A 53,885-nucleotide genomic window follows, 5' to 3' on the forward strand; every position below is an offset into this window, starting at 1 on the left:
TGGACAATTGGTAAGCACTTTGCGCATCCATTATATCACTCCCGATCACCGTCGAGGTACGAGCTATGCTTTGTTCCGTGATATTCTGGACCCGTTACTTAATAGTGGGATGAGTTTTATCGATCCTACGCGTTTTGCTGCCGACCCCGAGCTTCTGCGCGAATATCCTGCCACTCCCTATGTGACCCTGCGGATCGCAGCCATGGCATCGGAATATTTCGATGCTGATCAATGTCTGGCATCGGTGAAGCCTGAGCATATGGCTTTCTATAAGCGCATTTTCGGCACCAATATGGTGGCGGAAGCTCGAGAGCATGAAGGATATGGCATTAAGGTCGGTCTAGGTGCAGCGCCAATCCGCAGTATTCGAGACGCGGTTGCGATTCGTTTTCCGTTTTTCAAGTCTCAACCGCACGAGCGACGGGCGATGTTCAGCAATATGCGGCATGAAGCTCTGCCGCTAACGATCTTGCCCACAGCGAAATATACCGGGCTTGGCGCCTAGTGGAGCTTTAAAAGTCTCACTTATTTAGAGTTCCAAAAGAAGGATCCAAGGAAAGAGCAGATCACGGAGGGCACTTGATCAGAGATTGAACGTTGCAGCTCTTTTGTCTAAGTATAGAATAAAGATCAAAATGGGTGGAACTAAAAATGGCTGAACACACTAATACGGCTCCTGCTGAGCTGGGCGCTCCTATGGATTATCCGGAGCACGAGAAAACTTATTCTGGCTTCACGATTTTGGTGAAGTGGTCAACGATCACGCTCATTGCACTGCTTATTGCCATGGCGTTTGGATTTTTTGTTGGCGGATTTATTTCGGCAGCTATAGTTTTCGTGCTTGTATGTGTTGCTGCCTGGTTCATCCTTTAATCGGATAGAGCTCGTCTGCACGATTTGGGTGGATGTTTGGATGGTCATGCGGCCGAGCTGATGGCCGCCGCAACTGACTATTAATTCAGAATTTGCGACGGCTGATGTTGCATTCGTAATTGGTGCGAATGACGTAACCAATCCGGCGGCAAAGACCGATCCGCAATCTCCAATCTTTGGCATGCCCATCCTTGATGTTGATAGGGCGGGTACCGTTCTGTTCATCAAACGGGGAATGGGATCGGGCTATGCAGGTGTGGAAAATGAATTGTTTTTCCGCGACAATACGATGATGCTTTTTGCAGATGCTAAAAAGATGGTTGAGACTATCGTAAAAGCGCTGGATCATTAACAAAAGGCGGGTTCAACCCGCCTTTTATAACTGAATGCAATTATCCGTATATCATCTTATCCTGAAGCGCACGCAATTCAGCGATTTTTGAGCCGGGCTGCGGAGACGCATTAGCGTAGGTGATAAGCTCGCCTTTTTTAATAAAGGAAGTCACGGTGCCGTTTTGCAGAAGTCCGCACGGAATTGCTTTCGCCGCCCGCGCGTCCGTTACAGTCATAACCCATGAACGATAGCAATATTGACCGATTGCATCGAGGCGTTCCCCAGGGTGCAGATCTTTCTTCGCGACAGCGCAAACTTCAGCCACTGGCTTGGGGAGGGGCACCATATCGGTCTTTCCGTAAAGCGCTACACGCGCAACGGTAAGCGGCACTTCAAGCGAGGTGAGGTGATATGGGCGATGGAAAGTAAAATACGGGCCTTTACCGATTTTGAGATCTTCCAGCCGCTCATTGATACGGGGATGATCGACTTTCGCGACCACGAAAACGCCTGGCGATACGCCTTTACCGATGGAATAGTCGACCACGCCAGTTTTTGACAGCACGCCGCCATCCTCACGTGGCACGAGGATGCTGCTGAGTTCGTCAATGGTAGCCCGGGGGCCATGCATACCCGCAATATCAGGCACCAGCCCGGTTGCATTGGCGATCGCGGCCATTTCCACCATGGTTTTAGAGCCATCCACAAACTCGACCAGTAGGCGTACATTCATGTTTCGTCGATCGGCTTCTTCCTGATAATCATCAGGAATTGCATCAAAATTGAGCGGGTTGTTTTTGCCCTTACCGGCGGAGACCACCTCATAACCAAGAGCTGAGACAAACTCGATCAACTCCATGCAGGAAGAGGGTTCATCACCGGCACCAAGTGAATAAACCACGCCTTGTTTATCGGCCTGTGCTTTCAGATAGGGACCGATGGTTACATCTGCTTCGACATTCATCATCACGAGATGTTTGCCGTTCTCAATAGCCTTGATGCCGGTTTGTGCGCCCACTTCCGGGATTCCTGTGGCATCAATCACCACATCAATCAGTGGGTTTGACAGAATCAGATCATTATCACCAGTTACAGCAATTTTGCCGTTTTCAATGGCGCTGGTCATTGCGGATTCAGTGTTGGCTTCCTGAGCTCTGTCATCATTTCCATAAGCGGTGCGAACGGCGTTGAATGTATTTTGTAGCCGCAGGGCAGAGAGCGCGCCGACTTCGATGCCGGGCATGCGAGCAACCTGCGTGACGATATCTGTGCCCATTTCGCCAGAGCCAATAAGGCCAATTCGAATTGGTTTGCCGGTTTCTGCTCGTGCAGCTAGATCGCGAGCAAGGCCAACCAGGGCAACATTTGTGGTCATTGATATCTCCGCAAAAACCTTACGCCTATGAAGGCGATAATTTTGTCACGCTTTATCGATAATAGTGCGTTATGGACAAACAGTGTCTATATGAAGCCTTGTCGTCGTGCATCCCAAAACTGCGCGACAAAATATGCACCCTACCGGAGCTGTAATGTCCAATAATAATTCTTTCGATCTGATCATTTTCGATTGTGACGGCGTTCTTGTCGATAGTGAACCACTATCTTGCCGCGCTTTTGAAAAAGTTTATGCCAATCATGGTATTTTCTTGCCAGAAGGGCTGGTGGCGTCCGGTATCGGAATGAAACAGGCGGACATCATCCGCATGATCGAAGAAGCAACCGGACACAGTTTGCCCAAGGGTGCGGACGATGATTTCTGGCCTGAGACAAAAATTCTTTTTGCTGAGCATTTGCAGCCAGCGTTGGGGATTGCAGATTTTTTAAATGTGCTTACAGCAAAACGTTGCGTCGCATCGTCATCGCAACCGGAGCGTATTGCTTTTAGCCTAAAGAAAACCGGTATTGATCATCATTTTGGTGATGCGGTTTATTCTTCAAGCATGGTTAAACATGGCAAGCCTGCTCCAGATCTTTTTCTATTTGCAGCGGATAAAATGGGCGTCGACCCGGCGCGCTGTGTGGTGATTGAAGATTCGCCCTTTGGTGTGGAGGGTGCCGTAGCCGCTGGCATGACAGCATTTGGTTATACGGGCGGCGGCCATACCTACAAAGGCCATGCAGAGCGGCTGTTTTCAAAAGGCGCAGAGAAGGTATTTGCAAATTGGGACGATATTGCACGCGAAATTTTGGTAGCAGCATAGAGTGTAGTCTTGCCGTACCTCTAATATCATTTAGAGATAGCAGTATCAGTTCAGCAGAGAGTTTCAGAGTATGAAAGAAGCAATTACGCTTGACCAGTTGCGTGAAGCGATTGGTACGGAAGTCGGATGTTCTGAGTGGCGCGTGGTAACTCAGGCAATGATTAATCAGTTTGCCGATGCGACCGACGATCATCAATTTATTCATGTCGACCCGGAACGCGCCGCCAAAGAAACCCCTTTTGGCGGAACCATCGCCCATGGCTTCCTGACATTATCGTTGCTCTCTACGCTGGCTTTTGAAGCGCTGCCGATGCTCGAAGGTGCAACCATGGGTATTAATTATGGCTTCGACAAAGTGCGTTTCATGACGCCGGTAAAGTCAGGAGCTCGTGTGCGTGCACGCTTTAAACTCGCGGATGCTGACATTCGCCCGTCAGGCCGGGTGGTCAACCATTATGATGTAACGCTGGAGGTTGAAAATTCGCTCAAGCCAGCGCTGACAGCAACCTGGCTAACTATTGCTGTTGTGCAGCCGCCAGAAGCTTAAACTTTCATCCGCATTTAGGATTGAATGAGCCGTCCTTCTTCGTCAAGAGGGGCGGCTTTGTCCTTATAGGGACCCATCAATTCCCGAAAGAAAAACGGGCCATGTAAAAACATGCAGAAATCGTAGAAATTCTTTTTCTCTGCGCCGCGCAGGAAAAGCAAATGCATTAGGAAAAAATTTCCTTTTGAGCGTTTGTAGCGCCCCGCGCTATGAACATTTTTGAAGCGTATACGATTGATGAGAGGAGGGTTGTTCGTAGCTATTTTAAGATCTCTAGCGGGCTCTGAGCCGTAAAAATGGATTATGTCCGTGAGCACCTGAAATTCAGACCAGAACACCGGACTTTCATTTAAAACCACTCGGACATCTTCGCGCAGGCTCTGAGCACGCGGATGAAGCGCTATCATGAGCAGGCAAGAGCCAATTGCAAGCAAAGACACTGGTTGTTTTTGTAGAAGGTGAGGGTGTTCACGCTGGATATCGGCAAGCGCTTCAATTGCCGGCACTGTTCCCAGACTATGCCCAACTACAACCACTTCATCAGCATCGGTATTTTCGAGCTTATCCTTCAACGCTTGCGCAAATGCTTTGCGCCGTTGAAGCAATTTATCATTGCGTTGATAGATACGATCATAGGCTGCGGACCAATCATCAAGAAGATAGGACATGAAAATCTTGTCGCCCGGACGGCGAATAAGAAACATTGCCACTGCTGCTGCAAGAGAGGCTGACCAGAGCAGGTTCAACGAGGAAAAGCCCATTAGCTGTGGGGCCAGCGTTATCAGGCCAGCGATAAGGATGAGCAACAAAGACAGCAAGAACGGCCAAAGGAAAAATATCACAAAGCGCCAGCTTGTTATTAGATAGCGCCATAAGGTCCCTGTGAAGAGGATATTCATAAAGGAGCGGAAGCCTGTCAGCATACGCAAAGGCGTAGAACGGGCTGCATAATCATCAAATATGTCGGCAGTTCCGAATTGGCAAAATTCGGTTTCGCAACTCCAGCCATTTCCCTGTGTCGTGATTTTCATATGTCCACGATTATCGGCCTCATCTTGCATGGGCGGCAAACGGGTTTTAGCATTCCAGAGACGGTCGAAGTCTCGCAAAGCCTGTGCGTGGCGAATACGCACCGATTTGGGGTGCAGGCCTTCATAACCAGTGAACTGAATAACGAGTCGTTTTCGAGTGGGCATTTGAGATTAGAAGTCTAAACAGGGAAGGGCGGTGATCTTTTCCGAATTCTTTTTTCGGGAAGAATCTGGATCAGGATGGGCAAAATGTGGCTGGTGAATAGCCTATTTATCCGCCTTCAACCATCTTTAAAGGGCGATAAAATGATAATTTGGCTTCAATAATCCATAAAGTTACATCTTCTAGTGGACAGGGAAATGTCTATCTGATAATAGCCAGCACCAATTTGCAGCGTTGTGTTGCGAAGCTTGGGAGCCCCTGGGGTATCCAGTTGACTCTTTAAACTGGAAACCGTTAAGAGACCCCCGATCGCCTCAGGCTTAACTTAAATTCTAACCGATACGGGAATACACGTGCAGGTACTCGTCCGCGATAATAATGTTGATCAGGCTCTCCGCGCTCTCAAGAAAAAGATGCAGCGCGAAGGTATCTTCCGCGAAATGAAGATGCGTGGGCATTATGAAAAGCCTTCTGAAAAGCGGGCCCGTGAAAAGGCTGAGGCCGTGCGCCGCGCCCGTAAGCTGGCCCGTAAGCGTGCACAGCGCGAAGGCCTGCTCACCGGCGGTCGTACTGCAGCGGTACGTTAATAATTTGGCATTTATCGATGTCTTTTATTTGCCGGCGTGACCTCGGGCTGCGCCGGTTTCTGCTCGTGTTAAATTCGAGGCTTTATTTAATTAAGGGTATCTATTAAAGTTCAGCATTGAACAAGGATGCCAATAGGTTTCTAAGCTCGGAATGGCCTTTGTCAGAAAAGGCTAAGGGCCGTGCCGGACCGTGATCTGCCGACAGGGAATGGTTGGGCAGTCGTTGAGGGTTCCAGTCATAAAAGGAACGCAGTAATTGCCTATGCAGCTAAGAAAATCTTTCGCTTTACCAAAACCTGCTGAAATTCTGGCGGGAGGCAAGAGGCGACAAGGATTATTAGCTCTTTCAGCTGCGCTGATTATTGCGCTGGCGGGATGCCAGTCTTCCTCGATAAATACGGCTTTGAGCCCGGTTGACCGTGCACAGGGTTCAACTGAAAATATCAGCTCGTTGACCAGTGTGATCCAGAGCAATCCGAACGATCCTGAAGCCTATAATGTGCGCGGTTCGGCCTATGGAAAAGCTGGGCGTTATCGTGAAGCGCTTAAGGATTTTGACAAAGCAATCGCGCTTAATAGCGGCTATTATCAGGCCTATGCTAATCGTGCGCTCGTATATCGCTATATGGGGGACAATAGCAAAGCGGTGCAGGATTATAGCCGGGCAATCCAAATCAATCCGCAATATGATTCGGCCTATATTGGGCGCGGTAATGTTTACCGGCAGGCAGGTCAGTTAGATCAGGCTCTTAATGACTTTAATCAAGCAATTGCTCTGCAAACGACCGATGGGCGAGCATATCACAATCGTGGTCTGATCTATCAGATTAAAGGCCAACACAAACAGGCCATTGAGGATTTTTCAAAAGCGATTTCGCTGAATTCAACAGCTCCAGAGCCGTATAATGGCCGGGGGATTTCCTATGTTGCATTGGGCGATAACGATAACGCTTTTGACGATTTCAACACTGCCATTAATCTTGATAATAAACGGGCAGAAAGTTGGGCCAATCAGGCATTGGTCTATGAACAGCGTGGTGAGAAGGCTAAGGCGGCAAAATCCTATGCCCGCGCTCTCCAGCTTGATCCGAAATATCAGCCAGCCAGAGATGGAGTTGCGCGAACGCGTGCATAAAGGCTCTCATTGGGCCGGCCTCGCAGCGGTCCTTAGCGCGTGATCATAAGAGCCCCTTCTTTTCAAGAACTTCGACCGAATCGGTGGGTGTCCAGTGATCTGGCTCAGGGGGCGTAAGCGGGTTCAACCGTGAAAGCAGCTTGTGATGTCTTTCACGTTTATGCTCTCCGCATCAACGTGAACGGACGCCAATTTATTCAGCACGGCTTTCCTTTAGCAAAGAGCGAGATATATAATGGTTTATGTCGCTTTTTGATCATATTGGCTTTGCTACCAACGGTCTGCGTCGCAGTCTTTCTTTCTATGAAAGCTGTATGCCCAAGATCGGGCTCGCGATCATCGCGCCTTCCGATAAAGGTTTTTTCATCAGTGGTGGCGAAAAGGCTCCCGTGCCTTTTTTGTGGGTCCATCGAAAAATTTCAGGCACTGAAAAAGCTTCCGAAAAACCTTCAATGAGCCGTTTGCATTTGATGTTTACGGCCGATAGCCAGGAAGCTGTTAACGCTTTTCATCAGGCAGCCATTGAGGGCGGGGGCACCGAAAGCGGTGCGCCCGCATATCAGGGCGCAGAAGTGATGAAATATTATGCTGGCTTAGTTTTTGATCCCGATGGCAATATGCTTGAGGTCGGCTTTCGTCAAAAAAGACGCTGATTCTTTGTGGTCTAATCGGCTTTCTAGATTTATGCGCGCAGATTGCGCTTATCCAGTCGGCTGACGAGGCGATCCCCGATCCACTGAATGCCACAGACCATTATGATCAAGATTATGACCACAGCGATCATGACGTTTGTTTCAAAGCGCTGATAGCCATAGCGAATTGCCAGATCGCCGAGGCCGCCTGCGCCTATGGCTCCGGCCATGGCGGACGCGCCAACCAGCGTGATGACTGTCACAGTAAAGCCTGCAACAATGCCCGGAAGGGCTTCTGGCACCAGCACTTCGCGAATTATCGTCCAGCGGTTTGCACCCATTGATCGAGCTGCCTCAACTAGCCCGTGGTCAACTTCGCGCAATGAAACTTCAGCAATCCGCGCATAATACGGAATGGCAGCGATAGAAAGAGGTACAATTGATGCCCATGTGCCGATGGATGTTCCGACAATAAACCGGGTAACCGGGATCAGGGCTACAAGCAGGATAATGAACGGCACGGAGCGAAAGCCGTTGATCAGCGCTCCGAGAACGGTGTTGATTGTCAGATTTTGCGCAAGGCCGCCGCGTTCGGTAAGAATCATGATCAGCGCTAAAGGCAAGCCGACCACAAGCGAGATTAGGCTTGAAAATCCTGTCATGATGATGGTCTCCCAAAAGGAGCGCCAAAGCAGATCAAGCATCGCCTGAGACATAACCCAGTACCTCCGTGGCGTCCGAATGGGATCGGATATAATCTATTGCAACATCCAGCTTGGCAGTGTCGGTCGCAGGGAGCGCCAGAAATAGAGTGCCTACCGGCTCGCCCTGAATAGTGTCCATTCCACCGTGAATAAGTTGGATTTCGAGATCAGTAGCGGCTGTTATGTTATTGAAAAACGGGCTTTTGGCAGCTGGGCCGGAAAGTTTGATTTGAAGAATGGCTCGGTCACCCTTTTCCGCTTGCAGGCGTTCACGCCATGATAGGGGGAGCTCAGGCGTCAACACATTGAGCAGGCTTTTTGTGACAGGGGCTTGTGGATTGGCAAAAACCTTCCAGACCGGGCCTTCCTCAGCGATGGAGCCCTGATCCAACACGATCACCCGATCAGCAATACGGCGGATAACGTCCATTTCATGGGTGATGAGCAGGATGGTAAGACCTAATTTCGTGTTGATGTCTTTTAAAAGCGCAAGAATGGATTGTGTGGTTTCTGGGTCGAGTGCCGAAGTGGCCTCATCGGAAAGTAAAACCGCAGGCTCAGCCGCTAAAGCGCGTGCAATACCGACGCGTTGTTTTTGTCCACCAGAAAGCTGGGCCGGATAATGATTGGCTTTTTCCGAAAGACCAACGAGTTCGAGCAGTTCTGCCACTCGCTTGGTGCGAATTGTTTTAGATTGTCCGGCAATTTTTAGCGGCAAGGCAATATTTTGCGCTACGGTTTTTGCCGAAAGCAGGTTGAAATGTTGAAAAACCATGCCGATTCGGCGGCGTATGGGCCGAAGATGGTTTTCTGAAAGGCCGGTGATCTCTAAGCCCTCAATACGGATAGAGCCAGAGTCGGGCGTTTCCAAGCCATTAATACAACGAATAAGTGTAGATTTACCCGCGCCACTGCGACCGATAATGCCAAGAATTTCTCCCCGCTCTACAGAAAGAGAAATACCATTGACCGCTGCTGTTTCCCCAAACATTCGTCGCACATCTTGCATTTCGACGATAGGACCGAGAGGTGGTCTGGACGGTTGTCTGGTCACGATTTTTCTTCTGCTTTGAGTAAATTCTATGCAAGTCATACGCGATGACAAGCGGACAGGATGCTTTTGGGCAATTTTTATAGATCCGTCAACAAAAGCCGCGCCGGAAAAAACTTCCGGCGCGGCTTCTATAGTTAAACGAATTAGTTCCAGGCAGGAATGCCAGTTCCCTTATAGGCACGGTCAAGCTCTGCCTTGACGGCGTCGTTTTGGAACGAAGCTACAAGTTTTTTCACCCAATCTTCGTTGGCGTCTTCGGTGCGCACGGCAATGAAGTTATTGTAGGGGTTATTTTCGTTGGATTCCCAAGCAATAGCTTCCGATTTGTCGAGACCTGCCTTGGCGGCCCAGTCATTATTGACAATGGCAGCATCCAGATCATCGACTGAACGGCCCACGACACCGGCATCAAGCTCACGAATTTCAAGCTTTTTGGGGTTTTCGGTGATATGGATGGGCGTTGCGAGAATGCCAGCATCAGGGCTTAGCTTAATCAGACCCTTTTCCTCAAGCACACGTAGTGCCCGGCCTTCATTGGAAGGATCATTTGGAACGCCGATTACCGCGCCATCTTGAAGCTCTTCCAGGTTTTTGATTTTGCGAGAATAAATCCCGATTGGCCAAACAGCGGTATAACCGGCTACGCTGATGTCATAACCATGTTGTTTGATCTGTTCGTCGAGATAAGGTTTGTGCTGGAAGGCGTTAGCATCAATTTCTTTGCGCGCAAGCGCTTCATTTGGCTGATTATAATCGTTGAAGGTCACACGCTCAATGATGAGGCCATGTTTTTTGCCTTCTTCAGCAACAACTTTCCAGACATCTTCATCTTCGCCGCCCATAATTCCGACCTTAATGGTCTTTTCTTCCGCGTGGCCTGGCACGACGGCGAGGCCCATGCTCAGGGCGGCTGCTGTAAAGAGAAGTGCCTTGAGGCCTGCGCGACGGGTCAGCGCAAAACGAGAAAGAATTGACGACATTTCTGTTTCCTTGCTAAATTGAGTGCAGGTGGCCAGCTTAATGCTTGATCGGTGCAACGATCTTCCCCAGCCCCACCGTAAAGTTGATAATTCCCCTTTACGACGCAAGAAACAAGAAAAATTATTTCACGGTGGGCAAGTCAGATGGCGTAAATTGCTATCATCCTAATATTTAGGAGTGAAATGCTTTGCGCATATAATTCTAAATTTGCCCCGACGGGTTCCAGATCTAATTTTTAAAGCATTAAATTGTCCGCAAGAATCACGGAAGCATAGTAGGTTTCGGTCGGTTATCTGCTGATTTCAAATGCACGGAACCATCGGTCGGAAATTATATATTCTAGCGGTAAAAGGCAGGGGGGAACTCACCGCGTTCACTAAGCTTTTTTAGCTAAGGGGTGCGGCGGATATTGCAGATTTGCCGTCTCATAGACGAAATCGGATTAGTACATATATCCGTAGTAAACGAACATGCAGCTTGTCGCGAGCGCTATAAAACCAAAAGCAATTATAATTATATTGAGTGATCTCAAACTTGTCCCTCCGATAGGATGGACTGCTATTCGAATGATTGCCAAAAGTCTACTTAAAATTGTATTCAGCGTAAGATTTACACGTGGGGCTTCGGATGTCTATTCACACTCGATCTGCAAGCTGTGGTGTTGGGTGACGCCCCGTTGCGTCATAGTATTGTACAAAAAAACGCCCCGACGAGAATCGGGGCGCATGGAATTGTCCAAGAAAATAAAGTTAGCGTTGCTTCGCTAATCCCTGTTCGCGCATTTGACTGAGCGTCATTTTAGGCGAAAGAGCTTCGGGATCGATGCGGATTTCAATCAGAGCCGGCTTGCCTGAGCGTTCACATCGGTTGAAAGCTTCGTAAAAATCTTCAGTTTTCTCGACCGTTTCCCCGTGTAGGCCATATGCACGGGCAAGCGCTGCAAAATCGGGATTTGCAAGCCCGGTTCCCGAAACACGACCGGGATAGGTTCGCTCCTGATGCATGCGGATCGTGCCGTACATGCCGTTATTGACCACGATGAAAATTGCGTTGGCCCCATATTGGGCCGCTGTTGCAAGTTCCTGACCATTCATGAGGAAGCATCCGTCACCGGCAAAGGCAATCACGCTGCGCTCCGGTGAGGTCAGTTTTGCGGCAATTGCGGCAGGCACACCATAGCCCATTGAGCCATTGGTTGGCGCTAGTTGACTGCGATAGGTGCGATATTGATAGAAACGATGCGGCCATGCCGAATAATTTCCAGCGCCGTTGGTGATTATCGCGTCGGCTGGAAGATGGTCGCGCAACCATTGCATGATTGCCCCCATCTGTACATTGCCGGGAATGGTCGGTGTTTTGATATTGTCGCGATAATCAGCATTCGCGCTTTCTGCCCATTCTGTCCAGCTTGGATTGTCGATCGCCTCAAGCGATGCGGCCGCGCGTGTAAAGGCTGGCACGGTGGCATTGATCGGAAGATTGGCATGATAAACGCGTCCGAGCTCTTCAGCGCCGGGATGAATATGAATGAGTTTTTGCTTTGGGACGGGTATGTCAATCAGTTCATAGCTTTGGGTGGTCATTTCGCCAAGACGAGCGCCAACTACGACCAGTAGATCCGCATTTTTCACGCGCTTAATCAGATCAGGACTGATGGAAGTGCCCATTTCCCCGGCGTAAAGGCGATGGGTATTATCGAAAATATCCTGGCAGCGGAAAGATGCCGCGACGGGAAGCGACATATTTTCTGCAAATTTTTGCAGATGGCGTGTCGCCTCAGCGTCCCAGCCACCGCCTCCTACAATCATCAATGGACGTTCGGTCTGCGCGATAAGCTCGCGCATTTGCTGTAATTGTTCAGCGCCGGGGTAAATTTCTACCTGGCGGTAGGCTGGGGCATCGCTTACGGCAGCGTAATCTGTCAGCATATCCTCTGGCAGTGCTATGACCACAGGGCCAGGTCGGCCATTGACAGCGCGATGGAAAGCTTGGCTGATAAGCTCTGGAATGCGTTCTGCATCATCAATCTGCACCACCCATTTGGCCATCTGACCAAACATACGCCGGTAATCGAGTTCTTGGAACGCTTCCCGCTCCACTTGATCGCTTGCGACCTGACCGATGAAAAGCAGCATGGGAGTGGAATCTTGGAAAGCTGTGTGAACGCCCACCGATGCATTGGTGGCGCCGGGACCGCGTGTGACAAAACAAATACCCGGTTTTCCTGTTAGCTTTCCATAGGCGTCGGCCATATAGGCAGCGCCGCCTTCCTGTCGGCAGACAATCAGATCGATCTCTTCGCTTACGTCATGAAAGGCGTCGAGAGCTGCAAGATAGCTCTCGCCCGGTACGCAAAAAACACGATCGACACCATGGATGCGCAAGGCGTCCACCAATATTTGTCCTCCGGTGCGCATGTTTCGGCCTGTATTCATTTGTGCATTCCCTATTCTAGACAAAGTTCGCGCGGCGGGGCCGGGCTTAAATCAATGGATTGGGGGATAAAAAATATTTCCCTCGAGCCGGAAAATGACGCCATTGCATGCTAAGTGGGATAAAGGCGAAATATGCTATGCCGAGAATTGGCGGCAGATGTGATAGTGCGCTGCTTATGGCAGCGCTTCTCAGCTATTTCAGCGCTGCTGCAAGTCCTGTTTCTTGTGCTCATATTCCCCCCTTTAGAAAGTTCCAAGCGCGGTTGCCGTTCTCGCCGACTCGCCCGAAGCGGCGCGCAATTCTGCCGCTGCAGTTGCAGATTTGAGATTTCGACAACTGCTAATCGGTTTAAGGATCGCATTTGCGATCACGATTGGATCTTTTGCCTCCCACATGTGTTTACTCCTCCTCCAAGGAATAGTGATAACAGCATAGCGGGTGAAATGAATATAGCTTAAAGATAATGAGCAAAGCTGATGAACTCATGACGCGGGCGAATGGAGAGATTAGGATGCCCAAGACAGCGGGGATATGCCGGATCGGTATCGGAGGTTGGGCGTATAAGCCGTGGGATGAGAGCTTTTATCCTAAAAAATTACCTAAAAGCCGTCAGCTTGAATATGCCGCGAGTAAGCTCACTTCCATTGAAGTGAACAGCACCTATTATCGTTTACAAAAGCCTGAGACATTCGCACGATGGCGCGAGCAAACACCGGATGGTTTCGTTTTTTCTCTCAAAGCGCCGCGGTTTTCGACTAATCGGCGCATTTTGGCCGAGGCTGGTTCAAGTATAGAACGCTTCATCTTAAGCGGATTGTTGGAACTTAAGAACAAGCTCGGCGTGATCAATTGGCAATTTATGCCCACGAAACGATTTGACCCGGATGATTTTGAATCTTTCTTGAAGCTTTTGCCCAAAAGTTTTGACGGTCACGCCCTTCGCCACGCGGTAGAGGTGCGTCACGATAGTTTCTGTTCGCCAAACTTTATTGCGCTATTGCGGGAATATGAAGTGGCGGTCGTTATTGCGGCGGATAGTCAGCATCCGCAAATCGCTGACATAACAGCCCCATTTGTTTATCTGCGGATTATGGGGTCGGAAGAAAGTGAACCGCTTGGTTATTCCGATGAGGAACTGGATCATTTGGCGGCTTGTGCGAGGTCCATTGCCAATGGGCGAGAACCACACGGACTGAAGATGATTGCCCCGCCATTAGTCGAACAATCCGCACGTGACGTCTTTATTTATTTTATCAGCGGATATAAGGCGCACAATCCGCGCGCGGCTATGGCCTTGATCGATCGCTTAAAATAAGGCCATCTGACGATCTCATTAATTATTATCGTGATGCTGAGACCTGATGAGCCAAATTGATATTTCTGCACTAGAAGCTTTCGTTCGGTTAATTCCAAATAATTATAAGGGGCCAGGTGGGGCAGTTGCGGTCATAAAAGATGGCGAAGTGGTGCTTCGGCATGCATGGGGCTTTGCGGATCTGCAAGCCAGACTACCAATGACCGCTCAAACGCGGATGCCGATCTGCTCGATCAGCAAGCAATTTACTTGCGCTGTTTTGCTTGATGCTGTGGGTGAGCCTGAGATGCTCGACGATGCGCTGGCGGCATATTTATCCCGGTTTGTCGTTCCACGTCCAACAGTTCGTGATCTATGTAATAATCAATCGGGGCTTCGCGATTATTGGGCGTTGACCGTGCTTTGTGGGGCTGATCCGGAAGGGGTTTTTCTTCCTGAACAAGCTCAAAAACTGCTGAAAGGAATGCAAAGGACGCATTTTGCACCGGGAACCCATTATTCTTATTGCAATGGTAATTTCCGGATTTTGGCAGATCTGATTGAAGCGCATACGGGCCGTTCTCTCATTGAACTCCTGTCGGAACGGATTTTTGCGCCGGCTGGGATGAAAACGGCTGAACTTATTCCCGATACAGCTGCTTTTCGTGATTGCGTCGGCTATGAAGGCGATATAGAGCGTGGCTTTTTGCCTGCCACCAATCGCATCCATTGGATCGGTGATGCTGGAATATGCGCTTCGCTTGATGACATGATCGCTTGGGAGCAATTCATTGATGCCAATCGCAATGACCCAAATGGCATTTATCAACGTCTGAGCGCCCCACAAAACTTTCGCGATGGATCAGCTGCGCCCTATGGGTTCGGTTTAAAATTCGAGCAGATTAAAAATGTGCGCCTGACAGGCCATGGCGGCGCATTGCGGGGTTGGCGATGCCAACGCTGGCACAGTGCAGATCACCGCATCTCCACCATAGCGATGCTGAATTTCGAGGGCGGAGCTCATGATATCGCGATGAATTTGATGAAAATCGCACTCAGCATTGAAAGCGAAGTCACCAAACGAATAGATGTTTCGCCGGATTGGGCCGGCGCATGGCTGAATCAAGAAACGGGGCTGGTTCTTTCCTTGGATCTGGCGGGAGCAGGCATGCTGAGGGCCCGATTTGGTACCAGCCCGGAGCTTTTGGAAGTGGTTGCACCAGATATTGCTTGCTCATCGCTTACCCGAATAAGCAGAAGCGGAGACACTATCGTGTTGGAACGGGCCAGCGAAAATCTGCGATTGGAGATGCGACGGCTTCGCGGGCAAGCCCCGGATGATATTGAAGGCCGGTATCATTGCAATGAGCTTGAGGCAGATTTGCTGATTGTTTCGGAAGGTGGCGCTTTTTACGGGGGCTTTGAAGGTTTTTTGGGCAAAAGCGACATGTACCCGCTTTATAATATTGGCTCCGATGTATGGCTGTTGCCGGTTCAGCGTTCCATGGATGCTCCATCCCCGGGCGAGTGGAAGCTGGTTTTTCGTAGAAATGAGGCGGGCGAGATTGTGGGGCTTAAAGTCGGATGCTGGCTTGCGCGCAATCTAGAATATACGGCTTCGCTGAATTCTTAGAGCGTGTCTCTGATGCGCTCAGCACCTTGTCGGATCACAATTTCCATTGCAGCTCTTGCCTTGGCTGGGTCACGCGAGGCAATAGCGTGCGCAATTCGCAGATGCGTGGATGCAGCATCGGTGAGTGCTTGTTGCGAACTGGCGGGCGACGACAGGCGAAGCGAAATGGCGAGTGCTGCTTCAATTAAGCTGCTGATCGAGCGCATAAACGGATTGCCAGACATCCGCGCGACAGCCAGATGGAATTGAAGGTCAACCTTTGCAAAAGTTTCGGGCGAGTGGTCTTCATCGTCAAACTTTGCAGCAATAGCGTATAATTCAACAATCTCTTCGCTGCTGGCGCGCTCTGCTGCAGCCGCAGCAGCAGCGGGCTCAATCGCCAGACGCATTTCGGCGAGGTGCTGGATAAAAGTCTCGTCAAAGCCAGCCTCAAAGCGCCAGGCTAGCACGTCAGGATCAAAAAAATTCCAGTGCGAGCGTCCCAGAACACGCGTGCCGACTCTTGCTTTGGGCTCAATCAATCTTTTTGCAGCGAGAGTTTTCATCGCCTCGCGCAGCACCGTGCGGGAAACGCCATAACGGGCGGTCAGTTCCTGATCGCCGGGTAGAATAGAACCTTCTGGTATGGTTCCTGCAACGATCCCGCGGCCAAGATTATCAACGACGATAGCGTGGCTAGTATGTTTTCTGCGTCCGGCAATAGCTGTTTCGAGCAAGCCCATTGAATTTCCTTTCACAGCAGCCAGATTGCATTAGTATGACTTTAAAGCAAGGAAATTGAGCGTGTATCTCCCAAACACGTGCTTGACAAATATGGAGCATGGCTAATAGTCATACTATTAGCTTCTTTTAGTTGAACAGGTTCTTGTAGAACAGGTGAATTGTCGCCGGTGGCGGAATGGGAGGGTTTATGTTGCGTTTGGTACAGTTCCGCGATGCAAGCGGGGAAGCGCGTGTCGCTGCCAGTGATGATCAGGGCACAGCCAAATTAGTGCTGGGTGCGTCCTCCACTTATGAGCTTGCCGCTGCGGCAATCAATGCCGGAATAAGCCTTGCAGAACAGGTTGAACGTAACGGTAAAGGCGAGACTGTCGATCTGGATGAGGTCATCGCGTCTGGACGTGTGGGCCTTCCAATCAGCCACAGCGATCCTGCGCATGTGATTGTAGCTGGCACCGGTCTTACCCATCTTGGTTCGGCTGATGGGCGCGATAAGATGCATAAGGCTGCTCAGGCAGAAGAAAAGCCCACTGATTCTATGCGCATGTTCCTGATGGGGGTGGAAGGCGGCAAGCCAAAGCCCGGCCAGGTCGGGGTGCAGCCTGAATGGTTTTATAAAGGTGATGGTACCGCCCTTGTCGCAACGGGCGAAGAGCTCGTCTCACCCGCTTTTGCTGAGGATGGTGGTGAAGAGCCAGAGCTTGCTGGCATTTATATGATTGGGCCTGACGGCACGCCATTTCGTCTTGGCTTCTGCCTTGCGAATGAGTTTTCCGACCATGTTATTGAGAAGGAAAACTATCTGTGGCTGGCACATTCGAAACTGCGCCAGGCCTCGCTTGGCCCAGAGCTTTATGTCGGGGCGTTGCCTGATCATGTGGAAGGTGTTTCGCGTATCAGACGTGGGGATGAGGTGATCTTTGAAAAGCCTTTCCTTTCGGGTGAGGCGAATATGTCCCACACGATTGCAAATCTCGAGCATCATCATTTTAAATATGAGCTCTTCCGTCGTCCTGGCGATATTCACGTACATTTCTTTGGCACGGCGACACTTTCTTTCTCCGAAGGTATCAAGACGCAGAAGGGTGATCAGTTCGAGATTTCGGCTGCACCATTCCGCTATCCGCTTATCAACAGACTTGGAGAGGCACCGGCAAAGGAAGTTGCTGTACGTGCTTTATAAGTCAAACCAGGCATTAAAGCTTGAGCTTCATACCCAATAGGACACTGACATGAACAAGCCCGTCTCTCCAAAAAAGCCAACTCTTCGCTCCCGTGCGTGGTTCGATAATCCAGATAATATTGATATGACAGCGCTCTATCTTGAGCGCTACATGAATTACGGCCTCTCCCTGGAAGAGCTTCAGTCTGGACGCCCTATCATCGGGATTGCGCAGACCGGTTCAGACCTTTCGCCATGCAACCGCCATCATCTTGAATTGGCCAAACGGGTGCGCGAAGGCGTGCGTGAGGCGGGCGGTATTGTGATCGAGTTTCCGGTGCATCCTATTCAGGAAACCGGCAAGCGCCCGACTGCTGGGCTTGATCGTAACCTTGCTTATCTCGGCCTTGTTGAAGTGCTTTATGGGTATCCGCTTGATGGCGTTGTGCTCACAATTGGCTGCGATAAAACCACTCCGGCCTGCTTGATGGCTGCAGCTACCGTGAATATTCCGGCTATCGCGCTTTCAGTTGGGCCAATGCTTAACGGTTGGTTCCGTGGCGAGCGGACCGGGTCGGGCACTATTGTGTGGAAGGCTCGTGAGCTGCTGGCCAAGGGTGAGATTGATCACAAAGGTTTTGTGAAGCTTGTTGCATCATCTGCACCTTCAACCGGCTATTGCAATACGATGGGCACCGCGACGACCATGAATTCGCTGGCGGAAGCACTTGGCATGCAGCTACCAGGTTCTGCCGCGATCCCAGCGCCTTATCGTGACCGTCAGGAGATTGCTTATCTCTCAGGCCGCCGTATCGTCGAAATGGTGCATGAGGATCTCAAACCATCCGATATTTTGACCAAAGAAGCGTTCATTAATGCGATCCGCGTCAACTCAGCTATTGGTGGCTCGACAAATGCTCCGATCCACCTCAATGCGTTGGCACGTCATATGGGCGTCGATCTGACCGTCGATGACTGGCAGACATATGGTGAAGATATTCCGCTTCTCGTCAATTTGCAGCCGGCGGGTGAATATCTTGGTGAAGATTATTATCATGCCGGTGGTGTTCCTGCGGTCGTTAATCAGCTGATGGAGCAGGGGCTTATTAATGAGGACGCTCTGACCGTTAACGGTAAGACGATTGGCGAAAACTGCCGCGGTGCTGCCATCGAAGATGACAAGGTGATTAAGCCTTTCGATCAGCCGCTGAAAACCCATGCTGGTTTCCGCGTGCTGCGGGGCAATCTCTTCTCGTCTGCGATCATGAAGCTGAGCGTGATTTCGCAAGAATTCCGTGACCGTTATCTTTCGGACGAAAAAGACCCCAATGCTTTTGAGGGCAAGGCGGTCGTGTTCGACGGTCCGGAAGATTATCATCAGCGTATAGATGATCCGTCGCTTGAAATTGATGAGCATACGGTTCTGTTTATGCGCGGTGCGGGCCCGATCGGTTATCCGGGCGCTGCGGAAGTCGTTAATATGCGGGCGCCCGACTATCTTTTGAAAAAGGGTGTCGCGTCTCTGCCTTGCATTGGGGATGGGCGCCAATCCGGTACTTCCGGCTCGCCCTCAATCCTGAACGCTTCGCCGGAGGCGGCAGCGGGTGGCGGACTTGCCCTGTTAAAGACTGGCGATCGTGTTCGTATCGATATTGGTCGGGGTACCGCGGATATTCTGATTTCCGACGAGGAGCTGAATGAGCGTCGTGCAGCGCTTGAGGCTGCAGGCGGTTATAAATATCCGGAAAGCCAGACACCGTGGCAGGAAATTCAGCGTGCAGTTGTTGGGCAAATGGAAACCGGTGCCGTACTTGAAAATGCGATCAAATATCAGGACATCGCACATACTCGTGGATTGCCGCGCGACAATCACTAAAACGAGCGCTAAATATTAAACGAGATAAGCCCACCCTTTGCTTGAGCCGAAGGGTGGGTTTTTTGTATGCTAAGCGACCGGACTATTCGTTAGCCAGTTTGGCAATATCAGAACTCAGATAGCTGTGCGCCTTGCGTAATCAATGTAAATTTCTCGCAATCGCTTGGCGACCGGGCCTGCCGCCCCGTCGGCGATCAATCGATCGTCGATCTTTGTAACTGGGGTGACAAAGGAACTGGCACTGGTGATAAAAGCTTCTTTTGCGCAATAGGCTTCCTCCAATGTGAAGGCTCGCTCTTCCAGTTTCAGGCCGGATTCTGCAACCAACCGTAAAAGTGAATGACGAGTGCAGCCGGGTAAAATCAGATTGCTGTTGGGTCGGGTGATAATCACGTCGTCCTGGCTGACAATATAGGCCGTTGATGATGCGCCTTCGGTTACAAATCCGTCCTCTATCATCCACGCTTCTGCGCAGCCTGCATTTTTGGCAATTTCTTTTGCCATTGTTTGTGGCAGCAGGCAGACGGACTTGATATCTCGACGCTTCCAGCGCAAATCTTCAAGCGAGAGCACGCTTATACCGGTTTCAAATTCGGGCTTTTCTATTAGTTTTTTTGATTGTGTAAAAAGCACGATTGAGGGCCGTGTGTTTTTTAAAGAAACAAAATCGCGATCGCGGCAGTCCCCCCGCGTGATTTGAAGATAGATGAGACCCTCGTTCAGATTGTTGCGGCGAATAAGTTCCCGTTCAATCTCAACGATTTCATCTTCGCTCCAAGGCAGGGGAATGCCGATTTCAGCGGTCGAACGGCGTAACCGGGCCATATGTGCAGGGCTATCGATCAGCTTGCTGTCGAGAACGGCGGTTACTTCGTAGATTCCATCGCCAAAGAGAAAACCCCGATCAAAGATTGAAATACGAGCATCCCGGGCGGCAACATATTCGCCGTTTACATAAGTAATGCGATTTTCAATCTCGTTGACAGAAATAGTCATGGAATCGATCCCCGAAAACACGTTTGTGCAAGACTTATCGCTTCATCTTGCTGCCAGCAAGAGTTGATCAGAAACAGGGAGCGGGGAAGAAAACCGCCGCACGATCTCGTGCGGCGGCAAAATAGATGGAGATCAGGCTGCGCGTTTTAGAGCATCGCCCAGGATTGAGATGATTGTATCGATTTGCTCTTTTTCCACGATGAGTGGCGGGGAAAGGGCAATCACATCACCAGTTACGCGGATCAGCAAACCTTTTTGGAAACAATCAACAAAGACGTCATAAGCACGGGTGCCGGGAGCTCCGTCTCGCGGTGACAATTCGACCGCACCGACGAGCCCGAGATTGCGGATGTCGATGACATTTGGTGCGTCTTTAAGCGAGTGCAATGCTTCCTGCCAATGTTCAGCAAGGTCTGCGCCGCGCGTTAACAAATCTTCTTCGGCATAGATTTCAAGCGTTGCGAGACCAGCAGCGCAAGCGACCGGATGGCCTGAATAAGTATAGCCGTGGAAGAGTTCAATCGCGTTTTCTGGCCCAGTCATCAATCCGTCATGGACTTTGCGGCTTGAGAAGACCGCGCCCATGGGGATTGCTCCATTTGTTAGGCCCTTGGCAGCGGTGATGAGATCGGGGACAACACCGAAATAATCAACCGCAAAGGGCGTTCCAAGTCGGCCGAAGCCTGTGATGACTTCATCGAAAATCAACAAGATGCCGTATTTATCCGCGGTGGCGCGGAGACGCTCCAGATAGCCTTTTGGTGGCAGTATAACACCCGCCGAGCCAGACATTGGCTCAACAATGACGGCAGCGATTTTTTCGGCGCCATGTAGTTGAACCAGCCGTTCCAGATCATCAGCTAGCTCGACACCATGTTCAGGTAGACCTTTGGAGAAGGCATTGCGCTCAATGTCGAGCGTATGACGCAGGTGATCAGCCGGGATCTGCGGGAAAACACGACGGTTATTGACGAGGCCGCCCACGGAAATGCCGCCGAAGCCCACGCCATGATAGCCTTTTTCCCGACCCAGCACCATTGTTCGGGTGCCTTGACCGATAGCGCGTTGGTAGGCGATGGCGATTTTTAGTGCTGTGTCGACCGATTCAGAGCCTGAATTTGTGAAAAAGACACGGTCGAGTTTGTTGTCAGGTCCACCGGGGGCAATCGCAGCGAGCTTTTCAGCGAAATCGAACGCAACATTATGGCCCATTTGGAATGTTGGCGCGAAATCCAGCGTTGAGATTTGGCGTTCGACAGCTTCGGTAATGCGCTTGCGGCCATGACCTGCATTGCAGCACCAAAGTCCAGCAGTTCCATCAAGAACCTGTTTGCCGTCAACATCGGTGTAATACATGCCGGATGCGCTGGCGAGCATGCGCGGGGCGGCCTTGAACTGGCGGTTGGCCGTGAACGGCATCCAGAAATTTTCAAGACTAGGGGCATTGGTTCTGGTCAGCATTTGGTCCTCCTCTATTAAGCTTAACAGGCCATGCTTTGTTGAAAGCAACAAGTCCTTTTCTTGTCTGCGCTAACTGATTGAAATTATAAGGCGTAATTCAAAAAATTATGCTATATCGAACATCTTCAACAGGGAGGATGTTTTCCATGAATGTTGATATCGGCGGACGGCTTCGTTATGTGCGATTGCGGCAGAACTTGTCGCAGCGTGAATTGGCTAAGCGAGCCGGGGTAACAAATTCCACCATATCGCTGATTGAAGCCAATCAGTCCAATCCATCCGTGGGAGCATTAAAGCGCATTCTCGACGGAATTCCTATTGGTATGGCTGAATTCTTTGCGCTTGAACCCGATGCGCCGCATAAAGTCTTTTATCAGGCGGAAGATCTGGTCGAAATCGGCAGGGGGCCAATTTCATATAGGCAGGTGGGCGACCATCTGTTTGCCCGCTCGCTGCAAATCTTGAAAGAACGGTATGAACCCGGCTCTGACACCGGCAAAGTGATGCTGATGCATGAGGGAGAGGAGGGGGGAATCGTCATCTCGGGACGTATCGAGGTGACGGTAGGGTCTGATCGGCGAATTCTTGGCCCTGGCGATGCCTATTATTTTTCAAGCAAACTTCCCCATCGCTTCAGATGTGTGGGGCCAGAAGCTTGTGAAGTGGTCAGCGCCTGCACGCCGCCGAGCTTCTAATATATTTCTAGAATCAAAAGCCTGAATCGCTTTGTTATCAATGCGATTCAGGCTTTGTGCGTTTTGTCTTATTTGTAGCGCGAAATGCTTAGATCATCGGCCCGAATATCGGGCTGATTGCCGGAAATCAGATCAGCCAGAAGCTTTCCAGAGCCACAAGCCATGGTCCAGCCAAGCGTTCCGTGACCTGCATTGAGGAAAACATTATCGTAACGGGTTGCACCGATGATTGGTGTTGAATCCGGCGTCATCGGACGTAAGCCCGACCAAAAGCTTGCCGCCTTCAAATCACCGCCCGGAAACAGATCGCTGACCGAAAGATCAAGGGTCGCACGACGGGCCGCGGGTAGATCGCTGGTGAAGCCCGAAACTTCTGCCATGCCGCCAACACGGATGCGATCACCGAGCCGGGTAATCGCAATCTTATAGGTTTCATCCATGACCGTTGAGACGGGAGCGCGTGTGTCATCGATGATCGGGGCTGTGAGCGAATATCCTTTTACCGGGAAGATCGGTGCGTTCAGACCGAGCGATTTTACCAGTGCGGGCGTATAGCTGCCCAGTGCAACGATATAACGATCAGAGCTGATAATGCCTTCTGATGTTTCCACGCCGGAAACTTTTCCGCCTGACATCAATAGGGATTTAATATCGACGCCGAAGCGGTATTTTACGCCGAGCCCTTCGGTGATTTTTGCTAATTCATTGGTAAATTTGAAGCAATCCCCGGTTTCATCATTGGGAAGACGCAAGCCGCCAACAAATTTTTCCCGCACGCGAGCAAGTGCAGGCTCAACATTGATACAGCCTTCGGGGTCAAGCACTTCGAATGGTACACCATCTTGTCGAAGAACCTCGACATCTTTACCGATAGCATCGAGCTGATATTGGTGGCGGAAGAGTTGCAAAGTGCCCTGAGAGCGGTGATCATATTCGATGCCAGTTTCCGCCCGCAAAGCGATCAAACAATCGCGGCTATATTCGGAAATGCGCACCATACGGCTTTTATTGACCTTGTAACGAGCCTCTGTGCAATTGGCGAGCATCTGCAGCAGCCATTTATATTGCAGTGGGTCAGTTGTTAGCCGTAATACGAGAGGAGCATGCTTTTGTAAAAGCCATTTTGCTGCTTTTAAAGGAATGCCGGGCGCTGCCCATGGCGAAGCATAACCCGGTGAAATCTGTCCGGCATTTGCAAAGCTGGTTTCAAGGCCGGGGCCGCTTTCACGGTCGATAACAGTGACTTCGTGCCCCTGTTTTGCCAGATAATATGCGGTCGTTACGCCAATCACGCCGCTACCCAATACGGTAATTTGCATCTTGCCCTCTGATTATGTTTGTTGGGCTTCGGCAGCGTTGTCGCAATATATGCGAGCATAACGATCACCGAGCGCTGTTAGAATTTCATAGGGAATTGTGTTGCAATCGCGCGCCACATCTTCAATTCGTTGGTTCGGGCCAATGAGTTCGACAAGGCTGCCAAGTTTTAGCGTTCCTTCAGGCAGGTCCGAGACATCCAAAGTGATCGAATCCATGGAGACGCGCCCCACGATTGGAAGGCGTGTAGCATTGAAAAATGCGGAGCCTTTATTGCTCAAGGAACGGAACCAGCCATCTGCATAGCCCACAGCGATGGTCGCAATCTGCATTCGACGTGGCGCAATGTAGGTTCCACCATAACCAATTGGCGAGCCTTGCTCGACCGTTCGCACTTGAATGACACGGGCTTGAAGCGATACCACCGGGCGGATGGAGTGATCGCTGGCAGCAGGGCCAACGCCATAGAGTACGATGCCCGGCCGGGCGAGATCGAAATAATAAGATTTTTCGAGGAAACAGCCGCCAGAATTCGAAAATGCAATCGGAAATTTCGGCAGGCGCGCTAGAGCTTTGTGCAATGCATCAAGCTGTAAGGCATTGGCTGGGTTTTCTGGTTCATCGCCACTGGCCAAATGGCTAATAATGAATTTTACGTCGATGGGGGCCAGCAGGTCGATATTATCGATGAGTTGATCAACCTCTTGGGCGGAAAGGCCGAGGCGTGACATGCCAGTGTCGATCTGCAACAGAGCAGGCAATTTGCGATTGAGTGACTGGGCGAGATTGGCCCAGTTTTCAAGCTGCTCCAAGGAATTAAGAACGGGTATGAGGTTTTCTGCCGCGCAGGCAGCTTCGGTGCCCGGCTGAAGCCCGTTCAAAATATAGATCATTGCGTCCGGATTTAAAAAGGGGCGTAGGTCGAAAGCTTCGGCAAGATGAGCGACGAAAAAATCCCGGCACCCGACTTCATAAAAGGCTGGCGCTATGCGATCCGCACCCAAGCCATAAGCGTCGGCTTTAACCACAGCCGCTGCACGGGTTGGAGCAATGCGCTTCGAAATTACCTGGTAATTATGACGCAGAGCAGTGAGATCAATCGTTAGAACGCCGCCCGCGCTCAAGTCACGTTTCGTCTGCGAAAAATGTATCGACATCTCAACCATTCCACTGCTTCAAAATTTAGGGACGGTGGAATTTGAGCAGTTCCGTTCCTCCCATAAGCCTCGTCACGTTTTTGATCTATGAGTAAGCGCCTGGTTTTATGATAGTCGAAGACTATTCGAATGTTTTTGCTATTTGTCGCAGATTATGCGATTTTTTGCTTAAAAGACGCATGTTTTAGCTTTAGGATCGAATTAATTGTCATGATAGCGCTCGACAGTATTGACCGCAATATTATTCGCTGCCTGCGTCGGGACGGGCGCATGACCAATAGTCGGCTGGCTGTTGAGGTAGGACTTTCTCAATCGGCCTGTCTGCGGCGAGTTCAGATACTGGAGGAAAGCGGAGTTATTCAGGGCTATACAGCGATTGTCGGTTCGTCTGATGGCGATGAAAAGCTGGTGGCAATCGTACGCATCACGCTGGATCGCCAGACAGAAGAATTTCTCAATCGCTTTGAAGAAGCAGTGCGTAGACATCCGGAGGTTCAGGAGTGCTATTTGATGACCGGGGATGCCGATTATATTTTGCGGGTTGAGGCGGAAAATGCAGCTTCTTATGAGATCATTCATAAGGAGATTTTATCGCGTTTACCGGGGGTGGCGCGGATTCATTCTAGTTTCGCCATTCGCACTGTCTTGCTCTCGAAGGCCCCAGCCACTCGAAGTTGAAAACCCGGTCAGGGACCGGGTTTTGAAAGGATAAATTATAGATCGCAAGAATGAATGATCGATTGATCAACCTCATTAATATTACGTTTTCCGCATAGGGCCATGGTGGTATCCAGCTCGCGGCGAATGATCTCGAGAGCCAATGTTACCCCTTCTTTGCCCATAGCGCCCAGACCATAGAGGAATGGGCGACCTATATAGACACCTTGTGCGCCCAAGGCGCGCGCTTTCAGCACGTCTTGACCTGAGCGAATGCCGCCATCAAGATGAATTTCAAGCTTATCGCCTACGGCATCAACAATCGGTTTGAGCATGGAAATGGATGATGGTGCGCCATCAAGTTGACGTCCGCCATGGTTTGAAACGATGATTGCGTCTGCACCTGATTTCGCTGCCATTTTGGCATCTTCCACATCAAGAATGCCTTTGAGAATAAGCTTTCCGCCCCATTGTTCCTTGATCCATTCAACATCTTCCCAGCTTAACTGCGGATCGAATTGTTCGGCAGTCCAAGAAGAGAGGGAGGATAGATCGGTGACATTTTTTGCATGACCAGCAATATTGCGGAAAGTGCGTCGCGAGGTCTTGAGCATGCCCGTGCACCAAGCAGGGCGCGTCGCCATTTGCCAAATATGTTTTGGAGTGAATTTTGGCGGTGCAGAAAGGCCATTGCGCAAATCCTTGTGGCGTTGACCAAGGATTTGAAGATCAAGTGTCAAAACAAGCGCGGAGCAGCCGGCATTTTTCGCTCGTTCAATGAGGTTTTTTACGAAATCACGGTCTTTCATCACATAAAGCTGGAACCAGAACGGCTTTTTGGTCACAGCAGCCACATCTTCGATGGAGCAGATGCTCATTGTGGATAAAGTGAAGGGGACACCGAAAGCTTCTGCGGCTTGAGCGGCCAGCATTTCTCCATCGGCGTGCTGCATACCCGTCATGCCGGTGGGCGCTAGCGCCACAGGCATGGCGACGTCTTCACCAATCATGGTGGAAGCTAGCGAACGATTGGCCATATCGACTAGCACACGCTGGCGAAGCTTGATGTTCTTGAAATCCTCTTCGTTTGAACGATAGGTCGATTCAGTCCAAGCGCCTGAGTCTGCATAGTCGAAAAACATTTTCGGTACGCGGCGCTGTGCCAGCCGTTTCAAATCGGCGATTTCGAGTATTGCGGGCATCGTGACCCCTTGTGGTAAGTTTTCTTTACCATTCGCATGGCGGATCGCGAAGACGAAATCAAGTGCCATAATGATCCATCAATAATATTGGCGCATATAATTGAAGGTGATCGCAATTGTGCCTATGCTAGGTTGTTGGTCGGAATGACTGTTCTCAACAGAAAATGACCGTGGTTCTGAGAGAAAATCGGCCGCAGGGCTGGTATCGCGGGTGAGGGTGAATGTGATGGGCAAGGGTTCCAAGGTCAGTTTTATTGGCAAGCGTTCCAGCGCCGCGGGCGGATGGGGCGCGCTAAAGAGCTCTGGCAAGCAGTTGCTCTCAAGCGGAGCGCCGTTGACCGGTGTACGCACTCTTCTAAAAGTCAATCAGCCGGATGGTTTTGACTGCCCGGGTTGTGCCTGGGGCGATCCCGAACATGGCTCATCATTTGAGTTTTGCGAGAATGGAGTTAAGGCAGTGGCATGGGAGGCCACTGAACGCCGCACCACTCCGGATTTTTTCCTCAAACATACGGTCTCCGAATTACGCTCTTGGAGCGATTACGATCTGGAACATACGGGCCGGTTGACCCACCCATTACGCTATAATTCAGCGACAGATAAGTATGAAGCGGTTGAGTGGGACGATGCGTTCAAAACGATCGGAGACATTCTGAAAAGTTTTGACAGCCCTCACAGGGCCGAGTTTTACACATCGGGTCGGGCATCTAACGAGGCTGCGTTTTTATATCAGCTATTCGTGCGTGCCTATGGAACCAACAATTTCCCCGATTGCTCTAATATGTGTCACGAAGCCAGCGGCGTGGCGCTGAAACAATCAATCGGTATTGGTAAGGGCACTGTGCTGCTTGAAGATTTTGAGCAGGCGGATGCGATATTTGTTGTCGGGCAGAATCCGGGAACCAATCATCCGCGTATGCTGGGAGATTTGCGCCGGGCCGCAGAGCGGGGTGCGCATATTGTAGTTTTTAACCCTGTTCGTGAGCGTGGGTTAGAGCGTTTTGCTGATCCGCAGAACAAGCTGGAAATGTTGCAGGGGGGCAGTGAAGCTATTGCCAGTGAATATTTTCAGCCGCGATTAGGAGGAGATCTAGCCGCATTCCGAGGCATGTCAAAGGCGGTCTTTGCCGCCGATGATAAAGCGCTTGCTGAAGGAAAGCCTTCGGTGCTTGATCGGGAGTTTCTGGCAGACCACACGGCGGAATTTGAAGCTTACCGGCAGGCGGTGGATCAGACGAGTTGGGATGAGATTGAAGATCAGTCGGGGCTTACACGCGGCGCGTTGGAGCGGGCAGCGCAGATCTATATGTCATCACGGCGGGTTATTTGCACTTGGGCTATGGGAATCACCCAGCATCGCCATTCGGTCATTATGATCCGCGAAATTACAAATTTCATGCTATTGCGTGGAAATATCGGCCGACCAGGTGCGGGTCTTTGCCCTGTGCGCGGACATTCGAATGTGCAGGGTGATCGTACTGTCGGGATCAATGAACGTCCGCCGGTTGCGTTTCTTGATGCGCTGGAAAAAGAATTTGGTTTCAAAGTTCCGCGAGAGCCAGGGCATAATGTGCTGGGTGCGATCGGCGCGATGCTGGACGGTTCAGCTCAAGCCTTCATAGGTCTGGGCGGAAACTTTGCGCGTGCGACGCCAGATAGCCCGTTGATTTCCAAGGCTCTTTCTGGGCAGCGGCTGACAGTACACATTGCGACAAAGTTAAATCATTCACATCTTGTGCCGGGGCAGGATTCGTTCATCCTTCCCTGTCTGGGGCGGACGGAGATTGATCTCAACTCCAAGGGTGTTGCACAAATCGTGACGGTCGAAGATTCCATGAGCATGGTTCACGGCTCTGGTGGGATCAATCAGCCAGCATCGCCACATTTGCGCTCTGAAATCGCTATTGTTGCAGGTATGGCCAATGCGACTTTGGGGCCAAAGCCCGTCGATTGGCTGGCTCTTGCTGATAATTATGATTTGATCCGAGATCATATTGCTCGAGTCTTGCCTGATTTTTATGATTTTAACGCCCGTGTGCGCGTGCCCCGAGGCTTCCATCTGCGCAACAGTGCACGCGAGCTGGAATGGGCCACGCCTGCAGGTAAAGCCACTTTTTGGACCGGGCCGATGCCTGAACTGATTGAGCATCAACAGGCTCGTGGAAAGCCGGGGCGCTTTGTCTTGCAAACCTTCCGAAGCCACGATCAGTATAACACAACCATCTATGGGATGGATGACCGCTACCGTGGGGTTTATGGTGAGCGGCAGGTTGTGTTTATGAATCCTGCTGATATGGCCGAAATTGGTGTGGAAGCGGGTGATAGAGCCGATATTGTCAGCGAATTTGACGACGGAGTTGAGCGGATCGCCCATAATTTCCGTTTCGTTCCCTATGATATTCCGCGGGGCTGCGTGGCGGGTTATTATCCAGAGATGAATGTTCTCGTACCGCTCGGCAGTGCCGGCGATGAAAGCTACACACCAACATCGAAATCGGTGATTGTTTTCTTCAGGCCGCTCAACGCCGATGCTGCCTGATGAGTGAAGCCGAATTTTTAGCTTTTGTTGATCGCATCGAAAAGGGAAGTGACAGGATTTCCCGATTGGGCGCAGGGATTATTGCAGCGCTACAACTGGGCATAGCCAGCGACAGCCGTAGTTTTGCGCGTCTGTTGGGGGTGGCGCACGCACTTGTTTTGCGGGAAGTTTCGATTCTTGGTCAGGATGAAGGGTTTATTATAATCGAGCGTCGTGAAACAAGAACGCAGCGGGTCCATTATTCACTTAGTCCTAATGGCGTTAAACTCTTTGATAATTTCGGCTTTTAATGCGTTTTATCCGCCCTGTGCAGATGCAAAATACTTCTATCGGCTGTATAGAGGGCCGTAATTTAATATTTAAGGACAGTTCTTTTGTGCACACGGTTCGGTTGCGTTCTCCCGTAAAACGCCTGGAGAGAATCATGTCAAAATGCGATAGCTCGTATTCTGCTCTTTGGCAAAACGTGGGCAAAATCGTGCTAAGCGCTGCATTTGCCCTTGGTGTATGCGGTCTGGGCCACGCAAGCTCACTGGATGTAGCACCGGTGGCGGTTATTGAGAGCAAGTTGGAAGTTTATCAGCCTAAACTAACACTTTCTGGTTCGATCGCAGCTCGCTCTCATGTCAATACGTCATTTCGAATCAACGGCCAGGTGGTGGCTCGCTTCGTGGAAGTGGGCGAACATGTCCAAAAAGGGCAATTGCTTGCTCAAATTGATGATGTGGAACAGGCGGCCAATTTAAAAGTTGCGCAGGCCTCTGAAGATGCGGCCCGGGCTAAGTTGGTTCAGGTGGAGGCGAACTTTAAGCGTCAAGAAATTCTTTTAAAGCAAGGTTTTACGACGCGCAGTCAATATGATCAGGCGCAGCAGCTTTTGCGCACCGCCCAAAGTGAACTTTCGACCGCGCAAAGCGCCCTTGCTATTGCGCGTGATGAATTTTCCTATACGGAACTTCATGCGCCCGTCACCGGAATCGTGACCGCGCGTAATATTGAGATCGGACAAGTGGTGCAAGCAGCTCAAACCGCTTTTTCGATTGCAGTGGATGGCCCGCGTGATGCGATTTTCGATGTTCACGAAATGCTGGTCAGCCATGCCCGTTTTGGTATGGAAGTGGCAGTGGCATTAGTTTCAGACGAAACCATCACGACCGAGGGGAGGATCAGAGAAATATCTCCGGTGGTGGATGAGCAAACGGGAACTGTGCGCATGAAAGTCGGGCTTCAGCAGACGCCTCAGCGCATGGCTCTTGGCGCAACTGTCAAAGGCACGATCCGCATGGATCAGCAAAATGTCGTGATCGTACCCTGGAGCGCAATCACCTCAGATTCGGGAAATCCCGCAGTGTGGAGGGTGGCAAAAGATACCCATGTGGTCACCTTGGTACCGATAAGAGTTCTCGCTTATGAAAATGAAAGAGCGATTATTGCTTCAGGGATTGGGGAGGGTGAGCTTATCGTGGTTCGCGGCGCGCAAATGCTACGTGTCGGCGAACCGACGGAGGTGCTGGAAGTGTTAGGAAAGGCCACCATCCAATGAAGCCGACCCGCTCATTTTGGTCCGGTTTGACGATGATGGTGGCGTTGTTGCCTCTAAGCGCGTGTGGTGATGACGAGGCCACTTCCCAGATCGAACCAGTCCGGCCTGTATTGTTTCAGATTGTGGAATCCGTGCCGGAAAGACACGCGGATTTTGCAGGGGCGATTGAACCGCGCTATTCGACGGAGCTGGCCTTTCGCGTATTGGGGCGCATTATTTCCAGACCGGTCGATGTCGGGGATCTTGTAAAGAAAGGCGATACTGTCGCTTTACTTGATGCTTCGGCGCTTGAGCTTGCAGTGCAATCGGCGAAAGCTCAACTGGCAAGCGCTGAAGCACAATATGCAAATGCTGCTGCTAGTGAGAAGCGGCAGCGTAAATTGCTTGAGGGTAAAAATATCTCGCAAGCTCGCTATGAAGAGGCACGCCAAGCATGTGAGAGTGCGCGCGCCAATCTTCAGAAAGCTCAGGCGGGATTGCGGAAGGCAAAAGACCAAAGCAGCTATGCCGTTTTAAGCTCAGAATATGATGGTGTGGTTTCATCCACGAGCGCTGAGGTGGGGCAGATTGTAGCGGCGGGACAACCGGTCGTGACCATTGCACGGCCTGATATTCGGGAAGCGGTTGTCGATATTCCTGATAGTTTGATCGAGTATCTGGTGGTCGGCACGCTGTTTAATGTCACATTGCAGGCTGATCCAAGTGTTTCAGGTCAAGGCAAAGTGCGTGAAGTGGCGCCTCAGGCAGACGCGCAAACACGAACGCGGCGTATTCGCATTGCGCTTGATAATCCGCCAGAAGACTTCAGATTGGGCGCAACCATTACAGCGACGCTGGATGTCGCGGAAAGACAGTATTTTCTGCTACCAATGACGGCGTTATTGGAACGGGATGGTAAGACGGCAATCTGGGTGATAGACCCGCAAACCCAAAAAGTTAGCCTCAAAGAGATTGAGGTGATCGAGCGGAGAGGCAACAGCTTCGTGGCGGGTGATGTGAATGTCGGAATCTATGTTGTGACAGCCGGTGTAAACAGCCTGAAGGAAGGGCAAAAAGTCCGACTGGATGCGAAAGGAATTGCCCAGTGAAAAAGGCGTTTAATCTGTCGGACTGGGCATTACATCATCGTTCGCTGGTCTGGTATTTCATGCTGGTTTTTCTGGTTGCCGGTGCGGTTTCCTATCTCGGTCTTGGCCGTGCGGAAGATCCTGACTTCACCGTCAAAACCATGGTGGTGCAAGCCAATTGGCCGGGGGCATCGATAGACGAAACGGTCAATCAGGTTACAGACCGGATCGAAAAAAAGCTTGAGGAGCTGACTGATCTAGATTTCACGCGAAGCGTAACCACTGCTGGCCGAGCTACGGTCTTTGTTTTCTTGAAGGACAGTGTTCGCAAGGATCAGGTAATTGAAGCCTGGACCGAAGTGCGGCATATGCTTAGCGATATCACCCCACAATTGCCGGAAGGTGTTTACGGGCCATATTTCAACGACAAGTTTGGCGATGTTTTTGGTAATATTTACGCCTTTACTTCCGATGGCCTGCCTATGCGCACGCTTCGCGATTACGCGGAAAAGGTTCGGACACGAATTTTGACGATCCCAAGCGCGGGCAGGGTCGAGCTAATTGGCGCACAAGATGAAGTTATCTATCTTGAATTTTCAACCCGCCAGGTGGCAGCGCTTGGGCTTGATCAACAAGCGATCTTAAAAGCACTTCAAGATCAGAATGCGATTACGCCCTCTGGCGTGATGCAGGCCGGGCCTGAACGGATAAGTATTCGGGTAAGCGGCGAGTTCTTTTCAGAAGCTGATCTGGAATCGGTTAATCTGCGCATCAATGACCGCTACTTCCGCTTGGCCGATGTTGCTACTATTTCGCGCGGTTATGTTGATCCGCCGACCAGTATTTTCCGCGTCAATGGGCAGGATGCAATCGGTCTTGGTATTGGTATGAAGCCGAATGGCAATCTGCTTGATTTCGGCCGAGAACTCGACAAGCGGATGCAACAAGAAGCATCCGAATTGCCCATCGGTATTGATGTATTCAAAGTCGCCGATCAGCCTGAGGTGGTCCAGAAAGCGGTGTCCGGCTTTATGCAGGCGCTGTTTGAAGCAGTCGCGATTGTGCTTGCTGTAAGCTTCATCAGCTTGGGAATGCGCGCGGGTTTTGTGGTTTCACTCTCGATCCCTCTGGTCCTTGCAATTACGTTTTTGGCGATGTCGTTGATGGATATTTCTCTTCAGCGCGTTTCTTTGGGGGCTTTGATTATCTCTCTGGGGCTGCTCGTCGATGATGCGATGATAGCAGTGGAAATGATGGTAGCGCGGCTTGAGCGGGGCGATCCACTCACAAAAGCCGCTACTTACGTCTATACCCATACTGCATTTCCGATGCTAACCGGCACGTTGGTGACGATCGCAGGGTTCATTCCTATTGGGCTTAATTCGAGCCAGGCGGGTGAATATACTTTCACACTTTTTGTCGTTATCGCTGTTTCGCTGATTGTTTCCTGGGTTGTGGCGGTGCTGTTTGCGCCATTGCTCGGTGTAACATTCCTGCCACGGAAGATGAGACATTATTCGGAGAAAACGAGCCGATTTTTTACCGCTTTTACCAAAAGTTTGCTGATGGCGATGCGGTACAGATGGACAACGATCATTACCACAGTGGTGCTTTTTGCTGCCTCTGTCTTTGGTGTAGGCCTCGTCGAACAACAGTTCTTTCCGCAGTCAGATCGACCAGAATTGATCATTGATTGGAACCTGCCGCAAAACAGCTCCATCGCCGAAACCCGCGCTCAGATGGAGCGTTTTGAAGAGACCGTGCTCAAAGGCAATCCTCATGTGGAGCATTGGAGTTCCTATATCGGCCAGGGTGCTGTTCGGTTTGTTTTGTCATTTGATGTGCAGCCTGCAAATCCGTTTTTCGGACAAATGGTTGTGGTTGCGAAAAATGTTGCCTCTCGCGATCAATTGAAAGCCGAATTTGAGACGATTTTCCGCAAAGATTATGTCGGAACCGATGTTTATATGAAATATCTGGAGCTGGGGCCTCCAGTCGGGCGACCGGTACAATATCGAATTGCCGGCCCGGATGTTCAGCAATTGCGCAATTATGCGCAGGATTTGGCAGGGATTATCAGTGCGGATCCTCGTCTTGGCGTGGTCAGCTATAATTGGAATGAACCGGGTAGGGTCATTCGTGTCAATGTCATGCAGGATAAGGCGCGAAAGCTTGGAATATCATCGAAGGATATTGCCACCACGCTGAATGGAATCGTGGGCGGTATTCCAATCACGCAGGTTCGTGACGGAATTTATCTGATCGACGTGGTAGTGCGGGCGCAGAAGCATGAACGTGATTCCATTGAAACCCTGCAAAGCCTGCAAATCGGGACAGGTAAGGGAACTTCAGTTCCTTTGGCGGCGATTGCGAATTTCAGCTACGAATTAGAACAGCCGGTGATTTATCGTCGCTCTCGGGTTCCAACGATTACTGTGGGCGCGGGAATTTTGGACCATTCGATGCCTGCGACCATTGCAAATGAACTCAAGCCTTCGATCGAAGCTTTTTCCAAGCAATTGCCCGCTGGTTATGAGATAAAAACTGCGGGCACGGTGGAAGAAAGTAATAAAAGTCAGGGTCCGATCATTTCTGTCTTACCGTTGATGCTGTTTGTCATGACAACGATTTTGATGTTGCAATTGCAGAGTTTCCAACGGCTTTTTCTGGTGGTTGCTGTCGCACCGCTTGGGTTGATCGGTGTGGTTTTGGCTTTGCTCATAAGCGGGAAACCACTTGGATTTGTGGCCCTATTGGGCGTGTTAGCGCTGACCGGAATACTCATTCGAAATTCCGTTATTTTGATTGTTCAGATCGAAGATTATATTCAGGAAGGCATGCATCCTTGGGATGCAGTCGTTCTTGCCAGCCAACACCGCATGAGGCCCATCGCTTTGACAGCGGCAGCGGCTAGCCTCGCACTTATCCCAATCGCGCGGGAGGTTTTCTGGGGGCCTATGGCCTACGCTATGATTGGTGGGATCATTGCGGGTACTGCCATTACGCTATTGTTTCTGCCTGCTCTTTATGTGGCCTGGTTCCGGATCAAGGAGCCAGAGACGCAGATGAGCTCTCGCGACAATACGCAAGCACAGGTGCAGAATTGAGCCTAACGATGTAAAACGACAATCAATGCCGCCGCAATCCATATGCGCTCTGAGAACACATCCCAAACGTTCTCGGCTCGGGCCTGTATAATCCATACGATATTGCTCAATCAGACTTGATAGCGCAAGAAGGTCCGTGCATTACGCATTCTGGCATAGTCGACGCTGCATCATGCAGTAGAAAGCGCAGAGTGGTTGTGCCGTGAAATAGAGGAAGTCTGATGCATAACTTTGTACTGACCGTCACCTGCAAGTCCACACGCGGAATCGTTGCCGCGATTTCCGGTTATCTGGCGGGGAAAGGTTGTAACATTGTCGATAGTGCCCAGTTTGACGATCTGGATACGGGCCGTTTTTTCATGCGCGTTAGTTTCATTTCCGAAGAAGGGGTTGGGCTTGATACGTTGCGCGAAGGGTTTGCTTCTGTCGCTGCCCCTTTTGAAATGAATTTTGATTTTCACGATAGCGCACACCGCACCAAAACCTTGCTGATGGTTTCACGCTTTGGTCATTGTCTTAATGATCTGCTTTATCGCTGGAAAATTGGCGCATTGCCGATTGATATCGTTGGGGTAGTGTCCAACCATTTCGATTATCAGAAAGTTGTCGTCAATCACGATATACCGTTTCATCATATTGCTGTGACGAAGGCGAACAAGCCAGAAGCCGAAGAGCGGCTAATGGAAATAGTCAACAGCACTGGTACGGAATTGATCGTTCTTGCGCGTTATATGCAAGTGCTTTCAGATCAGCTTTGTCAAAAAATGCCAGGCCGTATCATCAATATTCATCACTCATTTCTGCCGTCTTTTAAGGGTGCAAATCCCTATAAGCAGGCTTACGAGCGTGGCGTGAAACTGATCGGCGCAACCGCACATTACGTTACGGCAGACCTCGATGAAGGCCCGATTATTGAACAGGATGTAGCGCGCATTACCCACGCACAAAGCGCGGCCGATTATGTTTCGCTCGGTCGTGATGTTGAGGCTCAGGTTTTGGCTCGGGCAGTGCATGCACATATCCATCACCGTTCATTCCTCAATGGAAACCGCACAGTTGTGTTTCCGGCGTCCCCGGGGTCTTACGCGTCTGAACGCATGGGCTGAGCTGGGCCTGATTTATCCCTATCTTCAAATCGCGCCAGAGCTTTTCTGGCGCGATTTTTTTAAGGTGAAAAGCAGCTTCCAGACATAAGGGTGGAATAAAAACCCCGCCATTGGCAGGGTGCCAGGGCGGGGTTTTCGGGGATTGATACCGGGATCAATCAGTCGATATCGAAAGAGACACCCTGTGCAAGTGGGAGTGCTTTCGAATAGTTGATGGTGTTGGTTGCGCGGCGCATATAGCCCTTCCATGCATCCGAACCCGACTCACGACCACCGCCGGTTTCTTTTTCGCCGCCGAATGCACCACCGATTTCAGCACCCGACGTACCAATATTGACATTGGCAATACCGCAATCAGAGCCTTCAACCGACAGGAAGCGCTCGGCTTCTTGGAGATTAAGGGTGAAAATCGAGGAAGAAAGACCAGCGCCGACTGCATTATGCTGTTCGAGAACTTCGTCGAAATCGGAATATTTCATCACATACAGGATCGGTGCGAAGGTTTCTTCGAGAACAGGGCCTTCCTGTTTTGGCATTTCCACAATTGCAGGGCGCACATAATAGGCGTTTTCATAGCCTACATCGACGCGTTCGCCGCCCTGAACTTTACCGCCGTGAGCAGCGGCTTCTTTCAGTGCATTCTGCATGTTTTCATAAGCGGCCTTGTCGATCAATGGACCAACCAGAGCGCTGGTTTCAAGCGGGGAGCCGACCGAAACGCTCGCATAGGCTTTCTGAAGACGTGGAACCAAAGCGTCATAGACAGATTCATGAACGAACAGACGACGCAGCGTAGTGCAGCGCTGGCCCGCGGTTCCCATGGCGCCAAATGCAATTGCGCGCAGTGCCATATCGAGGTCCGCAGATGGGCATACGATACCGCCATTGTTGCCGCCCAATTCGAGGATCGCGCGGGCAAAACGTTTTGCTAGACGTGGTCCCACTTCGCGGCCCATACGAGTTGAGCCGGTTGCAGAAACCAGCGGAACCTTCGGACTGTCGACCAACACTTCGCCGATTTCGCGATCGCCAAGCAGCAGCATTGATACGCCTTCGGGAGCATCATTGCCGAAGCGCTTGAGCGCACGCTTGAAAATGGCATCGCAGGCAAGTGCGGTCAGAAGGGTTTTTTCAGACGGTTTCCAGACAACCGTGTCACCGCAAACGATTGCGAGAGCGGCATTCCATGACCAAACAGCAACCGGAAAGTTGAAGGCGGAGATTACGCCCACAACACCCAATGGGTGCCAAGTTTCCATCATACGGTGGCCTGGACGTTCGGTTGCAATAGTGAGGCCGTAAAGCTGACGGGACAGACCAACGGCGAAATCGCAAATGTCGATCATTTCCTGAACTTCGCCAAGACCCTCTGAAGGGATCTTGCCTGCTTCAAGAGAAACGAGGCGGCCAAGATCTTCTTTGGAAGCGCGCAGCTCTTCGCCAAGCAGGCGAATCAATTCGCCCCGGCGCGGAGCCGGGACCACACGCCACGCACGGAAGGCCTCATCGGCCTTGGCGATGATCTTTTCGGCATCTTCTTTGCTATGCGTTTTAATGGCTGCGATCTGCTCGCCAGAAATAGGGCTGAAACCAGCCAAATCGCCGCCCGTATAGGCGGAAGGATCGACGCCGAGTTTGGTTAGAAGCTCTGCGGCTTCCTTCTTCACGTCGATTTTTTTAACAGCAGTGTTCATGTTTTTCCTCTCTGCTTATAGTCTTATTCCGCCGCTTCAAGACCGCTGAGGCGGAGCTGTACGGCTTCAATTGATTCGCGTTCGATACGGGCATAATGCTCAAATTCATTCAGCACTTTAGTACCCAATTCTTCTTCGAAGCGTTTTTGGTTAGGGCTTTCGACAAATTCCTGCGTATCGTCGTCGCCAAGATTGGACTGGAATATGCCTGCTGCGCTGACCGGCAAGAAATCCTCATAGATGATTGGGTCAAAATACACCGCGCCTGCTTCCACCAAGGTTTCAATGTCGGTGCCGGGTTTAAAACGTGCAAGCACGGCGGCATCTTTAACCGAATAGGCAAAATAGCCGAGACCTTGTTTGCGGATCTCTTCCCATGTGTCAGGGAAGGCGGAAAAGGTTTCGCTTAATACTTTAACATATTCGGCAGCGTTCGAGCCGTCCGGAGCAGGCCGCACAATGGCGCGGGTTTCATTAAGCAACTTGTCGTAGAGCGCACGGCCTTTAGGCGTAACCGCAATGCCGCGCTGTTCGATTTCACCAAAACGGGCTGTGTGCGAACCGGTAGTCCATTGACCATCAGCGCCGACAAACGAGACTTCTTCTTCCAAAGCTTTGAAAGAAGTCTGACGGAGAAGAATCGGACAATTGCGGGTTGGAGGGCCTTCGACAACAGCCTTTGGATTGATGCCGCGTTCCGGCATCTGGGCCTGTACGGCGTCAATGTCGAGCGTACGCGGGGTAAGGTGGTTGATATGCGGACCCTTGAAAGAAACAACATCTGCAATCAGCCGATGCGCATCATGCAGGCGCTGATACAAGTCTTTGCTAACATTGGCACGATCATGCCAACGGAAAGTTTCCAAGACTTCCGCAACAAAAGACTTTGCTTCTTCCTCGCTAAGACCGCCTTGGGTTTCGGCTTTTTCGACGAGAGCAATCGCGCCGGGAGTGAAAATATTACGTTTTGCTAGAGTTTCTTCTGCTTCCTTGCGCAGGTTTTCATCGGCGATAAGATCAAGCCGCAGAAGTGAAGTAAACACGCGGAAAGGATTGATTTTAAGAGCAGCGTCGTCAATGGGACGAAATGCGGTGGAATGAACCGGGACGCCAGCGGCGCTTAGATCATAATAGCCAACCGGAAACATACCCATGACAGCAAAGACGCGGCGCATCATGGCCAGCTCGGCTGCGGTGCCTAAACGAATCGCACCATGGCGCTCTTCTGAAATACGTTCAAGCGAATCGGTTTCGTTAAGACGCTCATGCAAAAGCGTATCGGTTGTCAGAACCTTTGCGTTTACGTCCGCAACAAGCTCCATCAACGTGCCATAAGCAGGCACTTCCTGTTTGTACATGGCAGACATGGCCGCGGAGAAAGCAGCGCGAATTGTGTCGGGGGAAACGAATTTATGCTCGTTCATGGCAAAAGCTTCCGTAGCACCTTGTTTCATCTTGGGGAAAAGGCCTGTCTTGGGAGGAACATGCCTGGTTATGATGGAAATGTATCATACCAGTCGTTTTGCGGTTATGATCGCAACGAACTCAACTATGTTAATGCGAGAATGGAATGAGGCTAAGTAGGAGACTGATACCTGATATTGCCACGCTACAGGCTTTTGAGTGCGCGGCGCGTCATGGCAGTTTTACGCAAGCCGCGCATGAACTCAATCTGACGCAGAGCGCGGTTAGTAGACAAATCAAGGATTTGGAAAACCAGCTCGGCGTGCTGCTTTTTGAGCGCATTCGCCAGCGTATACTTTTGTCAGATGCCGGGCGGAAATTCTTGCCGGAGGTTCGGCGGCTTCTGAACCAAACTGAAGATACAATGTTGCGCGCCATGGCTTCAGCGCAGGCAACATCCTCATTTAGCATTGCAACCTTGCCGACTTTTGGTGCACGCTGGCTGATGCCGCGCATCTCGGATTTTCTCGATAAACACCCCGGTATCGCCCTTAATATTGCATCGCGTTCTGGCGTGTTTGACTTTGAAGAACAGCCGTTTGACCTTGCAATTCATTATGGTCAGCCGATTTGGGCTCACGCGACTTGTTCTTTTTTATGTAGCGAAGTGATTGTTCCGGTAGCAAGTCCGAACTTGCTTAAAGCACAACAACCAGCCATGCCGGAAGAACTAGAAGACCAGCCGCTTCTTCATTTGGCGACACGCCCGAAAATGTGGGCACAATGGTTTGAAAGTTGTGGGCTCGAAGGCAAATCCGCCTATCGAGGCCATCGGTTTGAACAATTTTCGATGGTGATCAGCGCGGCTGTAGCTGGGCTCGGCTTTGCGCTTTTGCCTCTCTATCTGATTGAGCAGGAATTGCAGAGCGGCAAGCTGGTTCTATTATTCGAAAAACCAATGCGCACAGAAAATGATTATTATCTCGTTGTTCCGGAAGGAAAACTGGAGAATCCTTTGACGCAGGAGTTTCGTCAATGGATTTCCAGTCAGGTGGGCAATACGGATTATTTTAGTCTAGTTCATTCCAAAGGGGAATGAACCGTTGCTGAATTATTGCTGTCCAATCTGGGAATGGAGCGTGAAATAGATGATGCCGACACGATCGGCACTGTGCGAATAACGATAAAGCGATTGCCAAGAATGTTAAATGATCCGCGTTCTCATGGTCTTTGGGAAAAGACCGCACCAGCTGCGCCGAAAACCACCGCGCTGCAAGGCGATGTAACAGCAGATGTCGTCATTGTGGGCGGCGGCTTTACCGGCCTGTCGGCGGCGCTCCATTTGGCGGAAAAAGGCGTGAAAGCCGTTGTTTTGGAAGGCGTGGAGATCGGCTTTGGCGGTTCGGGCCGCAATGTTGGTCTGGTCAATGCCGGTATGTGGGTTATGCCGGATGATTTGCCGGGCGTTCTAGGCCAGAAATATGGTGATCGGCTGCTTGACGTGCTTGGCAATGCTCCGAAACTGGTTTTCGACCTTATCGAAAAACACAAAATTGCTTGTGAAGTGGAAAAGCAGGGCACACTTCACTGTGCCGTTGGCAAGAAAGGCATGAAGGAGCTTGAAGAACGGTATGAGCAATGGGCGCGGCGTGGCGCCAATGTGGAACTGTTGGATGCGCAGGAAACTGAATCCAAATTAGGCACTAAAGCCTATGCCAGCTCACTTTTAGATTTGCGCGCCGGGACAATACAGCCGCTCGCTTATGTACGCGGATTAGGGCATGCGGCCATCGCCGCTGGTGCTCAGGTTTTTACCCGTAGTCCCGTTACCAGCGCGGCGGAGGAAAATGGCAAATGGGTGGTTCGCACAGCTCAAGGCTCAGTCCGGGCGGATTGGGTCATTGTAGCGACCAATGCTTATACAAAAGCGCCATGGGCAGAGGTGCGCGCGGAACTGGTTCATCTGCCTTATTTCAATATGGCGACAAAGCCGCTTTCGGACAGTTTGAAAAAAACCATCCTGCCAGAACGCCAAGGTGTTTGGGATACTAAGGAAGTTTTGTCTTCTTATCGGTTTGATCAGCAAGGGCGACTGGTGTTTGGTAGCGTGGGTGCGTTGCGCAATACTGGTGTTGCGGTTCACCGCGCCTGGGCTAAAAAAGCGCTTAAACGCATCTATCCTCAGATCGGTGATGTGGAATTTGAAACTGAGTGGTATGGCAAAATTGGCATGACCAATGACAGCCTGCCCAAATATCACCGTTTGGGCCGTAATGTCGTTGGTTTCTCGGGCTATAACGGACGCGGTATCGCACCGGGAACGGTGTTCGGTAAGTTTTTGGCACAGCTCGTTTCAGGTGAGATCACTGAGGCCGATCTGCCATTGCCGGTAACAGACCCGAAAGAGCAAAGCTTCCGCAGCCTGCGTGAAGCCTATTATGAAGCTGGTGCGCAAATCGCGCATGTAGGCGAAATGATTATTTGATATATTGCCTTGTCATATAACTGAAGTCGAAGTCCGGTAGGATGACAGCATCTCCTTAATGCTCTAGGAGATGCGGCAGGCGGACCTTATGAACAATGCCTTTCCGCAGAATGAAACTGTCGGAAGGGCATTTTGTTTCTCTGACATTTCTCAAAATGACGCTAAGGCCGTTCGAAACGGCGTGCTCAATTTCGAAGCGGAGTTGAACAGAGATGTTTGACAGGTGGGATATGAACAGGAATGATCGTGCTTCTCGATATGACAGCATCTGCAAAATTTCGGTTAGCATGCAGCAAAGCCATTCTGGTGGCGCTGAATACGCCGCGCGTAATGACCTAAATATCCGAGGAGTAAATCCCATGAAAAAGATGCTCGCGAGAGCTGGCGCTATTCCTGCGCTGTTGGCTTTGTCGGTCGCGGTTGCTCAGGCGGACACATTGATGCTCTATACATCCCAGCCGGAAGCCGATGCGACGATGACGGTGGAGGCTTTTCGCAAGGAAAATCCTGATACGGAAGTACAGATTTTTCGCTCTGGTACCAGTGATCTTCTTGCCAAGCTTGCGGCTGAATTTGCAGCTGGCGCGCCACAGCCAGACGTTTTGCTGATTGCTGATGCGGTTACGATGGAAGGGTTGAAGAAGGATGAGCGATTGCTTGCCTATCCGCAAGCCGACGTGGAAGGTTTTGCGACCGACAGCTATGATGCAGACAAGACCTATTTTGGCTCAAAACTAATCACGACCGGTATTGCTTATAATTCGGCAGCTTCACAAAAGCCTGAACATTGGTCCGATTTGGCTTCCGCCGAGTATAAGGGGCAGGTGGTGATGCCAAGCCCTCTTTATTCGGGGGCCGCTGCCTATTTGCTAAGCGGCTTTACACTCAATCCCGAGCTTGGATGGAATTATTTTGAAAAGCTCAAAGACAATGATCTGGCAAGTGTTAAAGGCAATGGTGCGGTGCTGAAATCGGTTGCGAGCGGTGAAAAGCCATATGGCATCCTCGTGGATTTCATGGCGCTGAATGCCAAGGCCAAGGGTTCACCGATTGAATTCGTATTCCCGCAGGAAGGGGTTCCAGCGGTCACCGAGCCGGTGGCGATCATGGCAACTGCGAAAAATGTTGAAGCTGCGAAGAAATTCGTCGACTTTATTCTTTCCGATGAAGGGCAAAAGCTGGCATTAAAACAGGGCTATTTGCCAGCAAAAGCGGGCGTGGGCCGTCCCGATTGGTTGCCAGAAGGAACCGAAATCAAAATCATGCCGATTGACACGCAAAAAATATTGCTAGAAACCGACGCCCATAAGAAGCAGTTTTCCGAACTTTTTGGCGGATGATGCAAGGCGTTTCTATGCGCATATTTCGAGATGTTCAGGGTCGTGATGCGGCCCTGATTGTTAGCGTTAGCGTTATTGTTGCCGCGTTGTCGCTTTTGCCGATGCTGCGGCTGCTGGCTGAGCTGGTGGCTCCGCAAGGCACGCCATCCGCATCAGTTTTGTTTGAGACATTGGCTAGTGGCTCGACATGGATTGCGACGTGGCATTCAATCCAAATCGGGTTGGGCGGCACTTTACTGGCGCTCATTTTCGGGATTGTTGCCGCATTGCTGGTCGGGCTTACCGATATGCGCAGCCGTAATCTCTTTGTTCTTTTCTATGTGGTGCCGCTAATGATTGCGCCACAGGTGACAGCATTGGCTTGGCTTCAATTGTTCGGTCCTTCGAGCCAATTTCTGAAGATCCTAGATTTGGCCCCGCCGCTTGGCAGCCAAAATCCGCTTTATTCGGTCTGGGGCATTATTTTTTTGCTGGGTGTACAATACGGTCCTCTGGTTTTTCTGATCGTGCGGGCCGGACTGCGCAAATTACCTCGTGAACTTGTAGAGGCGGGGTTGAGTGCGGGTGCCAGCAAATGGACTGTGTTGTTTACTATAATCCTGCCATTGATGACGCCATCCATTATTGGAGCGGCGGCTTTGGCCTTTGTATCTTGTGTGGGGAATTTTGGTATTCCGGCTTTTCTGGGGATTCCAGCCAATTACCTCGTTTTGCCAACGCTCATTTATCAGCGCCTCGCAGGTGGCGGACCGGCGGTGTTGTCAAGCGTTGCCGTGCTGTCCGTTCTTATTGGGCTGATCGCTGTTGCGGGAATAGTTGCTCAGGATTTTATTGCTCGCCGACGCGACTTTCGCATCACGGCCACTTCGCTTGCGGTTGCGCCATTCCGATTGGGCCGGTGGCGGCTGATCACGGAAATCGCAGCGTGGTTTTTAATCCTCATTGTATTGGTGTTGCCAATTATCGGTCTTACGCTGTCAGCGCTGGTGCCTGCCTATGGTGTGCCGTTGAACTTTTCAACGATGACGCTCGACAATTTCCGCTTCGTCATGTTCGCGCATGGGGCATCGGCGAGAGCATTTAGCAACAGTATTGCTTTGTCACTTGCTGCTGCTCTTTTTGCGGTCCTGCTTGCGGTTCCATTGGGATATATGATTGCGTGGAGAAAAAACCGCTGGACACCGGTTCTCAATTTTGCGGCGGAAATGCCATATGCTTTGCCGGGGGTCGTGCTGGCTATTGCCTGCCTTTTGATGTTTCTCAAACCTTTGCCAGTGGTCGATATAAGCCTTTATAATACAATATGGATTATCCTTTTCGCATATTTGGCCCGGTTTTTTGTGCTGGCATTGCGGCCGACCATTTCGGGGCTGCATCAGATTGACCGGGGCATGGAAGAGGCTGCGCGAATTGCGGGGGCTGGGCTTTTTTATCGGCTTCGTACCGTCATATTCCCGCTTGTGGCTCCGGCGACACTTGCGGGAGGGGTCTTGATTTTCATGACGGCTTTCTGTGAACTCACGGTTTCAGCGCTTCTATGGTCGTCTGGTTCTGAAACGCTGGGCGTAGTAATGTTTTCATTCGAACAGGGCGGAGATTCCGCCTATGCCGCAGCTATTTCGGTGTTGGTCGTTGCAGTGACATTTATGCTGATGCTTGCCACAAATCTATTTGCGCGGCGTTTGCCCAATGGGGTTATTCCATGGCGAGACTGAATATTGAGAGTGTTTCCAAGAGCTTCAACGGATTTCAGGCTTTGTCTGAAGTGTCGCTCGATGTCAAAGACGGCGAGTTTGTAGCAATTCTCGGCCCTTCCGGATGCGGAAAAACCACGCTTTTGCGAATGATCGCAGGCTTTGAAGAGGTGGATGGCGGCGAAATACATATTGGGGAGACGCGGGTTTCCCACTTGGGCGGCAGTGTGCCACCTGAAAAACGCCAGGTGGGTATCGTCTTTCAAAATTATGCCCTTTGGCCGCATATGACGGTTGCTGAAAATATTGGCTACAGCCTGCGGGTTGCTAAAGTGGCAAAAGCAGAGCGGGAGCGCCGGATCACGGAAGCGCTGGAGCTGGTTGATCTTGCAGGGTTTGGCGAAAGGCGCCCGGCAAATCTTTCGGGCGGACAACGTCAACGCGTTGCGCTGGCACGCTGTTTGGTTGCGGCGCCATCGCTGGTGCTGTTTGATGAGCCATTGGCTAATTTGGATGTGCATTTGCGTGCATCTATGGAATTTGAATTTTCCTCTTTTCACAAACGCACAGGAACCACGATTATTTATATTACCCATGATCAGGCAGAGGCGATGGCTTTGGCCGATCGTATTGCGGTTCTTGATCATGGTAAGCTTCAGCAATTTGATACGCCACGCAAGCTCTATCAAGAGCCAGCGAGTGAAATGGTCGCTTCGTTTATTGCGCATGGCATGGTGCTGCCTGCGGAAGTACTTTCTTTTGCAGAGCGGGGGCGTTGTGAGGCGCTAGTTCTTGGTAGTCGGGCGCAGATCCGCTGTTCGGGCACGGAAATGCCAAGAGCCAATGCGCGCATTTGCATTCGCGCTGATGATCTGGAGCTGGTTGAAAGCGGGGGAATTCCCGTGCGGGTTAAACGTTCTGTCTATCGGGGCGGCGGATCGAGGATTGAAGCCGCACCGTTGGCCCGACCGGAGCTTCATCTTCATTTTGAAGTTCGAGATCCCGCGCAGTTGAAAGAGGGTGATGAAATACGGGTCGCCATTCGCGATGGCTGGATTATTCCAAGCAAGGAAATGCCGGTACGAAAAGTTTCGACCGGCTTTCCCATTGGTAACAAGATTTAAGTAGATTATTTCTTCTTCATGGCTTCAAGCAGAGCCGCTCCCAGACCGCCAGTTGTGGGCTCTGCCTGCTTGCGTTGTGGGGTAAAGTTTTTGCTATTGTGTGCCGCACGTTGATCGCGTGCAGATGGGGCTCGTCCCGAAGTAAGGTCAACATCTTTGCGCATGGAAAGGCCGATCCGCTTACGTGGCACATCTACTTCGACCACGCGGACTTTCACCACATCACCGGCTTTTACCACTTCGTGCGGGTCTTTGATGAAACGGTCTGCTAATTGCGAGACATGCACAAGCCCGTCCTGATGCACGCCGATATCCACGAAAGCACCGAAGGCGGCCACATTGGTCACTGTACCTTCCAGCATCATGCCGGGTTTGAGATCTTTGATGTCGTCGATCCCATCTGCAAAAGTGGCAGTTTTAAATTCAGGTCGGGGGTCGCGGCCGGGCTTTTCAAGCTCGGCGATGATGTCACGAACCGTTGGAAGACCGAAACGCTCATCAACGAAAAGACGAGGATCAAGGGCTTTTAACGCCGCGCTATCACCCATGAGAGAGCGCAAATCGCGACCACACGCGCTGACGACTTTCTTTGCTACGCCATAGGCTTCTGGGTGGACCGCAGACGCATCAAGCGGCTCGGTGCCGTTGGGTATGCGCAAAAATCCCGCGCATTGCTCAAAGGTTCGTTTGCCCAATCGGGCCACTTTGAGCAGTTCCTTGCGGCTTTTAAATGCCCCGGCTTCGTTGCGATGTGCGACGATGGCTTCTGCCAGTGATTGACCAAGCCCAGACACGCGAGCAAGCAAGGAAGCGGATGCGGTGTTGAGATCAACCCCAACAGCATTCACAGCGTCTTCGACCACAGCATCCAGCGCACGGGCAAGGCGTGTCTGATCGACATCGTGCTGATATTGGCCAACACCAATGGATTTAGGGTCGATCTTGACGAGTTCGGCCAATGGGTCTTGTAAACGGCGAGCAATGGAAACTGCGCCACGCAGTGCAACATCAAGATTTGGGAATTCCGCCGCTGCGGCTTCGGATGCCGAATAGACCGATGCGCCAGCTTCGGACACAATGACTTTAAGCGGCTTTGGTGCTGGCATATCGGTGAGCATGTCGACGACCAAGCGTTCTGTTTCGCGGCTACCGGTGCCGTTGCCAATAGCAATCAGTTCCACTTTGTGCTTGCGCACTAGGCTTGCTAGCTCGGCTTGCGTGCCGCGCACATCGTTTTTGGGCGGGAAGGGGTAGACTGTCGCAGTATCGAGCAATTTGCCGGTGCCATCCACCACGGCCACCTTGACGCCAGTGCGGATGCCTGGATCAAGCCCCATAGTGGCGCGGGAGCCAGCGGGGGCTGCAAGCAACAGATCTTTAAGATTGCGTGCGAAAACGTTGATTGCTTCTTCTTCGGCGCGCTCGCGAAGTTCACGCATCAGGTCAAGCGAAAGCGAGAGAGAAAGTTTTACCCGCCAGGTCCAGCTTGCAACTTCCATAAGCCAGCGATCGCCGGGCAGGGTAGCACCAATATTGTAAGCGGCAGCAATTTTACGTTCGACCGGTTTAACGGGAGAAGGATCTTCTGCATCCACTTCGATATTGAGGGAGAGAAATTCCTCATTACGCCCGCGAAGCATAGCAAGAGCGCGGTGGCCGGCAACCGTTGCCCAGCGCTCAGAATGGTCGAAATAATCAGAATATTTTGCACCAGCTTCCTGTTTGCCATCAACGACACGCGAGCGCAGGAAAGCCCGGTCTTTGAGATAGTTTCGTAGATCGCCGATGAGGTCGGCATTTTCCGCAAAAGTTTCTGCAATAATGTCACGCGCACCGTCTAGCGCAGCTTTCACATCAGCTACATCTTCGTTGAGATATTGCGAGGCCAACTCTTCTGGCACCAGCCGACGATCGTCAAGGATTGCTTGCGCCAAGGGAGCAAGGCCGCGCTCGCGGGCAATCTCAGCGCGTGTGCGGCGTTTAGGCTTATATGGAAGATAAAGATCTTCCAATTCAGCCTTTGTTTCTACCTGACTGATTTTAAGTTCGAGTTCTGGCGTTAGCTTGCCTTGGCCGCGGATGGATTCTTTGATGGAATTGCGGCGTGCGTCGAGCTCGCGCAAATATGCAAGCCTGTCAGATAATAAGCGAAGCTGCACATCATCCAGCCCACCGGTGGCTTCTTTTCGGTAACGAGCGATGAAAGGCACGGTGGAGCCTTCATCAAGCAGCCCGATCGCCGCGACGGCTTGTTCAGGTTTTGCATTGATTTCTGCGGCAATGATCGAGGCAATACGCCTATTATTATCCGACATAATCCATCCTAGTCTTAATGTTCACTGTGAACATAGTCAGAAGTGCGTGAGGCGCAATCAAGACGTTTGACGTGGTCCACAGGAAAGCTTTGCGCGCCCGATCACGCAGCTGTGATCAGGCGAGGGCTACTAATCGTTTTTTTACGATACATATATCGGAAACTAACGATACGTTATGAGGTTCTAAGGACAGGCTATGTCGAAAGAATGGTCGGATAATCGGGAAGAGATTTTAAAGGCACTGGCCAATCCTGTGCGCTTGGAAATGCTTGATTGGTTAAAAGAGCCGGAGAAACATTTTTCCGACCAGCATCTGCCATTGGAAATGGGTGTATGCGCAGGGCAGTTTGTCCGTTGCGGTCTTTCCCAGTCGACCGTTTCGGCTCACCTTTCGATACTCGCCAAGGCCGGGCTGATCGTTCCTCAACGCGTCGGACAGTGGACTTTGTATAGACGTGACGAAAAAGCAATTGCCGCATTTCTCGCGTTGATTGCAGAACTTTGAACAGCGAATATTTTCCAGAGGAAGAAAATGGCTTCATTATTCGAACCTGTCACCGCGGGTGCTCTCCAGCTTTCCAACCGGATTGTTATGGCACCGCTGACGCGTAACCGCTCACCGCAATCGGTGCCCAACGACCTTAACATCACTTATTATGAGCAGCGTGCTAGCGCGGGGCTTATCATTTCTGAAGGAACGGCAATCAGCCAGCAGGGGCAAGGATATTCTGATGTTCCTGGACTTTATAAGCCCGAGCAGCTCGCTGGCTGGAAGCGGGTCACCGATGCGGTGCATCAGCGTGGCGGAACCATCGTCACGCAATTGTGGCATGTTGGTCGCGTATCACATACGTCCTTGCAGCCCAATGGGGACAAGCCCGTTGCGCCATCGGCTATTCGTGCTAATTCACGGACCTTCATCATTAACGGTGATGGCAGCGGCGAATTTACACCGACATCAGAGCCGCGAGCGCTCGACAAAAGCGAAATAGCTGACATCGTCGCTACATTTGGTAAAGCAGCAAAAGCGGCAGTTGAAACTGCCGGATTTGATGGCGTTGAGATCCACGGTGCGAATGGCTATTTGGTCGATCAGTTTTTGCGATCAGGCAGTAATCATCGTGACGATGAATATGGTGGCTCGATAGAAAACCGTGCACGCTTTTTGTTTGAGGTTTTGGATGCGGTAACGGCCGGAGCCGGCGCGGGCAAAGCAGGTATTCGGCTGTCACCAGTAACACCTGCAAATGACGCTTCCGACCCCGATCCGCAGCCGCTTTTCGATTATGTGGTAGAAAGGCTTGCCGGTTATGACCTTGCCTATGTCCACATTATTGAAGGTGCTACAGGTGGGCCTCGGGACTTCCAACAAGGTCCAGAACCGTTTGATTATGCTCGCTTAAAGCAGATTTACCGTGAAGCAGGCGGCAAAGCTGCCTGGATGGTCAATAATGGCTATAATCGAGAATTGGCTGAAGAGGCGGTCGAAAGTGGAAAGGCGGATCTGGTTGCATTTGGCAAGCCATTCATTGCTAATCCAGATCTCGTGAAGCGGTTGAAAGAAAATGCCGAACTGAATGAGCTTGACCCGAAGCTTATGTATGGCGGCGGAGCTAAAGGATATACGGATTATCCGATGCTTCCTTAACCGACGCGGGCTTCCTTAACCAAAGCGGGCTTCCTTAAACAAGGTCGGCTTTCATAATGGGCAGGCTTCCAGAAATAAGGCCGGAGCGATCCGGCCTTTCTTTTTAGAGTCTAGCGCGGGTTGAGCGTGGTGTCGCCAGAAGCAAATGTGTTTCGCTGGCTTTGATGCCAGGTACCAGACGAATACGCCGCAAGACGGCATCAAAATCAGTCAGTGTTGCGGCACCAAGCTCCACGACAATATCAAACCTGCCATTGGTGGTGTGAATAGCCGAAATTTCTGAAAATCCTCCGAGGGCTTTGACGACCCGATCAGCGACATGGCCTTCAATTTCGATCATCATTATGCCTCGAACCGGCAAATCCACTGCGTCTGAGCGCAGGATGACCGTATAGCCAAGAATGTCCCCACGCTCTTCCAAACGCTCCATACGGGAGCGAACCGTTGCGCGGGATACTCCAAGATCAATTGCAATGTCAGATATGCTCCGACGACCATTATGGCGCAGAATCGTGATCAGTTTTTCGTCGAGAGAGTCCATAATTTCCCCGATTTGAAATATAAATCTGACGTTTTGATAAAGGAAATTGTTATAGTTGCCAATCCGTAGGCTTCACATTGCCCAGCTTCTGGGGCTCAATCCTATCACAACCGGAAGTAACGGAGCCATATTTTATGCATTGCAAGATTTTAGGATTGCCTGTTCAAGAAGGTACGGGACGTTTAGGCTGTAATATGGGGCCTGATGGGTATCGTGCCGCGGGAATAGCTGATGCTATTCGTGAGCTGGCTCATGATTTCACCGATCTGGGAAACCTTGTGCCCGCTGATCCACGTTCGATCAGTCATCCTAATTCCAAGATAAAATCACTGCCGCAATCGGTGGCTTGGATCGAGGCTATCAGCGAAGCGGCCTATCGAGAAAGCGAAGAAGGATTCCCGATTTTTCTAGGCGGGGATCATCTTTTGGCAGCCGGTACAGTTTCGGGCATCGCTCGGCGTGCGGCCGAGAAAAAGCGGAAGCAATTTGTGCTCTGGCTTGATGCGCATACGGATTTTCACACGCTGGAAACGACCGAAAGTGGTAATTTACACGGCACTCCAGTGGCTTATTTTACAGGGCAAAAGGGGTTTGAAGGTTATTTTCCACCTTTGAAAGCTGCCATAGACCCGCAAAACGTCTGTATGATGGGTATTCGGAGCGTCGACCCTGCAGAACGCGCGGCTATTCAGAAAACTAAAGTTTCCGTTTTAGACATGCGACTGATTGATGAGCATGGGGTTGCATCGCTGTTGCGTCGCTTTTTAGAGCGCGTGAAAGCAGAAAATGGATTGCTCCATGTCAGCTTAGACGTTGATTTTCTTGATCCTTCGATAGCGCCAGCAGTGGGGACCATGGTTCCTGGTGGCGCTACTTTTCGCGAAGCTCATTTGATCATGGAGATGCTCCATGACAGCCGTTTAGTGACAAGTCTGGATCTTGTCGAACTCAACCCTTTCCTCGATGAGCGCGGACGCACCGCAACCATCATGGTGGACCTGATGGCGAGCCTTTTGGGCCGCAGTGTCATGGACCGCCCGACACGCAGTTATTAGGAGAAATCATGACTGAGCCTAACCTCAATATTGTTCCCTTCGTCAGCGTCGATCACATGATGAAGCTGGTGCTTTCAGTGGGCGTCGAAACATTTCTGCGGGAGCTGGCAGATTATATTGAAGAGGATTTTCGCCGTTGGGAAAGTTTTGATAAAACACCGCGCGTGGCGTCACACTCCAAAGAAGGCGTTATTGAGCTGATGCCAACGAGCGACGGCACATTATACGGCTTTAAATATGTAAACGGTCATCCGAAAAATACTAAAGAAGGGCTGCAAACAGTCACGGCCTTTGGTGTCTTGTCCGATGTTGGCAGCGGCTATCCTATGCTGCTTACTGAAATGACTATATTGACCGCGTTGCGTACCGCTGCGACTTCCGCCGTGGCAGCAAAATATCTTGCACCGGAAAATGCCCGCACCATGGCGATGATTGGAAACGGCGCACAGAGCGAGTTTCAGGCGCTTGCCTTCAAGGCTTTGCTGGGCGTGGATAAATTGCGGCTTTACGATATTGATCATCAGGCCTCAGAAAAATGCGCACGCAATTTAGAAGGCGCGGGTCTGGATATTGTTATCTGCAAGAGCGTTGAAGAAGCGGTGGAGGGTGCGGAAATCATCACTACCGTGACCGCAGACAAGCTCAATGCAACCATTTTAACCGATAATATGGTTGGTGCGGGTGTGCATATTAATGCGATTGGCGGTGATTGTCCGGGCAAAACCGAGCTTCATAGCGATATTCTGCTTCGCTCGGATATTTTCGTAGAATATCCGCCGCAGACCCGGATTGAAGGTGAGATCCAGCAATTGCCGGAGGATTATCCGGTCAATGAATTATGGAAAGTCATTGCTGGAAAAGAACAGGGCCGCAAAGATGCTCGCCAGATTACGTTGTTTGATTCGGTCGGCTTTGCCACCGAGGATTTTTCAGCGTTACGCTATGTGCGCGATAAGCTAAAAGATACCGGGCTTTATGAACAATTGGATCTGCTAGCTGATCCGGATGAGCCCCGCGATCTTTATGGCATGTTATTGCGTTGTGAAAAGAAGCTAAAAGCAGAAAACACTAAACCTGCTGCGTAAGCTTTAAGGCCTTGTCACTGAGATGTGGTAGGGCCTTATAATTGTCGACGGGAGTGGCGTGGGCTTGCGATTGTGCCGGATTGGCTGGCGATTGCCATTTCAAAACTATCTGCAATACGCCTTGCGCGATCAATAAATATGATTGATGCCTCAGGCGGAAATATTTCCCGGGCTGTTTGTTCAAACAGATCCAGCCAACGGTCAAAATGTTTATTCTCCAGCCGCAGCGCTAGATGAGGCGGAAGCGGACGCCCATTATATTGACCAGTTTTCAGAATTACCGATGACCAGAACTCACTAATCCGGGCTATGTGATGGTCCCAATCTGTTACCGCCTTATCAAAAATAGGGCCAATCAGAGCATCCTCGCGGGCCCTACCGTAAAAGGTGCTGACAAGCCTGTCGATGCTTTCACGGTCAATGGATGGATGAGGCTGGTTGATAAGTATGGTCACGTGTTAACCTCGACAAACGAGTTTTCGGTGGCTGATTGGTTAGCATCTTATATAGTATCGGGGGCGTAGAATACACCGGTTCGCATAGATGAAAGGGTAGCTTGCTCGATGCTATTCCATAGTAGTGGGAATTCTTGAGATTTGTATAGGCTTCAATGCCACACCCATTCGTGAGGATGGCCCCTCGGGTTTCCCGAGATTTAATGCGCGAGATAGAGGAGGCTCACGATGATCTACCCGGTTCAAGACAATCATGGAAATCGTATCGGCACCATTATAATGGAAAAGGGCAATGCGCCTGAAGCGCGTTGGGTTGCTTATTCCCAACATGATGAACGCGAGTCTTTTTCGTCTTGGGAAGCCGCGCGAAATTGGCTTGAGAATAAGGCCGGGATGAATTCCTAAGAGAGATATAGGCTGTTCAAACTAGTGTCTCGCCTTCTTGTCGGTGAGGTGAGCGCTATGCAATCGTAGAAGCAAAGCCAAGCACAACGTGAAAAGCCTTCATGCGCCCTGCCGGATATGCGGACGGGGTTGTAGCGTCTCCTCGTAGTGAACTGCCCCCCATTTCGACCGGACAGGTCGGCATAAGCAGAAAGGCTCAAGCACAGGCTTGAGGACAGGCTTATGTCTAACGAGTATCGACACGTTGAATTGCTGACGGGTGATGTTCGCCGCAGGCGGTGGACAACCGAGCAAAAGCTGACGATCATTGAGCAGAGTTTTGAACCAGGCGAGACGGTATCGTCTACCGCTCGCCGCCATGGCGTTGCGCCCAATCTGCTTTACCGGTGGCGCAGGCTCTTGAGTGAGGGAGGTGCTGCAGCCGTGGATT

At 50.9% G+C, this 53,885-nt stretch carries 48 protein-coding genes and 1 pseudogene (1 of these 49 cut by a window edge); 31 read left to right on the plus strand and 18 right to left on the minus strand.

Features of this window, described 5'->3' with window-relative positions:
- From C7374_RS10100 to C7374_RS10110, 3 genes and pseudogenes are all read left to right on the plus strand, one after another.
- Window positions 1-505: the 3' portion of an N-acyl amino acid synthase FeeM domain-containing protein gene (locus C7374_RS10100; protein WP_111575503.1), read on the plus strand. Its footprint begins 242 nt before the window's first position; 505 of the gene's 747 nt are visible here — the last part of the coding sequence; its start codon lies off the left edge, out of view; its stop codon occupies window positions 503-505.
- Between the two features lie 146 nt (window positions 506-651).
- Window positions 652-873 (plus strand): aa3-type cytochrome c oxidase subunit IV, encoded by a 222-nt coding sequence (locus C7374_RS10105; RefSeq protein ID WP_111575504.1) that lies wholly within the window; start codon window positions 652-654, stop codon window positions 871-873.
- 79 nt (window positions 874-952) lie between these two features.
- Window positions 953-1,225: pseudogene (locus C7374_RS10110) on the plus strand (NAD(P)(+) transhydrogenase (Re/Si-specific) subunit beta); the annotation flags it as partial.
- 40 nt (window positions 1,226-1,265) lie between these two features.
- Here C7374_RS10110 and C7374_RS10115 read toward each other — a convergent pair.
- On the minus strand, window positions 1,266-2,582 hold the full coding sequence (locus C7374_RS10115; protein WP_111575505.1) for a 1-deoxy-D-ribulose 5-phosphate reductoisomerase: 1,317 nt from the start codon (window positions 2,580-2,582) through the stop codon (window positions 1,266-1,268).
- Between the two features lie 154 nt (window positions 2,583-2,736).
- Here C7374_RS10115 and C7374_RS10120 point away from each other — a divergent pair, with 154 nt between their 5' ends.
- Both C7374_RS10120 and C7374_RS10125 read left to right on the plus strand, forming a co-directional pair.
- A complete protein-coding gene (locus tag C7374_RS10120; protein ID WP_111575506.1) occupies window positions 2,737-3,408 on the plus strand; it encodes an HAD family hydrolase in 672 nt (223 codons plus the stop codon).
- Between the two features lie 70 nt (window positions 3,409-3,478).
- Window positions 3,479-3,955: a MaoC family dehydratase gene (locus C7374_RS10125; RefSeq protein ID WP_111575507.1), complete on the plus strand. Its 477-nt coding sequence runs from the start codon at window positions 3,479-3,481 to the stop codon at window positions 3,953-3,955.
- A gap of 14 nt (window positions 3,956-3,969) precedes the next feature.
- Here C7374_RS10125 and C7374_RS10130 read toward each other — a convergent pair whose 3' ends face one another.
- Window positions 3,970-5,151 (minus strand): alpha/beta hydrolase, encoded by a 1,182-nt coding sequence (locus C7374_RS10130; RefSeq protein WP_111575508.1) that lies wholly within the window; start codon window positions 5,149-5,151, stop codon window positions 3,970-3,972.
- Between the two features lie 351 nt (window positions 5,152-5,502).
- Here C7374_RS10130 and rpsU point away from each other — a divergent pair, with 351 nt between their 5' ends.
- From rpsU to C7374_RS10145, 3 genes are all read left to right on the plus strand, one after another.
- On the plus strand, window positions 5,503-5,736 hold the full coding sequence (rpsU, locus tag C7374_RS10135; RefSeq protein WP_111575509.1) for a 30S ribosomal protein S21: 234 nt from the start codon (window positions 5,503-5,505) through the stop codon (window positions 5,734-5,736).
- Between the two features lie 262 nt (window positions 5,737-5,998).
- A complete protein-coding gene (locus C7374_RS10140; protein WP_111575510.1) occupies window positions 5,999-6,871 on the plus strand; it encodes a tetratricopeptide repeat protein in 873 nt (290 codons plus the stop codon).
- A 242-nt stretch (window positions 6,872-7,113) separates the two neighbouring features.
- A complete protein-coding gene (locus C7374_RS10145) occupies window positions 7,114-7,524 on the plus strand; it encodes a VOC family protein (protein WP_111575511.1) in 411 nt (136 codons plus the stop codon).
- A 29-nt stretch (window positions 7,525-7,553) separates the two neighbouring features.
- Here C7374_RS10145 and C7374_RS10150 read toward each other — a convergent pair whose 3' ends face one another.
- The 5 genes from C7374_RS10150 to C7374_RS15965 all read right to left on the minus strand — a co-directional run bounded on the left by C7374_RS10150 (window position 7,554) and on the right by C7374_RS15965 (window position 13,073).
- Complete coding sequence (locus C7374_RS10150) at window positions 7,554-8,219, minus strand: methionine ABC transporter permease (RefSeq protein WP_111575512.1); 666 nt, start codon at window positions 8,217-8,219, stop codon at window positions 7,554-7,556.
- Complete coding sequence (locus C7374_RS10155; RefSeq protein ID WP_245412626.1) at window positions 8,200-9,216, minus strand: methionine ABC transporter ATP-binding protein; 1,017 nt, start codon at window positions 9,214-9,216, stop codon at window positions 8,200-8,202. Before C7374_RS10155 ends, C7374_RS10150 begins: the two co-directional genes overlap by 20 nt.
- 188 nt (window positions 9,217-9,404) lie before the next feature.
- On the minus strand, window positions 9,405-10,241 hold the full coding sequence (locus C7374_RS10160) for a MetQ/NlpA family ABC transporter substrate-binding protein (RefSeq protein WP_111575514.1): 837 nt from the start codon (window positions 10,239-10,241) through the stop codon (window positions 9,405-9,407).
- 750 nt (window positions 10,242-10,991) lie between these two features.
- Window positions 10,992-12,677, minus strand: a complete 1,686-nt coding sequence (locus C7374_RS10165) for a thiamine pyrophosphate-binding protein (RefSeq protein WP_111575515.1) — start codon at window positions 12,675-12,677, stop codon at window positions 10,992-10,994.
- Window positions 12,678-12,920: 243 nt separating this feature from the next.
- Window positions 12,921-13,073, minus strand: a complete 153-nt coding sequence (locus C7374_RS15965; RefSeq protein WP_158527828.1) for a hypothetical protein — start codon at window positions 13,071-13,073, stop codon at window positions 12,921-12,923.
- A gap of 116 nt (window positions 13,074-13,189) precedes the next feature.
- Between C7374_RS15965 and C7374_RS10170 the strand changes: the two genes are divergently transcribed.
- Window positions 13,190-13,993, plus strand: a complete 804-nt coding sequence (locus tag C7374_RS10170; protein WP_111575516.1) for a DUF72 domain-containing protein — start codon at window positions 13,190-13,192, stop codon at window positions 13,991-13,993.
- A 46-nt stretch (window positions 13,994-14,039) separates the two neighbouring features.
- A complete protein-coding gene (locus C7374_RS10175; protein WP_111575517.1) occupies window positions 14,040-15,605 on the plus strand; it encodes a D-aminopeptidase in 1,566 nt (521 codons plus the stop codon).
- Here C7374_RS10175 and C7374_RS10180 read toward each other — a convergent pair.
- Complete coding sequence (locus C7374_RS10180) at window positions 15,602-16,327, minus strand: FadR/GntR family transcriptional regulator (RefSeq protein WP_111575518.1); 726 nt, start codon at window positions 16,325-16,327, stop codon at window positions 15,602-15,604. The genes C7374_RS10175 and C7374_RS10180 overlap by 4 nt on opposite strands.
- 188 nt (window positions 16,328-16,515) lie before the next feature.
- Between C7374_RS10180 and araD1 the strand changes: the two genes are divergently transcribed.
- Entirely contained in the window at window positions 16,516-17,508 is a 993-nt protein-coding gene (araD1, locus tag C7374_RS10185) for an AraD1 family protein (protein WP_111575519.1), read from the plus strand.
- 49 nt (window positions 17,509-17,557) lie between these two features.
- Complete coding sequence (locus C7374_RS10190) at window positions 17,558-19,363, plus strand: IlvD/Edd family dehydratase (protein WP_111575520.1); 1,806 nt, start codon at window positions 17,558-17,560, stop codon at window positions 19,361-19,363.
- A gap of 114 nt (window positions 19,364-19,477) precedes the next feature.
- On the opposite strand, the gene C7374_RS10195 is transcribed toward C7374_RS10190, so the two are convergent.
- Together C7374_RS10195 and aptA are read right to left on the minus strand one after the other, a co-directional pair.
- Complete coding sequence (locus C7374_RS10195; protein WP_111575521.1) at window positions 19,478-20,359, minus strand: D-amino-acid transaminase; 882 nt, start codon at window positions 20,357-20,359, stop codon at window positions 19,478-19,480.
- A gap of 132 nt (window positions 20,360-20,491) precedes the next feature.
- Window positions 20,492-21,820, minus strand: coding sequence for an omega-aminotransferase AptA (aptA, locus tag C7374_RS10200; protein WP_111575522.1), 1,329 nt, complete (start codon window positions 21,818-21,820; stop codon window positions 20,492-20,494).
- Between the two features lie 146 nt (window positions 21,821-21,966).
- On the opposite strand from aptA, the gene C7374_RS10205 reads away from it, so the two are divergent.
- Window positions 21,967-22,515, plus strand: a complete 549-nt coding sequence (locus C7374_RS10205) for a cupin domain-containing protein (RefSeq protein ID WP_111575523.1) — start codon at window positions 21,967-21,969, stop codon at window positions 22,513-22,515.
- A 68-nt stretch (window positions 22,516-22,583) separates the two neighbouring features.
- Here the strand turns inward: C7374_RS10205 and C7374_RS10210 are convergent, their stop codons facing one another.
- Both C7374_RS10210 and alr read right to left on the minus strand, forming a co-directional pair.
- The gene (locus tag C7374_RS10210) at window positions 22,584-23,834 is read right to left on the minus strand and encodes a D-amino acid dehydrogenase (protein ID WP_111575524.1); all 1,251 of its coding nucleotides are present in this window, start codon (window positions 23,832-23,834) and stop codon (window positions 22,584-22,586) included.
- Between the two features lie 12 nt (window positions 23,835-23,846).
- Window positions 23,847-24,998: an alanine racemase gene (gene alr / locus C7374_RS10215; RefSeq protein ID WP_111575525.1), complete on the minus strand. Its 1,152-nt coding sequence runs from the start codon at window positions 24,996-24,998 to the stop codon at window positions 23,847-23,849.
- A 201-nt stretch (window positions 24,999-25,199) separates the two neighbouring features.
- On the opposite strand from alr, the gene C7374_RS10220 reads away from it, so the two are divergent.
- Entirely contained in the window at window positions 25,200-25,667 is a 468-nt protein-coding gene (locus tag C7374_RS10220) for an Lrp/AsnC family transcriptional regulator (protein WP_111575549.1), read from the plus strand.
- Window positions 25,668-25,702: 35 nt separating this feature from the next.
- Here C7374_RS10220 and C7374_RS10225 read toward each other — a convergent pair whose 3' ends face one another.
- Window positions 25,703-26,848, minus strand: coding sequence for an alpha-hydroxy acid oxidase (locus C7374_RS10225; protein WP_111575550.1), 1,146 nt, complete (start codon window positions 26,846-26,848; stop codon window positions 25,703-25,705).
- Window positions 26,849-27,074: 226 nt separating this feature from the next.
- On the opposite strand from C7374_RS10225, the gene C7374_RS10230 reads away from it, so the two are divergent.
- From C7374_RS10230 to purU, 6 genes are all read left to right on the plus strand, one after another.
- A complete protein-coding gene (locus tag C7374_RS10230; protein WP_111575526.1) occupies window positions 27,075-29,387 on the plus strand; it encodes an FdhF/YdeP family oxidoreductase in 2,313 nt (770 codons plus the stop codon).
- Window positions 29,387-29,677: a hypothetical protein gene (locus tag C7374_RS10235; RefSeq protein ID WP_111575527.1), complete on the plus strand. Its 291-nt coding sequence runs from the start codon at window positions 29,387-29,389 to the stop codon at window positions 29,675-29,677. Before C7374_RS10230 ends, C7374_RS10235 begins: the two co-directional genes overlap by 1 nt.
- A 134-nt stretch (window positions 29,678-29,811) precedes the next feature.
- The gene (locus tag C7374_RS10240; RefSeq protein ID WP_111575528.1) at window positions 29,812-30,930 is read left to right on the plus strand and encodes an efflux RND transporter periplasmic adaptor subunit; all 1,119 of its coding nucleotides are present in this window, start codon (window positions 29,812-29,814) and stop codon (window positions 30,928-30,930) included.
- Entirely contained in the window at window positions 30,927-32,018 is a 1,092-nt protein-coding gene (locus C7374_RS10245) for an efflux RND transporter periplasmic adaptor subunit (protein ID WP_111575529.1), read from the plus strand. Before C7374_RS10240 ends, C7374_RS10245 begins: the two co-directional genes overlap by 4 nt.
- Window positions 32,015-35,104 carry an efflux RND transporter permease subunit gene (locus tag C7374_RS10250; RefSeq protein ID WP_111575530.1) on the plus strand — a complete coding sequence of 1,030 codons (3,090 nt, stop codon included), beginning with the start codon at window positions 32,015-32,017 and terminating at the stop codon, window positions 35,102-35,104. Before C7374_RS10245 ends, C7374_RS10250 begins: the two co-directional genes overlap by 4 nt.
- Before the next feature lie 221 nt (window positions 35,105-35,325).
- On the plus strand, window positions 35,326-36,210 hold the full coding sequence (gene purU / locus C7374_RS10255; protein ID WP_111575531.1) for a formyltetrahydrofolate deformylase: 885 nt from the start codon (window positions 35,326-35,328) through the stop codon (window positions 36,208-36,210).
- A 158-nt stretch (window positions 36,211-36,368) separates the two neighbouring features.
- On the opposite strand, the gene amaB is transcribed toward purU, so the two are convergent.
- Window positions 36,369-37,904 (minus strand): L-piperidine-6-carboxylate dehydrogenase, encoded by a 1,536-nt coding sequence (amaB, locus tag C7374_RS10260; RefSeq protein ID WP_111575532.1) that lies wholly within the window; start codon window positions 37,902-37,904, stop codon window positions 36,369-36,371.
- Window positions 37,905-37,927: 23 nt separating this feature from the next.
- Window positions 37,928-39,328, minus strand: coding sequence for a 2-oxoadipate dioxygenase/decarboxylase HglS (hglS, locus tag C7374_RS10265; protein WP_111575551.1), 1,401 nt, complete (start codon window positions 39,326-39,328; stop codon window positions 37,928-37,930).
- A gap of 146 nt (window positions 39,329-39,474) precedes the next feature.
- Here hglS and C7374_RS10270 point away from each other — a divergent pair, with 146 nt between their 5' ends.
- The 5 genes from C7374_RS10270 (at window position 39,475) to C7374_RS10290 (ending at window position 45,951) form a co-directional block, all read left to right on the plus strand.
- Complete coding sequence (locus tag C7374_RS10270; RefSeq protein ID WP_111575533.1) at window positions 39,475-40,407, plus strand: LysR family transcriptional regulator; 933 nt, start codon at window positions 39,475-39,477, stop codon at window positions 40,405-40,407.
- Window positions 40,408-40,509: 102 nt separating this feature from the next.
- Window positions 40,510-41,793: an NAD(P)/FAD-dependent oxidoreductase gene (locus C7374_RS10275; protein ID WP_111575552.1), complete on the plus strand. Its 1,284-nt coding sequence runs from the start codon at window positions 40,510-40,512 to the stop codon at window positions 41,791-41,793.
- A gap of 359 nt (window positions 41,794-42,152) precedes the next feature.
- Window positions 42,153-43,133 carry an ABC transporter substrate-binding protein gene (locus C7374_RS10280; RefSeq protein WP_111575534.1) on the plus strand — a complete coding sequence of 327 codons (981 nt, stop codon included), beginning with the start codon at window positions 42,153-42,155 and terminating at the stop codon, window positions 43,131-43,133.
- Window positions 43,134-43,147: 14 nt separating this feature from the next.
- Window positions 43,148-44,848: an ABC transporter permease gene (locus C7374_RS10285; RefSeq protein ID WP_111575553.1), complete on the plus strand. Its 1,701-nt coding sequence runs from the start codon at window positions 43,148-43,150 to the stop codon at window positions 44,846-44,848.
- On the plus strand, window positions 44,836-45,951 hold the full coding sequence (locus C7374_RS10290) for an ABC transporter ATP-binding protein (RefSeq protein ID WP_111575535.1): 1,116 nt from the start codon (window positions 44,836-44,838) through the stop codon (window positions 45,949-45,951). The genes C7374_RS10285 and C7374_RS10290 overlap by 13 nt, the downstream gene beginning before the upstream one ends.
- A gap of 5 nt (window positions 45,952-45,956) precedes the next feature.
- On the opposite strand, the gene C7374_RS10295 is transcribed toward C7374_RS10290, so the two are convergent.
- Window positions 45,957-48,266: a Tex family protein gene (locus tag C7374_RS10295; protein WP_111575536.1), complete on the minus strand. Its 2,310-nt coding sequence runs from the start codon at window positions 48,264-48,266 to the stop codon at window positions 45,957-45,959.
- 196 nt (window positions 48,267-48,462) lie between these two features.
- On the opposite strand from C7374_RS10295, the gene C7374_RS10300 reads away from it, so the two are divergent.
- Window positions 48,463-48,771, plus strand: a complete 309-nt coding sequence (locus C7374_RS10300; RefSeq protein ID WP_111575537.1) for an ArsR/SmtB family transcription factor — start codon at window positions 48,463-48,465, stop codon at window positions 48,769-48,771.
- Window positions 48,772-48,798: 27 nt separating this feature from the next.
- Entirely contained in the window at window positions 48,799-49,914 is a 1,116-nt protein-coding gene (locus C7374_RS10305; RefSeq protein ID WP_111575538.1) for an alkene reductase, read from the plus strand.
- 103 nt (window positions 49,915-50,017) lie between these two features.
- Here C7374_RS10305 and C7374_RS10310 read toward each other — a convergent pair whose 3' ends face one another.
- Window positions 50,018-50,455 carry an Lrp/AsnC family transcriptional regulator gene (locus C7374_RS10310; RefSeq protein WP_111575539.1) on the minus strand — a complete coding sequence of 146 codons (438 nt, stop codon included), beginning with the start codon at window positions 50,453-50,455 and terminating at the stop codon, window positions 50,018-50,020.
- Window positions 50,456-50,589: 134 nt separating this feature from the next.
- Between C7374_RS10310 and rocF the strand changes: the two genes are divergently transcribed.
- Window positions 50,590-51,510 carry an arginase gene (gene rocF / locus C7374_RS10315; protein WP_111575540.1) on the plus strand — a complete coding sequence of 307 codons (921 nt, stop codon included), beginning with the start codon at window positions 50,590-50,592 and terminating at the stop codon, window positions 51,508-51,510.
- Between the two features lie 8 nt (window positions 51,511-51,518).
- The gene (locus tag C7374_RS10320) at window positions 51,519-52,595 is read left to right on the plus strand and encodes an ornithine cyclodeaminase (RefSeq protein ID WP_111575541.1); all 1,077 of its coding nucleotides are present in this window, start codon (window positions 51,519-51,521) and stop codon (window positions 52,593-52,595) included.
- A 35-nt stretch (window positions 52,596-52,630) separates the two neighbouring features.
- On the opposite strand, the gene C7374_RS10325 is transcribed toward C7374_RS10320, so the two are convergent.
- Window positions 52,631-53,050 (minus strand): group III truncated hemoglobin, encoded by a 420-nt coding sequence (locus tag C7374_RS10325; RefSeq protein ID WP_111575542.1) that lies wholly within the window; start codon window positions 53,048-53,050, stop codon window positions 52,631-52,633.
- A gap of 228 nt (window positions 53,051-53,278) precedes the next feature.
- Here C7374_RS10325 and C7374_RS16185 point away from each other — a divergent pair, with 228 nt between their 5' ends.
- Both C7374_RS16185 and C7374_RS10330 read left to right on the plus strand, forming a co-directional pair.
- Window positions 53,279-53,455, plus strand: coding sequence for a hypothetical protein (locus tag C7374_RS16185; RefSeq protein ID WP_170130238.1), 177 nt, complete (start codon window positions 53,279-53,281; stop codon window positions 53,453-53,455).
- A 222-nt stretch (window positions 53,456-53,677) separates the two neighbouring features.
- Window positions 53,678-53,885, plus strand: a 208-nt coding sequence (locus C7374_RS10330) for a transposase (RefSeq protein ID WP_146612714.1), incomplete at its 3' end; no start/stop codon positions are given.

This window comes from Falsochrobactrum ovis (genome assembly GCF_003259955.1).
In the GTDB taxonomy this organism is placed as follows: domain Bacteria; phylum Pseudomonadota; class Alphaproteobacteria; order Rhizobiales; family Rhizobiaceae; genus Brucella; species Brucella ovis_A.

Coding starts and splice junctions, on each gene's coding strand:
- C7374_RS10105 (WP_111575504.1), top strand. CDS start 652: ATGGCTGAACACACTAATACGGCTCCTGCTGAGCTGGGCGCTCCTATG.
- C7374_RS10115 (WP_111575505.1), bottom strand. CDS start 2,582: ATGACCACAAATGTTGCCCTGGTTGGCCTTGCTCGCGATCTAGCTGCA.
- C7374_RS10120 (WP_111575506.1), top strand. CDS start 2,737: ATGTCCAATAATAATTCTTTCGATCTGATCATTTTCGATTGTGACGGC.
- C7374_RS10125 (WP_111575507.1), top strand. CDS start 3,479: ATGAAAGAAGCAATTACGCTTGACCAGTTGCGTGAAGCGATTGGTACG.
- C7374_RS10130 (WP_111575508.1), bottom strand. CDS start 5,151: ATGCCCACTCGAAAACGACTCGTTATTCAGTTCACTGGTTATGAAGGC.
- C7374_RS10140 (WP_111575510.1), top strand. CDS start 5,999: ATGCAGCTAAGAAAATCTTTCGCTTTACCAAAACCTGCTGAAATTCTG.
- C7374_RS10145 (WP_111575511.1), top strand. CDS start 7,114: ATGTCGCTTTTTGATCATATTGGCTTTGCTACCAACGGTCTGCGTCGC.
- C7374_RS10150 (WP_111575512.1), bottom strand. CDS start 8,219: ATGTCTCAGGCGATGCTTGATCTGCTTTGGCGCTCCTTTTGGGAGACC.
- C7374_RS10155 (WP_245412626.1), bottom strand. CDS start 9,216: ATGCAAGATGTGCGACGAATGTTTGGGGAAACAGCAGCGGTCAATGGT.
- C7374_RS10160 (WP_111575514.1), bottom strand. CDS start 10,241: ATGTCGTCAATTCTTTCTCGTTTTGCGCTGACCCGTCGCGCAGGCCTC.
- C7374_RS10165 (WP_111575515.1), bottom strand. CDS start 12,677: ATGAATACAGGCCGAAACATGCGCACCGGAGGACAAATATTGGTGGAC.
- C7374_RS15965 (WP_158527828.1), bottom strand. CDS start 13,073: ATGTGGGAGGCAAAAGATCCAATCGTGATCGCAAATGCGATCCTTAAA.
- C7374_RS10170 (WP_111575516.1), top strand. CDS start 13,190: ATGCCCAAGACAGCGGGGATATGCCGGATCGGTATCGGAGGTTGGGCG.
- C7374_RS10175 (WP_111575517.1), top strand. CDS start 14,040: ATGAGCCAAATTGATATTTCTGCACTAGAAGCTTTCGTTCGGTTAATT.
- C7374_RS10180 (WP_111575518.1), bottom strand. CDS start 16,327: ATGGGCTTGCTCGAAACAGCTATTGCCGGACGCAGAAAACATACTAGC.
- araD1 (WP_111575519.1), top strand. CDS start 16,516: ATGTTGCGTTTGGTACAGTTCCGCGATGCAAGCGGGGAAGCGCGTGTC.
- C7374_RS10190 (WP_111575520.1), top strand. CDS start 17,558: ATGAACAAGCCCGTCTCTCCAAAAAAGCCAACTCTTCGCTCCCGTGCG.
- C7374_RS10195 (WP_111575521.1), bottom strand. CDS start 20,359: ATGACTATTTCTGTCAACGAGATTGAAAATCGCATTACTTATGTAAAC.
- aptA (WP_111575522.1), bottom strand. CDS start 21,820: ATGCTGACCAGAACCAATGCCCCTAGTCTTGAAAATTTCTGGATGCCG.
- C7374_RS10205 (WP_111575523.1), top strand. CDS start 21,967: ATGAATGTTGATATCGGCGGACGGCTTCGTTATGTGCGATTGCGGCAG.
- C7374_RS10210 (WP_111575524.1), bottom strand. CDS start 23,834: ATGCAAATTACCGTATTGGGTAGCGGCGTGATTGGCGTAACGACCGCA.
- alr (WP_111575525.1), bottom strand. CDS start 24,998: ATGGTTGAGATGTCGATACATTTTTCGCAGACGAAACGTGACTTGAGC.
- C7374_RS10220 (WP_111575549.1), top strand. CDS start 25,200: ATGATAGCGCTCGACAGTATTGACCGCAATATTATTCGCTGCCTGCGT.
- C7374_RS10225 (WP_111575550.1), bottom strand. CDS start 26,848: ATGCCCGCAATACTCGAAATCGCCGATTTGAAACGGCTGGCACAGCGC.
- C7374_RS10230 (WP_111575526.1), top strand. CDS start 27,075: ATGGGCAAGGGTTCCAAGGTCAGTTTTATTGGCAAGCGTTCCAGCGCC.
- C7374_RS10235 (WP_111575527.1), top strand. CDS start 29,387: ATGAGTGAAGCCGAATTTTTAGCTTTTGTTGATCGCATCGAAAAGGGA.
- C7374_RS10240 (WP_111575528.1), top strand. CDS start 29,812: ATGTCAAAATGCGATAGCTCGTATTCTGCTCTTTGGCAAAACGTGGGC.
- C7374_RS10245 (WP_111575529.1), top strand. CDS start 30,927: ATGAAGCCGACCCGCTCATTTTGGTCCGGTTTGACGATGATGGTGGCG.
- purU (WP_111575531.1), top strand. CDS start 35,326: ATGCATAACTTTGTACTGACCGTCACCTGCAAGTCCACACGCGGAATC.
- amaB (WP_111575532.1), bottom strand. CDS start 37,904: ATGAACACTGCTGTTAAAAAAATCGACGTGAAGAAGGAAGCCGCAGAG.
- hglS (WP_111575551.1), bottom strand. CDS start 39,328: ATGAACGAGCATAAATTCGTTTCCCCCGACACAATTCGCGCTGCTTTC.
- C7374_RS10270 (WP_111575533.1), top strand. CDS start 39,475: ATGAGGCTAAGTAGGAGACTGATACCTGATATTGCCACGCTACAGGCT.
- C7374_RS10275 (WP_111575552.1), top strand. CDS start 40,510: ATGTTAAATGATCCGCGTTCTCATGGTCTTTGGGAAAAGACCGCACCA.
- C7374_RS10280 (WP_111575534.1), top strand. CDS start 42,153: ATGAAAAAGATGCTCGCGAGAGCTGGCGCTATTCCTGCGCTGTTGGCT.
- C7374_RS10285 (WP_111575553.1), top strand. CDS start 43,148: ATGCGCATATTTCGAGATGTTCAGGGTCGTGATGCGGCCCTGATTGTT.
- C7374_RS10290 (WP_111575535.1), top strand. CDS start 44,836: ATGGCGAGACTGAATATTGAGAGTGTTTCCAAGAGCTTCAACGGATTT.
- C7374_RS10295 (WP_111575536.1), bottom strand. CDS start 48,266: ATGTCGGATAATAATAGGCGTATTGCCTCGATCATTGCCGCAGAAATC.
- C7374_RS10300 (WP_111575537.1), top strand. CDS start 48,463: ATGTCGAAAGAATGGTCGGATAATCGGGAAGAGATTTTAAAGGCACTG.
- C7374_RS10305 (WP_111575538.1), top strand. CDS start 48,799: ATGGCTTCATTATTCGAACCTGTCACCGCGGGTGCTCTCCAGCTTTCC.
- C7374_RS10310 (WP_111575539.1), bottom strand. CDS start 50,455: ATGGACTCTCTCGACGAAAAACTGATCACGATTCTGCGCCATAATGGT.
- rocF (WP_111575540.1), top strand. CDS start 50,590: ATGCATTGCAAGATTTTAGGATTGCCTGTTCAAGAAGGTACGGGACGT.
- C7374_RS10320 (WP_111575541.1), top strand. CDS start 51,519: ATGACTGAGCCTAACCTCAATATTGTTCCCTTCGTCAGCGTCGATCAC.
- C7374_RS16185 (WP_170130238.1), top strand. CDS start 53,279: ATGATCTACCCGGTTCAAGACAATCATGGAAATCGTATCGGCACCATT.